Here is a 56,368-nt window from a genome sequence, read left to right as displayed (position 1 = left end):
GAACGTCCCCAACACCGACCCGCTGTACAAGGCGACGATCATCCCGCGTGGCCGGGCGCTGGGCCTGGTGATGTCGCTGCCTGAAGGCGACCGTTACTCCAAGTCCAAGTCGAAGCTGCTGTCGGAGCTGACCATGGCGATGGGCGGCCGCGCGGCGGAGGAAATCATCTTCGGGCCGGACAAGGTGTCCAACGGCGCCGCCGGCGACATCAAGATGGCGACCGATCAGGCGCGGCGGATGGTCACGGAATGGGGCATGTCCGACAAGCTGGGCATGATCGCCTATGGCGACAACAGCCAGGAAGTCTTCCTGGGTCACTCCGTCACCCAGAACAAGAACGTCTCGGAAGCCACCGCTCGGGAAATCGACGCCGAGATCAAGGACATCATCGACCGGTCCTACAACAAGGCGCGGGGACTGCTGACCGAGAACATCGAGGAGCTGCACCGCCTGGCGCGCGGCCTGCTTGAGCATGAGACGCTGTCCGGAGATGAAATCCGGACGGTGCTGCGGGGCGAGCCTGTGATCCGCAAGGTGGTGGACGAGCCGGCGCCGGAGTCGCGCCGGGCCTCGGTGCCGACTTCGGGCGGACGGCCGGTGCCGCAGCCGCCAGGCGGCGCAACGCCGGCGCCGCAGCCGGGTTAGTCCGGCACGCCTCCTTCGTCATGGGGCCCTCCGCCGCCACCATGACGGGGAGACGTGACGGCATCTCCTCCTCCCCTGACGCAGCGCCTTTGCGATAAGCCGGGCCACACCGGCTTATCGCGGCTTGTGCGCCCGCAACGATGTCAGCGAGGCCAGTTCCAGGTTCCTGCCCTCCGGCAGGTTCGTCACCCAGGACCGGCGCAGCATCGGCTCGATCGGTTGCAGAAGGTCCTGGACGGTCATCGACAGAAATTCGGTCCTCGCCGGTTCGGGCAACCCCCGGAACCAACTGTCGAGCATCCATCTCAGCGTCCAGATCGGCCGTCCTTCCGGGGGCACAATGACTTCATCGACCCTCAGCGCCGGCTCGAACAGCGCGCGAAGGCCCTGATGCGTCATGTTGTAGTAATGATGCGGATACCCGTGCAGAGGCTGCAGAAACGGGACATTGCACAGCAGCCTGCCGCCGGGCTTCAGCACGCGCACCATTTCCCGAGCGCAGGCGAACGGGTCCCTCAGGTGCTCCAGGACCGCGATCGAGATGACGGCGTCGAACACGTCATCCTTGAAGGGAAGTTTCTCGCCGATGCCTCGCACGTCGGTCGTATCGTAGTCGATGATCTCGAAGTTCACGACATTCTCGAAATAGACGTCCCGCTGCCCCGCCCCCAGGTCCAAGATGAGGCCTGTCCCGTATTGGGCGATGATCTCCTCGGCGATGGGCGGATACGCGTTCCTGGAACCGGGCACGTCGTCGGAAACCGCGCCCTCCTGCCTGAGATCCTCGGTCAGGAAGTCGTACATGCCGCCTCGCCGCACATGCGGCAGATCGAGGCGCAGGGCCGGACGCAGCCGAACCATCTTGGCCTCGCGCAGCGGCTGCATCGGCGCGGTCACGCGGATGAACCGCCTTTCGCGATGGCCGAAACGGTCGAAATGGTCGCGTCCGCTGGAGAACTGTCCGGCGGCCACCGCCCGCGCGACATCCGGGTTCGCGGCAAGATAGGCGGCGCCGTCGAAATTGTCCGGCGTGGCGGCCTGCCTGACGTCCACGCTGCGCGTCATGGCCGCATCACGCGCCAGCCGGCCATCGCCGGCCGGGTATCGTGCGCATGGCCCGCCCGTCGGCGCCCCCCGGCACCCCCGTTGACCTGCGCCGCAGGTTGCTGCAACGAGGCGTCGTGTACTACCCGCAGAAGCACCTCCTCGCGATCGAGGGGCTGGAACCGCCCGCGATCAGCCATTTGCTGGACCTGGCGGAAAGCTATGTCCTGCTCAACCGATCCGGCAAGACCCAGCGCGACCTGCTGCGGGGCCGCACGCTGATCAACCTGTTCTTCGAGGATTCGACCCGCACGCGCACCAGTTTCGAACTGGCCGGCAAGCGGCTGGGGGCGGACGTGATCAACATGTCCGTCTCGACGTCGTCGGTGAACAAGGGAGAGACGCTGCTGGACACGGCGATGACGCTGAACGCCATGCAGTGCGACCTGCTGGTGGTGCGGCATGACCAGTCCGGCGCGCCGCACCTGCTGGCGCAGAAGGTCGACGCGGCGGTGATCAATGCCGGCGACGGCACGCACGAGCATCCGACCCAAGCGCTGCTGGACGCCCTGACGATCAAGCGGCGGAAGGGTCGCATCTCCGGCCTGACGGTCGCGATCTGCGGCGATATCGCCCATTCGCGCGTGGCCCGGTCCAACATCCATCTGCTGACCACGATGGGCAACCAGGTCCGCGTCATCGGCCCGCCCACGCTGATCCCCCCCGAGGTGACGGAACTCGGCGTCAGCGTCTACCACGACATGGCCCAGGGCCTGGCCGGCGCCGACATCGTGATGATGCTGCGCCTGCAGCGGGAACGGATGAACCGCGGCCAGATTCCCAGCGCGCGGGAGTTCTTCCGGTTCTACGGCCTCGACCACCAAAAGCTGGCGCACGCCAGGTCCGACGTGCTGGTCATGCACCCGGGCCCGATGAACCGCGGCGTGGAGATCGACAGCGCCGTCGCCGACGACCCGGTTCGCAGCGTGATCGGAGAGCAGGTGGAGATGGGCGTCGCCGTGCGCATGGCGGTGCTGGATACGCTGTCCCGGGGACCTGGCCGCAATGAACCCTGACACGCTGTTCCGCGGCGCCCGCATCCTGGGCGATGGCGTGGACGTCGTTGGCGACCTGCTCGTCCGCGATGGGTCGATCGCGGATTTCGGTCCCTCGCTGGGCCGCCCCGATTCGGCCGACGTCGTCGAGGCCGAGGGCGCCGTCCTCTGCCCCGGCTTGGTCGATATGCGCGCGGCCTTGGGGGAACCCGGCTATGAGTACCGGGAGACGATCGCCTCGGCGGCCGAGGCTGCGGCGGCCGGCGGCATCACCACCCTGGCCGCGCTGCCCGACACGCAACCCGCAATCGATGACCCCGCGCTGGTGCATCTGCTGCGGACGCGCGGGGTGGAGACGGGCAGCCTGTCGATCCTGCCGTACGGCGCCGTGACCCGCGGCTGCCGGGGCGAGGAGATGGCCGAGTTGGGACTGCTGCGGGAAGCGGGGGCAGTGGCGTTCACGGACGGGTCGCGCGCCGTGGGTCCGGCCCGCCTCATGCGCCTCGCGCTCTCCTACGCCCGGGGCTTCGACGCTCGGATCGTACAGCACCCCGAGGATCCGTCCCTGGCTGCCGGCGGGTCGGCGACGGAATCGGAACAGGCCACTCGGCTGGGCCTGCCATCGATCCCGGCGGCGGCGGAGGCCATCATCGTGGCCCGCGACATCCGGCTGGCGGAGCTGACCGGAGGCGCCGTTCATTTCGCGCACGTTTCCACCGGCGAGGCGCTGGCCCTGATTCGCCGCGCGAAGGATGCCGGGCTATCCGTTACATGTGATACGGCACCACCTTATTTCGATTTGAACGAAACGACCATCGGCACGTTTCGCACCTATGCGAAACTGTCGCCGCCCCTGCGCAAGGAAGCCGATCGGCAGGCGGTGGTCGCGGCGCTGGCGGACGGTACGATCGACGCGATTGCGTCCGACCACCAGCCCCGCGACGCCGACGACAAGCGGCTGCCGTTCGCACAGGCGGCGGCGGGCGGATGCGGCCTCGCCACGCTGCTGGGGGTGACGCTGGCGCAGGTGCATAACGGATCGCTGCCGATGGCGCAGGCGATCACGTTGCTGACGTCACGACCGGCGGCGCTTCTCGGGTCGGCGGCCGGACGGATCGCCAAGGACGCGCCCGCCGATCTCTGTCTGTTCGAGCCGGATCGGATCTGGAAGGTGGAGGCCGGCAAACTCCCTGGCAAGGCGCAGAACTCGCCGTTCGACGGCAGGGCGCTGGAGGGCGTGGTCATCGGTACCTGGAAATCCGGCAAGCGGGTCTTCGGCTAGGAATGCGCGGCCTCGCCGCACTCGCCATCGTGGCATCCGTCGCCGGATGCGCGCGCACCGTTACCCCTGTCGCTTGCCCGGCCGGGATGGGGGCGCCCACGATTATCTTCACGCTGTATTTCGGCCAATCGATTCCTGGCAGCCATGACGTCACCGAGGCGCAGTGGCGGCATTTCCTCGACACCACGGTCACACCGAACCTACCCAACGGGTACACGGTATGGGACGCACACGGGGCGTGGATGAACCCGATGACGCGGAAGACCATCCAGGAAGCGACGAAGGTTCTGGCGGTGGCGCTACCGGTCAGCCAAGCCAGTCTGGCGTCGGTGAACCGGGTGCGAGAAGCGTACCAGGTACAGTTTCATCAGCAACTGGTTGGCATGACCACGGAACAGGCCTGCGGGACGTTCTGATACTGACGGTTGACAGGGTGCCGTCGTCAGGGCGGCCGACGTTGCCGCCATCATGCCTTACACCTGCATCGATGCTGCCATGCGCGGATAGCGGGCCTTGAGGAAGGGGCAACGACGGAGCCGGACGGCATGTCGGCAACAGTGTTCCAAAGAAAAAGGGCGCCCGAAGGCGCCCTCGTTCTTTCCCGGTTTCCCAGGCTTACTTCAAGATGATTTCCACGCGCCGGTTCTGCGGCTCACGCACGCCCGGGCCCGTCGGGACCAGCAGGTGGGTTTCGCCGAAGCCCTGGATGGAGATCACGTTCTTCGGAACGCCATCCTTGACCAGTTCCGCAGCAACCACGTTGGCGCGACGGAGCGAGAGGCCCATGTTGTACTTCGGCGTGCCGGAGGTGTCGGTGTAGCCGTTGACCTCGATCTGGGTGGTCTGGACCTTTGTCGACGCCTGAGCCGCCTCGGCCACGATCTGCCGAGCACGGTCGGTCAGGACGGCCTTATCCCAGTCGAAGAAGACGAGGTAAGAACGCGAGACCGGGGAAGCCGGCACCGGAGCAGGGGCCGGAGCCGGGGCCGGAGGGGGAGCCGCACCGAAGGCGTACCGGACGCCGAACATGACGGCGTGGTTGTAGTTGTCTTCCATCTTGACGGAGACCGGGATAGCGCCGGGGTTCGCGACGCCGCCATAGGTGCGGTCGCCGGCCAGACCCAGGAACCGGTATTCACCCGTCACAGCCAAGCCAGGGACGCCCGGGACCGGGAACGCCGCACCGATGATGGCTTGGTACGCGAACGAACCCTTCGTGTTCGTGTTCGTGGTGATGGTCGTGCCGCCGGCCGTCGCATGCAGGTTACGATCCTGCACGTCCATGTAGCCGACGCCGACGCCGACATACGGCGTCACGTAGGGGACCATGTCCACGAAGTCATACAGGACGTTGACCATCCCGCCGAACTTCTGCTCCTGGCCGCCGTAGCCCGTCCCGCTGAAGGAGTTGTAGCGGTAGTCGCCCTCGATTTCAGCCCGCAGACCGTTGCCGAAGCCGTAACCCAGGCTCACGACCAGCCCCGGACCAGCCGAAGTGCCCAGATCCTTGCTGAACGAACCCAGAGGGGACGTCGCGGTCGCGTGTTCCGACTGCATAAAGTTGACGCCGAGACCGCCACCTACATACAGGCCATCAATCGCTTGCGCGTTGGCCGCTACCGGCAGCGCCAAAAGTGTGGCTGCCGCCAAAGTCATGCGGAAGTTCATTAAACCTCTCCTTGCCTTACGCAACCGGGCGGGGACCTCCCCCCCTTCAGAAACAACCGGCCCGCTTCATTTGCTTCAACACCATAGCGATCCGCATCGTCAATGACGAGAGGTTGGATGCTGAACGCGCAACACTGTGGCTGACAAGCAACACGGACCAGGTTGGACTTGTGGCGGAAGAGAGCAGGAGTCGAACCTGCCCGGGACTGCTCAGCGGCCCCAACCGGGTTTGAAGTCCGGCCGGCCCACCGGGGCCGCGTCTCCTCCATTACGGAGTATCGCCGGTCGCCGCGATCTGGGCAATGAAGGGCGCCTCGTCCGCCGCTTCCAGGCAGCGGCAGTCCAGGAACAGCCGGCCCTGCGTCACCCGGCCGATCACCGGCCGCGGCAAGCGGCGCAGGCTGGCGGCGACTTGTTCCAGGCCGCGCCCGCCGATCGTCACCGCCGCCGAGGGCAGCAGATCGATCGGCAACGCCCCCGATCCGATTTGACTGCGGCATGGCTCGACGCGGACTTCACGATCCGGCAACCACGCCGCAAGGGCGGGGAGGATATGCGCCGCGGTGGCTTTGATCGCGTCCGCGGAACGGGTCAGCAGGCGCAGCGACGGCAGGGTTTCGGACAATCGGTCCGGATTTAGATAGAGCCTGAGAACCGCCTCCAGGGCGGCCAAGCGGCCTTTGTCGAGGCGCAGCGCCCGTTTCAGGGGGTTGCGGTTCAGCTTTTCAATCACTTTTTTTTGACCAATGATCAACCCCGCCTGGGGGCCACCCAGCAATTTGTCGCCGGAAAACGTAACGATATCCGCCCCGGCGGCCAGCGCTTCCCGCGGGGTCGTCTCATGCGGCAGACCCCAGCGAGTCAGGTCCACAAGGCTGCCGCTGCCCAGGTCATCGATCAGCGGGAGATCCGATTCACGAGCGATCCGACTCAGTTCTTCCGTCGGCACCGCGGCGGTGAAGCCGACAATGGCGTAGTTCGCCTGGTGGACGCGCATCAGCGCGCCGGTCGCCGAACCGATCGCGGCGCGGTAGTCACGAGGATGCGTGCGGTTCGTCGTCCCTACCTCCCGCAACGTGGCACCCGAGCGGCCGATGATGTCGGGGACGCGGAAAGCGCCGCCGATCTCGATCAACTCGCCGCGGGACACCAGAACCTCGCGCCCCGATGCAAGGGTGTTCAGCGCCAGCACGACGGCGGCGGCGTTGTTGTTGACCACGGTCGCGGCCTCGGCGCCCGTCAGGTCGCACAGCAGGCTTTCGATATGGCTGTCTCGTTCCCCACGCTCGCCGCGATCGAGGTCGTATTCCAGCGTGGTGGCGCTCGCCAGTGCCTCCGCCGCCGCTGCCGCCGCCTCCCGCGGCAGCGGCGCTCGGCCCAGGTTGGTGTGGAGCACCGTGCCCGTCAGGTTGAACACCGGGCGTTGCGACGCCGCGAACCGGGCAGCCAGCCGGTCCGCCGTTTCGTCGATGATTGCGCCAAGGGGGGGCGCGTTTGCGGGGACGGTCCCGTTCGGGCCCCCTCGACCGAGCCGCTCGCGATGCGTTGCCAGGCATGCACGCAGCGCATCGGTGACCGCCGCCCTCCCGAACCGTGCAATCAGGACGGCGGCGTCCGGTGCACGCAACAGCGCGTCGACCGACGGAAGCGGGCTGGCATGAGGCACGCTGATCTCCTGGCTGAAACGCGCTTCCCTACCGCACATCGCGGCATCGCGGGAGCCGTGCGGGGAAGTCTCTACAACCGGCACCAAGAAGTTCGTTACGATTCCATCTTCCCAATCATGTTATTTGCGGAAATATCAGTATTTTCGCATTGCTACCGGTGATTGTAAGGAGCATCGTCCGCGGCGGATTTTGGTTTCAGATGACTCGAATGCCTGGCCGCCCCGAGGCTTGAGGCATCGGAATGGACACGCGGCACCCGCCCCGGTCGCAAGGTCCGGGGCATGCCGACAGCAGGAACGCCCGGGACCCGGGCGTCGGGCGGAAAGGGGTTGCAGGTCTTGGATCAGCACCGACGGCGTACGGGCAGCGTAACGCGACGCCCGAAACGGACAGACGAGGCCCTCCCGACCAACACGGCCAGTCCGAGGCCGCTCGCATGGCGATCGCGCTGACCTCAACGATGCTCCGGGGCGGTGCTCCGGCTGGCAGCAAAGCCCGCGGTGGCCGCTGGGTCATTCCCGTCATCCTGATGCAGGCGCTCTGCACGACCGCGATCATCCCGATTTCCAGCCTGCCGGGTCCCGAACTGCCGGCGCTGACGCCGTTCTTCCTGTCTGGCATCCTGACGACGGAACTGGCGACGAGCTTCCTTCTGTTCGCCTGGTTCCACGACATCCGGACCTGGCCGCTGCTGCTGATCGCCTCGGCTTACCTGTTCTCCGCCCTGCTGCTGACCGACTACCTGCTGACGTTCCCGTCGGCGATCGTGCCGGGCAAGGCGTTCGTCGGCGGTCCCCAGGCGGCGGCTTGGGTCTTCGTCATCTGGACGATCGGTTTCGCCGGCCTGGCGCTGGCGGCCGCGGCGCTGCAATGGCGCGGCGCCACCCAGGCGTTGGATCCGGTGCGGGCGACCGCTGCGACCGGCAAGGCGATCGGCGCGGCCGCCGCGGTCGCGTTGCTGACGCTGCTGGCAGCGGCGTTCGAGGACGATCTGCCGACGCTGATGGCCGGTCCCTTCTTCACGCTGCTGGACCAGGTCCTGACGGCGTTCGGTTTGATGCTGCTGTTGTTCGGGACCGCCATCATCCTGCTGCATCTCCGCGGCCAGAACGAACTGTTCGCCTGGCTGGCCGTCGTTCTGGTCGGGATGTTCTGCGCCGGACTGCTGACTGCCCTGGGCGGGGCGCGCTACACGATCGGCTGGTCGGCGGCGCGGCTGTCCTGGGTCGTGTCCGGCTCCGTCATGTTCCTGTTCTTCGTCCGCCAGTTCGTCCGCCGCCAGCACGTCCTGGTGGACGCACGGCAGGCGCTGGAGGACGCGGTCGCGCAGCGCACCGCTGACCTGACGGACGCGATCCGCCAGCGCGACCTGCTGCTGCGGGAGGTGTATCATCGCGTCAAAAACAACCTCCAGGTCGTCGACGCCCTGATCGCCCTGGAGTTCCCCCGCTTTCGGGATCCCGCCGCTCGGGAGGCGCTGACGGAGTTGCGCAACCGCGTCTTCGCGCTGGGCCTGGTGCATCAGCAATTCATGTCGTCGGAGGGTCTTGTCACCTTCCCTGCCGCGCCCTTCCTGCGCGAACTTTGCGATCATGTCTCGACGTCCTTGGACGTGGCGGAGCGCGGCATCCGGCTGGATGTCGACGTGGCGCCGATCAAGGTGAACCTGGACTTCGCGATTCCGGTCGGCCTGCTGACGACCACGCTGCTGTCGAACGCGGCGCGGCGGGCGGGGACGACGGCCGTGCGCGTGTCGTTCCAGCGCGGCGCGCCCGGCGAGGCGATCCTGGCCGTCGAAGACGACGGCGCCGCCGCCGCGATCGGGACCTCCGCTGACGACCCTGCTGAGAACCCCCCTGACGATCCTTTGGGGGGTTCTTCCGGCGCCCGCATCGTCCAGGGCCTGACCCGGCAGCTGGAGGGCAGGATCGACGTCAGCCAGGATGACGGCGTGCGGGTGCGGCTTCATTTGCCCTTGCCGGACATCGCGGCATGAAACCGGACGGCGGCATCCTGGTGGTCGACGACGAGTTCCTGATCGCCGATCTGCTGAGCGCGATGCTGGAGGAGATGGGGCTGGATGTCTGCGGCAGCGCGGCCAGCGCCGAGGAAGCGGTGGCGGCGGTGCGCCGGCACGAACCCGGACTGGTACTGATGGACGTGCGGCTTAGGGGCGCTCGGGACGGGGTGGACGCGGCAGCGGAGATCAATGCCATCAGTTCCGTTCCGATCATCTTCATCACCGGGTCGCGGGAGCGGGAAACCGTGGAGCGGATCGAGGCGATCCGGCGCGGGTCGGTGCTGTTCAAGCCGGTGCGCTTCGATCAGTTGCAGCGGGAAGTGCTCCGGGCAATCGCCGCCTGACGGAAGCGAGACGAACGGGAGCGAGACGGGCGGTAGCGAAACGGGCGGCAGCGAAACGGGCGGCAGCGAGAAGTTTGTTGCCTCGGATGTATGGTTTTGTTAGAACATATAGGGAACTTATTTGGAGAGACCGCATGGACGACGACGACCTGCCGCGCATGCACGCATTCGACCGCGTGCCGATCCGCGCAGTGCTGATCCCGGAGGGAGAGGATGCGCAAGTCGCGGTACCTGCCTCGGACATCCTGGAACCGGTGGTGATCCCGGTGGCGATCGACGGCGACGAGACAGTCGGCATGGGCGACTGGTTCACCCCGCACGTGACGGCGGTCTTTGAACCCGACGGCGCCGAGGACCACGACCAGGATCAGGATCAGGCGTGGGAAGCATTCCGGCAGGCATACGGGACGCCGTCGGCGGACGAGTCAGGGGAGGATGACGACGTGGCGTAGGGGATCGACAGGACGTGTCTGCGGTCCTGAGCGCCGCATCGGCCCTACACTGCGTGAATACCCGCCTCCCGCGGCCAGAACCGCAGCGCCCGGCACTTGCCCAGGAATGCGCTGGCGTCTGCCGCCGACGCCAGCGTCATGACGCCGTCATCCGGTTCCGTCACGCCGGCCCTCTGAAGCAGCGGCGCCGCGGCTTGGGTGTATCCGATGAACTTGGCATGGGCGAAGGCGTCGGCGACGAAATCGCGGGCCGTGGCCTCCTGGACCAGCATCCGCGCGCCTTGTTCCGACACCACCACAGCCACGGCGTCGTACAGCACGGACGGGCCGCCGTTCACCTTTTGCTGGGCTGCGTGTTTCTTCCCCTTGCTGTCGGTGACGCCGGCCACCGTCGGCGCAATCAGCTCGACCGCCGCACCCTCGGCCTCCGCGGCCTTCATCAATGCCGTCAGCACCGTGGCGTCCGCCCCGTCGCTGGCGAGGATCCCCACCTTGCGGCCTCGGAACGTGTCTTTCCCGTTGGCGATGATGCTCAATGCCGGCGAGGGGGGCAGGTCCGCGATCACCGGCCGCGCGGGGGGCGCGGCCTTGGGCATCTCGGTCAGGCCCAGCCCCTCGGCGACGCCCTGAGCGAGGGTTTCATCCACGTTCAGCAGGTGTGAAACGACCCGCGCACGGATTGCCGGCTCATCCACCTTGCTGAGTTCGAAGACGAACGCGTCCTTGATGTGGGTCCGCTCGATCTCGGTCTGGCTCCGATAGAACTGGCGCGCCTGGGAGTAATGATCGGCGAAGCGTTCCCCACGGACACGTTGCTTTTCGCCGCCTTCCGCCGCGGCGAAGGTCTGGAAGCCGCGGTCCGGCGACTCGCGCGGGCCGCCGGCGGCGGCGCCCCAGGAGTTCGGTTCGTAATTCGCTCGCCCTTTCGGATTTTGCATCGCCATGTGCCCGTCCTGCTGGAACGAATGGAACGGACATTTCGGCGCGTTGATGGGAAGATAGGTGAAATTCGGCCCACCCAGCCGCTTGAGCTGCGTGTCGAGATAGGAGAAATTCCGCCCCTGCAACAGCGGATCGTTGGTGAAGTCGACACCCGGCACGATGTTCTGGGTGCAGAACGCCACTTGTTCCGTCTCGGCGAAGAAATTGTCGACCATGCGGTCGAGCACGAGGCGGCCAACCCGGCGGATCGGGATCACGTCCTCGGGGATGATCTTCGTCGCGTCGAGGACATCGAAGTCGAACCTGTCGGCGAACGCGTCGTCAAACAGTTGCAGGCCCAACTCCCATTCAGGGAAGTTGCCGGACTGGATCGCGTTCCACAAGTCGCGCCTGTGGAAATCCGGGTCGGCGCCGTTGATCTTCAAGGCCTCGTTCCAGACCACCGACTGCATCCCCAGCTTTGGTTTCCAATGGAACTTGACATAGGTGGACTTGCCCTTGGCATTGACAAGCCGGAACGTATGGACGCCGAACCCCTCCATGAACCGGAACGAACGCGGGATCGCGCGGTCCGACATGATCCACATCAGCATATGGGTCGATTCCGGCGTCAGCGAGGCAAAATCCCAGAAATTGTCGTGGGCAGTCTGCGCCTGCGGGAAATCGCGGTCCGGCTCCTGCTTCGCCGCGTGGATCAGGTCAGGAAACTTGATGGCATCCTGGATGAAGAACACCGGGATGTTGTTCCCGACGATATCCCAGTTGCCTTCCTTGGTATAAAGCTTCACAGCGAAGCCGCGGACATCCCGCGCCAGGTCCGCGGACCCTTTATTGCCGGCGACCGTCGAGAACCTCACGAAAGCCGGCGTTTTCTCTCCAACCCTTTGAAACACATCCGCTCGGGTTACATCGCCCAAGGTCTCTGTCGTTTCGAAATAGCCATGAGCGCCGTAGCCCCGAGCGTGAACGACCCGTTCGGGAATTCGCTCGTGATCGAAATGGAATATTTTTTCACGGAAATGGAAGTCTTCCAGCAGGGTGGCGCCCCGTGGCCCAGTCTTCAACGAATTCTGATCATCCGCGACAGGCACGCCCTGCAGCGTGGTCAGCGTGGGAACGCCCGCGCCCGCGACCTGATGGGTTTCGCCGCCTTGGCCACGCCTGATCTCGGCATCGGCGAGACGGACGGATAAGGGTTTCGACGCCATGAGGGGCCTCCGCGCAAAGGATCATCCCCCAACGCAGGCCCCTCCTGGTTCGTTCAAACACATTTCCGATCAGAAAAGACCGCCCCGCGCGGCGACGGGCCACAGGCACTCCACCCGGCCGTTGCGCACGCCGACATACCAATCGAAACGATCGACGGTCGGGTCGCAATGCCCCGGCACCAGCCGCAGCTTCTCCCCCAGCTTCGGCACGGCGGTCTCGCTGCCGACGGTGAGCTTGCCATGTTCGTCCGAGGCGCCGACATAACGGATGTCCGGCCGCTGCCAAACCGTCGGCATGCCGGAATCGACCGAGACGGCCTTGTGCCCGGCGTCGAGCACCGCGATCCCCGGCTGGCTCGCGCTCATGACGGTGGCCAGCACGAACAGGGAATGGCGGAACGTCGCGACGGGCGCGCCGGCCTCATCGAGGTTCCGAGCGTAGTCGGCGTCCATGAAGACATAGCTGCCGGCCTGGATCTCGTTATAGATGCCGGAGGCCGATTCGATCTCGAACGTGCCGGTGCCGGCGCCGCCGACGATCGCGCAGTCCAGGCCTTGCTGGCGCAGTTGCTCGACCGTGCGGCGGGAAGCGTCGATGGCCCCGCCGATCAGGGCGCGCCGCTCCTCCGGCGTGCGCTTGTGCTGGGCACTGCCGTGATAGGCCTGCAGGCCGCCGAAGATCAGGTGCCTGGAACCGGCGATCCGCTGCGCCAGCGCCACCGCGTCCGGCCCTGGCGTCACGCCGCAGCGTGCGGCGCCGACATCGATCTCCACCAGCACGGTCATGCGGACACCAGCGGCTTCGGCCGCCGCCTCGATGGCCGAGACCTGTGCCGCATCGTCGGCGCAGACGGCGACCTTGGCGATGCGCGCCAGGCCGCAGAGCCGGGCGAGCTTGCTGGCACCGACGATTTCGTTGGAGACGAGGATGTCGGGGATGCCGCCCCAGGCCAGCACCTCGGCTTCCGCGACCTTCTGCGTGCAGTTGCCGACGGCGCCGCGCGCCATCTGCAGCTTGGCGATCACCGGCGATTTGTGGGTCTTGGCGTGCGCCCGCAGCTTCGCCCCGGTCGGCGCCAGCTTCGCCGCCATCGTGTCAAGGTTGTACTCGAAGGCGTCGAGGTCGATGACCAGTGCGGGCGTGTCGATCTCGTCTTCGCGCATGCCGGGGATGGCGGGGGGCGGTTGCAGCATGTCGTGTGTCCTTGGGTGATCGGGCGCACTCTTGCCGGTTGGTTCGGCGAGGGCAAGCGGGGAGCGAAGGCGGCCAAATTAAAGGAAGCCGCCGCCTGCCTTAACGGGCTCCGACCTGTCAGAGCGGGCTTTCGTAAGCCGAACCGCTGGCCGCCCCGTTCCCTCCCCGTCCTGGCTGGTCTAAACCCCGTCGCGGCTTCAGAACGGAGGAAACCGGCCATGTGGGAACCCAGCCGTCGCTATCCCGACCCCAATGTCCAGACCCTGGACCCAGCCTTCAACGCGCTGCGCCTGCCGCTGGCTTCGGTCGAGCAACTCGCCTCCGGCTGCCGTTGGTCCGAGGGCCCCGTCTATTTCGGCGATGGCCGCTACGTGCTGTGGAGCGACATCCCCAACGACCGGATCCTGAAATGGGAGGAGGAAACGGGCGCGGTCAGCGTGTTCCGCAAGACCTCCTGGAACGCCAACGGCAACACCCGCGACCGGCAGGGCCGGCTGGTGACGTGCGAGCATCGCGGCCGGCGCGTCACCCGCACCGAATACGACGGCTCCATCACCGTCCTGATGGACAGCTACCAGGGCAAGACGCTGAATTCTCCCAACGACGTCGTGGTGAAATCCGATGGTTCGATCTGGTTCACCGATCCGGTCTTCGGCATCAGCGGCTATTACGAGGGCGAGAAATTCCCCTCCGAGGTGCCGCCCGCCGTCTGGCGTATCGACGGCCAGACCGGCCAGGCGACGATGATGGCGGACGACATCGACGGGCCGAACGGGTTGGCGTTCTCGCCGGACGAGTCGATCCTGTATGTCGTGGCGTCCCGCGCCTCGCCGAACCGGTTGATCCGAGCATTCGATGTCGTGGATGGGGGGAAGAGGTTGGCGAACAATCGGGTGTTCATCGATGCCGGCCCAGGCACGCCCGACGGGTTCCGCGTTGATATCGACGGCAACCTGTGGTGCGGCTGGGGGATGGGGACCGAGGACCTCGACGGCGTGCGCGTCTTCGACAAGACCGGCAAGCCGATCGGCCATATCGCCCTGCCGGAACGCTGCGCCAACCTGTGCTTCGGTGGACGCCACCGCAACCGGCTGTTCATGGCGGCAAGCCACGGTCTCTATGCGCTGTATGTGAACACGCAAGGCGTGGCCGGGGGCTAACGCGACGATCCACGCCTGACGGCGGCGGCCCACCGGTGCACCGCCCAGGCCACCATCAGGCAGGCCAGCAGCAAGCCGCCCCAAAGCGCCGCCCCGACCCAATCGCCGTTCCGGATCCGATCCAGCGACAGGCCCGCGAATTGCGCAGGGTAGATATGCGCTGGCGCCCAGGCCAGCGCTGAAAGTATGTTGGCCACGAAGAACGCACGCGGTGGCATGTTGGCCATGCCCGCGAACAGCGGTACGTTCGACCGCAGCACCGGGATGAACCGGCACAGCGCCACGCTGGTGACGCCGTAACGGCGGAAGAACCGTTCGGCGCTCTCCAGCAGCCCCGGTCGGCGTGAGAATGGCCAGACGCCACGCAGGCGGCCGCGGAAATGATGGCCAATCCAGTACGACAGCCCGTCGCCGATGACCGCACCCAGGATCGCGGCCAGCACGAACGGCAACATGCCGTGGCCTGTGATCGCCGCCGCCCCGGCGACCGCCATCAGGATCACCGTACCGGGCAGCAATGTGCCGACGACCGCCAGGGCCTCGACGACCGCAGCGGCGAAGACGAGCGCCAGGGCCTCGGTCGGGTTGCCGGCGACCAGTCCGGCAAGCGTATCGATCCAGGACCACATCCGATCACGCCGCCTTTGCCGTCATGCACGCCGCTAGGCTAGCCGATTGCGCGAACCCGGGCGACCATCTTGATGGCCATGGCATCGCAACGGTTTCACGGTCGATGCAAATCCGTCCCGCTGTGGCATGGCTGCAAGAAGGGTTTACTGAACCGGCAATGAATTATAAGCAACGTCACGTCGTTTCAAACTGAAACAGTTCTCGGGATACGCATGTGTTATCAAGATTATGGGTCCGTCCTTTCGCTTGTCCTATGTAACCAGCATTACACACCGGCAAAGCAATTTCCGGCGTTCGTGATAATCTTCAAGTCGTGGTGACTTGCCGCGCGCGTGCCCCTGCCGAATATGCGCTGATGCTGAGTTCGCGGAACGGAAACCGCCGTCACAGCGCAAATCGCCACTAGGACCGAATGAAACGGTCTGTAACAGGAGTCCCCAAGTATGCGCTTGAGCAATGCGATTCTTGCTTCCGCCTTCCTGGCGATCCCCGCCGCCGCGCTCGCGCAGCCGGTCGACGGTCTCTACATCGGCGGAGGCGTCGGTCTGCACATACCGCAGAATCCGCAAGTCACCCCGATGGGTCCGGGCTATGGCAACAGGCAGATCAACCTTGACGAGAATCTTGGCTTCAACAGCGAACTGTCGCTGGGCTACGGTTTCGGCAACGGCTTCCGCGTGGAGTTGGAAGGCGACTTCATGCGCAGCGGCGTCCGCAGCCTGCAGGGCACCAATTTCCCCACCGCGCCCGGCGGGGCCGTGCGGACCTGGGGCCTGATGGGCAACGCCCTGTATGATTTCGATGTCGGCACGCCCTATGTGTTCCCGTATGTCGGCCTGGGTGCCGGTTACCAATGGACGAAGTTCAACGATGTCTCCTTCCAGCAGCCGGGCGGCCCGTTCTCGTTCAACAGCGACTCGCAGAGCGGCTCTTTCGCCTGGCAGGCGATCGTCGGCGCGTCCTTCCCGCTTCCGTGGGTGCGGGGCCTGTCGGCCACGGCGGACTACCGCTTCATGGACATCCTGGGCGGTCAGAAATTCGACAGTTCGGGGACCGCGGGCGGCATGAAGCTGCATAACCAGTTCGACCATGAGTTGGTGTTCGGCGTCCGCTACGCATTCAACACGCCGTCCCCGCCGCCGCCCGCCCCGACCCCCGTCGCGACCCCGGCGCCTGCGCCGGCACGCTCCTACCTCGTGTTCTTCGACTGGGATAAGGCGTCCCTGACGGACCGTGCCCGGCAGATCATCAAAGAGGCCGCAGACAACTCGACCCACGTCCAGTACACGCGGATCGACGTCAACGGCTACACCGACACCTCCGGCACGCCGCGCTATAACCAAGGCCTGTCCGAGCGTCGCGCCAATGCCGTGGCCGGCGAACTGGTGCGTGACGGCGTGCCGCAGAACGCGATCTCCGTCCAGGGCTTCGGCGAAACGCACCTGCTGGTCCCCACCGGCCCCGGCGTGCGCGAACCGCAGAACCGCCGCGTGGAGATCGTCATCCACTAAACCGGTCCAATCCTGACCAGACGACGAGTAGCCCGCCTCACGGCGGGCTATTTCGTGTACGCCTTGACTGAAAGCAACGCACGGATGGCAGTCGGCCCTTCGACGCGCCACATTCGGCGTCATGGAACAGACAGACACGATCGACCTGGCCCCAGACGAGCATCTCTGGACCCAGGTCCTGAACCGCCAGGCCGAGGCCGGCTTCTTCTACGCCGTCACCACCATGGGGGTGTATTGCCGGCCCGGCTGTCCCTCTCCGCGGCCGCTGCGCAAGAACACGCGCTTCTTCGCCGACACGCAGGCCGCCGAGGCCGCCGGCTTCCGCGCCTGCAAGCGCTGCGATCCCAAGGGGGAGCGTGCTCGGCTCGCGCAGGCCGTGGTCAGCGACGCCTGCGCCTTCATGGAGGCGTCGGAGGCGATCCCGTCACTGGATACCCTGGCCAAGCGCTCCGGCTACTCGCGCTTTCATTTCCTGCGGATGTTCCGTGCCCACACCGGGCTGACGCCGCGCAGCTATGCCGAGGGCGTGCGCGCCCGCCGCCTGCACGCCGCGCTGGCGCAGGGGGAACGCGTGGTGGACGCCGTCGCCGACGCGGGGTTCGGATCGGAAAGCCGGGTCTATGAGAAGACCGGCGCGATCCTGGGCATGACCCCCGGGTCCGCCCGCCGCGGCGGCGCGGGGGAAGTGATCCGCACCGCCTTCGCCGACTGCCCGTTCGGGCGGCTGCTGGTCGGCGCCACCGACAAGGGCGTCTGCTTCATCGGTTTCGCCGAACCCGACGAGGCGCTGATGGGCGACCTGCGCCGCCGTTTCCCCCAGGCCCGGATCGTGCCGGACGACGCCGCCCTGGCCGGGACGGTGCGGGCGGTGATCGATTTCCTCGCGGAACCCAAACAGGCATTGGACCTGCCGCTGGACCTGCGCGGCACCGCGTTCCAGCAACGGGTCTGGCGCACCCTGTGCGAGATCCCGCCGGGCGAAACTCGCACCTATGCCCAACTGGCGCGGATGGTCGGCAACCCGAAGGCGATCCGGGCGGTCGCACGGTCCTGCGCGACGAATCCGGTGTCGCTGGCAGTGCCATGTCACAGGGTGGTCGGCAGCGACGGCAACCTGACCGGCTATCGTTGGGGCGTGCCGCGCAAACAGGCGCTGCTAGAGCAGGAGCGGCGGGCACGGCGTCCCCTGTCAGCCGCGGGCTGACAGGGGACGTAAGGATCAGCGCTTGATCGGCGCGAAGGCCGCCGGCGTCATCAGGTTGTTTCTTTGCGCGATCAAATAGCCGGCCTCTGCGGTTTTCTGTAGATACGCCTGCCACTCGGGGTCCGCCTGCATCGCCGCACGGCGGGTGGCGCGATCAGCCGCGTCCTTATAGACCCAGATATGGACGAACGTGTTCACTTCACCCGACTCGGTGATCAGGTAGGCGAGCGGCTCGCCCAGGTGGCGCTTCTGCGGGGTCAGGCCGAACTCCTGATACAGCGCCATCTGCTTGGCCATGGTGCCTGGCTTGACGGTGTAGGTGCGGTGGTCGATCAGCATCAAACGAATCCTCTGTATGGCTGCCCTCGGGATCGAGGCGCGATCAAGCAGGTACAGCCGACGTCAGATGGCGCACGATGATCGCCGCCAACGCCTCGCAACCCGCCTGATCGTCGGCATCGAAGCGCGCCTGGATCTGGCTGTCCAGGTCCAGCACCCCGAACACCGACCCATCGGTGTGGACAAGCGGCACCACCAGTTCGGCGTTCGAGGCGGAGTCGCAGGCTATATGGCCCGGGAACGCATGAACGTCGGGCACAACGATCGATTCCCGCCGCGCCACGGCCGATCCGCACACGCCTTGCCCGACCGGGATCCGCACGCAGGCCGGCTTGCCCTGGAAGGGACCCAAGACCAGCGTTTCCCCGCGCAACCTGTAGAAACCCGCCCAGTTCAGGTCGGGCAGACGGTCGAAGATCAGGGCCGACGCATTGGCCAGGTTGGCCACCACGTCCGCTTCCCCGGACAGCAGCGCATGCAACTCCGCCGCCATCTCCCGATACAGGTCCGGCTTGCCGAACGAGGCAGATGCGGCACGCGGGGCGAACATAGTGTTGTGACCCTCCCGAAGGCGGCGAGCGGCGCCTGGGCTACCAAGGGGGACAGGTCGGGACAAGGGGCGTTATCGCATGACGGTCCGGCCGCCCCTCGGCCATGGATGCAGGCCGCGCTGCTAGTGGGTCGCGCGTACCGCTTCGCTGCCGCGGGCCCGCGTGGGCATTGGCTCCGCCGTGATCCGCATCGTGGACGCCGCGTCGCGCAGGATCGTGCGCAGTTCCCGCAGGAACGCCATGCCGGTCGCAGTGCGCTGTACCAGCACGCTCCGACGGTCCAGCGGATCGGTCTTCCGCCGCACCAGGTCGAATTCCGAAAGCCTGTCGAGCGCACGGGTGATCGCCGGCTTCGAAACGCCCAGCTTGCCAGCCAGACCGCGCACCGTCTGCGCGTCCGACTCCAGATAGCAGGTCAAGAACACGCCAAGCTGCCGAGCGGAGAGATCAGGTCCGTCCCGGCGCACCAGTTCCACGATCGCGGTCCGAAGGATTCCGGCCAGTCCATCGCTGACTTCATTCGTGATCATTCGCCCATACCTTTCTTTTGAGCGGAAGCCCGCCGGCGGGATAGCCTTGCCGGGCTCACGCTACAAATGGTCGCCACGTTCGGCTTCATAAATCTTCAGCAGCGCAGCAGCCGGGGGATAGTTGTCACGGTAGCGAATTCGTGTCTCGTAACGAAGCAGTGAACCGCTCGCATTTGTTACCGGACATTGATTAAGTAGCCGCAATTATACTCAAATTTGGCAAGTTGTACCGATGATTTGTAAAATACGGTCAGACATCGCAAATAGCTGTAACATCCAGTCAACCCCGCCGGTATGACGCAGAAATCGAGGAATTCAGTGTAACAGCACACGCAAGGCGTGTCTGAAATATATGATTGCACGCGCAATTTTCGGCGAACCTGACGGCAACGCGACGCAGCAGCCGCGAGGGCCGCCAGCCATTCGTCACGAAATGCCGTTCCCTGTGACAGTTGCGGTTTCGTATCCGGAAGATGAGCGCAAATTCATCTTCGAAAACCCGACCCAATGCGAAACCGCCGCGGAAAGCCTGATACCGGGCCGCATCGACCATGCCCGAACGTGTCATGCCGACGTAGATCCGCTGATATCGCGGAATTCATGGATGGTTAGGACCAGTCCCGCAGGCGCCAATTCATCCTGTCACCCCAGGCTTTTGGTCACCATCTCATAGGTGTTGCGCGACAGGCCCGGCAGATCCAGGACGCGCTGCAGTTGCGCCTTCATCAAGGCCTGCCGGCCGGGATCGAAGCGCCGCCACTGCCCGAGCGGCGAGACCATCCTGGCGGCGACCTGGGGATTGGCGGGGTCCAGCGCGATCAGCGTATCTGCGTACAACTCATAGCCGGCCCCGGCCGCATCGTGAAAACGCACCTGGTTCGCGGCGAAACTACCAACCAGCGCCCGTACCCGGTTCGGGTTGCGCAGGTCGAAGTCGGTGTGCGTTTTCAGCGCGCCGACCGCGCGGACGGTACCTGGCAGGGACGACAGCGCCTGGATGGCAAACCACTTGTCCAGCACAAGCGCGTCGCCATGCCACGCCTCATAGAACGACGCCAGCGCCCGTTCACGGTCCCGCCCCTCGATGCCGCCCAGCACCGACAGCGCCGCCAGCACGTCCGTCATGTTCTGACGTGCGTCGAACTGCGCCTTGGCGCGGTCGGCCTCATTCAGGTACCACAGCACGGTGTTGCGCAGGGCGCGGCGTCCGATGGACGACCCATCGATGGCATAGGCGCCGGTCTCGGTCAGCGTGTCATACAGCGTCGACAACCGATCCCGCAGCGAAGCGGCGATTGCCGCTCGGGTCATTTCCCGTACCGAATGTATGGCATCCACATCCACAATCGTCATGCGGTCCGCGAGCGTTGCCTCGCCCGGCAACGCCAGCGCCTCGGCGGCGAGGGCCGGCTCCTGGTCCAGGGCCGCGGCGGCGGCCTCGACCAGCGCCGGGTCGACCGTTGGCTGCCGGCCTTGCTGCACCGAGGCGACCATGTCCAGCAGCGCCTGGGACGCGAATTGCTGGCCGGAATCCCAGCGGACGAACGGATCGGTGTCGTGTGCGGCCAGGAAGCGCAGCCGGTCCGGCGACAGCCCGCTCAGCTTCACCGGTGCGGAGAAGCCGCGCAGCCCCGAGGGGACCGGCGGGCTGGCGACATCCACGAACTCGAACCGGCTGGTCGGTTCGGTCACCAGCAGGACGCGGGTGCCGGCCCGACCCTCGGCCTCGCCGTCCAGGCGAGTGGTCAGTTCCTGTCCATTGCCGTCCAGCAGGCCCATCGCCACGGGGATGACCAGCGGGTTCTTGTCCGGCTGGCCCGGCGTCGGCTTGGTCATCTGCCGGATAGTCAGCGCGTAGCGCTTGGCGGCAGGGTCGTACTCGTCCTCGATCGTCAGTTCCGGCGTGCCGGCCTGGTGATACCAGCGCTTGAAATCCGTCAGGTCGACGCCGGACGCGTCCTGCATCGCCTGCACGAAATCATCGATCGTCACGGCGTGGTTGTCATGCCGCGCGAAATACAAGTCCATGCCGCGGCGGAACGCGTCCTTGCCGATGATGGTGGCCATCATGCGGATCACCTCGGCGCCCTTGTTGTAGATCGTCGCGGTATAGAAATTATCGATCGCCATGTAGCTGGCCGGTTGCACCGGATGCGCGAGTGGCCCCGCGTCCTCCCGGAACTGCGCCGCCCGCAGCGCCCGTACGTCCCCGATCCGCTTCACTGCCCGGCTATTCTGGTCACCCGAGAACTCCTGGTCGCGATAGACCGTCAATCCCTCCTTCAAAGAGAGCTGGAACCAGTCGCGACAGGTGACGCGGTTGCCGGTCCAGTTATGGAAATACTCGTGCGCGATCACCGATTCGATGCCGAGATAGTCGGCGTCAGTCGCCGTCTCTGGCCGGGCGAGAACGTATTTCGTGTTGAAAACGTTGAGGCCCTTGTTCTCCATCGCGCCCATGTTGAAGTCCGAGACGGCGGCGATGTTGAAGACGTCCAGGTCGTACTCCAGGCCGAACACCTCTTCGTCCCATGTCATCGAGGTCTTCAGCGACCGCATCGCATGCGCACACCGATCTTCATCGCCGCGCCGGACATAGATGCCCAAAGCCACCGCCCGACCCGACCGGGTGGTGAAGCTGTCCTTGACGGAAACGAGGTCGCCGGCGACCAGCGCGAACAGGTAGCACGGTTTCGGATGCGGATCGGTCCAGGTCACGGCATGCAGCCCCCCGCCCACATCCTCGATCGCGCTCGGGTTGCCGTTCGACAGCATCACAGGACACGTCGCCTTGTCCGCGACGATCCGCACCGTGTAACGCGACATCACGTCCGGGCGGTCGGGGAAATAGGTGATACGGCGGAATCCCTGCGCCTCGCACTGGGTGAAGAAGCTGCCGCCGGACGTGTAGAGGCCGCTCAGTTCGGTGTTCTTCGACGGCGCGATCCGAGTTTCGATCTCCAGCACCCCGGCATCGGGCATGTTGGGGATGCGCAGCCCGTGGGGCAGCACCTCATGCGTTACGGCCTTGCCGTCCAGCGTGATGCCGACCAGGGTCAGCGCCTCCCCATCCAGTTCCAGCGGCAGCCCGGCCTCCCGCGCCGGATTGCGCCGGATGCCCAGGCGGGCGACCACACGCGTGGCGTCCGGGTCCAGGTCGAAGCTCAGCGCGACGGTATCGACCAGGAAAGCGGGTGGCCGGTAATCCGCCAGCCGGATTTCGACGGGCGCATCGGCTTGCACGAGGTCGTTGGGCATGCTGTCTCCGGCGTTGGGTCAAGGGAGGAGTATCGCATCAATCCTCCCTCGCGCCAGCATCACCGGTTGCGCGCCGCCTCCGCCAGCACTTCTTTCGCCAGGGGCAGCATCGCGTAATCGACCATCGCCCCCTTGTAGCTGACAGCGCCGAGACCGGCCTTTTCCGCCGCGTCGAACGCCTCCAGCAGGCCGGTGAAGTAGGCGACTTCCTCCGCCGTCGGGCGGTAGACGGCATTGGCAATCGGCACGTGGCTGGGGTGCATGACGGCGACGCCGCTGTAGCCGATGTCGCGCGCCTTGCGGATCAGCGCCTCGACCGCCGGCAAGTCGTCCTGCGCCGTCCCGAAAATGCCCGCCAACGGATACATCGCCCCCGCCGCGCGGCTGTCCAGCACCAGCTTGGAAGCGAGATACAGTTGCTCCTCCCCGCCCGAGGTCGCGCGGAAGCCGAAGGCGCGGGCGAAATCGCCCGACACGGGGCCGCTGATCGCGCCGTGGATGCCGCGCACGCGGCTGCTGGCCTTGGCGAGGTGATAGGCGTCGTACATGCCCTGCGCCGTCTCCGGCAACGGCAGGATGCCGACAGTGCCCAGCGGCAGGCCTGCGCGGCCCTCGGCATGGCTCAGCAGGTCGTGGACTTGGCGGACTTCGTCCGGCGTGGCGACCTTGGGCATGACGATCGCGGTCAGGCCGTCGGTCACGGCGGCCTTGATCTCGGCCGGCGTACCCTCGAACAGCGGCTGGATGCGTACGAAGGCGCCGACGCCGGCATCGCGCAGTTCGTGGATCTCGCTGTGCAGATGGTCCATGGCCTGGGACTTGAACTGCGGGGGGACCGAGTCCTCGATGTCCAGCACCGCGGCGTGCGGCCCGACACGGATGGCCTTGCCAACCCAATCGCGGCGATGGGCGGGAACGAACAGCGCGGAACGGATAGGCCACATGGTCTGGAGTCTCCTCTTTGCGTCGTTCTAGCGCAGGGGGAACGGTCCCGTCATGGGGCGAGGTGCGGTCACATCCGCGAACGCCGGTTTCGCTGGAGGGTCACGGTCGACCAGATCAGCCGCAAGCCGCGACGCAAGCCCTGACGCAGCAGCGGATAGCGGTGTCCCACCGCCCGCAGCGGGCGTGTCGTCCGCCAGATCGTGCTGGCTTCAATGAGGTCCAAACGCTGGGTCACGTCGGCGGACCGTCGTTCGGCGTCCCGACGCCTCGCAGCGGCCTCGTTCAATGCCTGTCTCAGATCGGTATTCGCCTGAGCGGTCTCCGCCTCGGCTTCCGCTCGCCGCGCGGCCAGGGCGTCGGCCTCGTTCGCCCGAGACCGTTCCGTCTCAAGGCAGGCCTCGGTCCTTTGGACACTCAGGCGCTCCGCCGCCAGTGCGGATTCCAGTTCATCGATATGCTGCTTCAAGGAGGCGATACGCTGGTCGTTCGTATCCTGCATGCGTTCCGCCATGGCGCGTACGCTTCGAAGCGCGTCGCGCAGCGCGGCGATCGCGTCGTCCCTGGCGGGAATCATTGATGGCGGCGAGTGGGCGCCCTGATCTGCGGCCGTCGCCGGGCTGGTCGTTCCGGTGGTCCTTGAAACGAACTCCCTGAAAGCCTTCTCGCCGTCCAGTCCTTCTTCTTCTTCCCATGCTTTCAAGCGATCCACGATGTCGTAGACAGCCCGCAGCAGTGCCACCGCGATCGGATAGCCGTCGACGGCATCATCACTTGTCCGTCCTCGCCAATAATCGATTCTTGCGTGCGCGAACCCGGCCAGGTCGTTGCCGGCGTGTTCGGCGCGTATCCTGTCGGCCATCGAGGTGTAGCGATTCGTCTTGGCGATCCATTCCGCCACATTTCTGTACGACAGATGCTGGACGCAAACACCATGCTCCGGCAGGATGTCGTATCGGCGGTCCGAATGGAAGACGTACCCGCCATGGACCGTACGGACAAAGCTGACAGCGCCGCGCCGAAACAGTCTCGGTTGAAACTCCGGCCAGTAATAGGACCGCTCGTCGTGGACCCCAAGGATCCAATGGCGCTGCGCGATTCCGTAGATATCGGCGCGCGGCGCCTGTAATTCCTGTTTGATGAACGCCGCGGCCTCCTGGCTCAGGCATTCGTCGTCGTCCAGGCACAAGATCCATTCGTTCCTGCATTGGGCCAAGGCGAAGGCGCGCGTATCCTCGACGACGGGCGTCCAAGGGACGGTGATCAGGCGATCGCAATATCTGGCGGCGATTTCCGCGGTGCGGTCGGTTGAGGACTTATCGACGACAATCACTTCATCCGCGAAGGACAGCGGCGCGAGGCAGGCATTGATGATCGCTTCCCTGTTGTATGCGATCACGAAGACGCTGATCGGCGCTCGTGGCTGGCCGTCCGCCGGAGGTCGCGCTCCAGCGGCAGACACAATCTGGGGTGGATCCGTGACCATCTCGCCCCTCACATGAACTTCCGCGGGGACTTCCGCGGGTCAGTCGCGACCTACGGAGAGACATGCCAGAAATGCACGGTCAGGGGAAAGGGGGCGGGACGCCGGCGGGCCGGTTGCCCACCCCGAACCATCAGCCGGCGCGCAGCGGCTCGGGCGGCGGGTTCGGTGGGACCGGAATCGGCAGCGGCGGTTCCTCGACCGGCGGCGGTTCGTCCGGGTCGGGATGCCGTTGAGGGTCGCCAGGGGGGATCGGCGGGTCGGACATCAAGAGCCAATCGTCGTTCATGCCTGTCACCTCTTTCACGAGAGTGATCGTTCTTCCTCCGGTCCGGTTTCCGGACTCGCCATCGGGATCGGTTGTTCCGCCATCTGCCTGAAACCCTCTATCGCTCGGCGCATCGCGACCGAACGTTGGCTCTCCGGCTCCAGAACGAAGCAGACGAAGGAGCGGCCGGTGATGGCATAATCCGTACCGGCGTCGATCGTCGGGTGCGTATCGTCATCCGGGACATTGGTATCCACCAGGCAGCGCCAGACGGAACCCCCGACCACTTCCGGGAGGCGAAAATTCACCATGTCATGGTGCGCGTTCAACACCAGCAACGCGGTCGCATCCATCGCCGGACGCTTTATGCCGGTGGCTTGCGCCCGCCCGTCCAGCAGCATGCCGAAGCAGCGGGCGTTGGGATCGTCCCATTCGGGCCCGGTGATGTCGGTCCCCGCCGGCGACAACCAGCGGACATCGCTGACGTCCAGGTCGGCGTTGTACTCCCCCGTGAGGAAGCGGGACCGGCGCAGGATCGGGAAGGACTGGCGCAGGACGATGACCTTGCGCACGAATTCCGCCAGTTCGACCTCCCGCTCGCCGAAATCCCAATTGACCCAGCTTATCTCATTGTCCTGGCAATAGGCGTTGTTGTTGCCGTTCTGCGTTCGGCCGAATTCGTCGCCGGCCAGCAGCATCGGCGTGCCCTGGGCCAGCAGCAGGCTGGCCAGCAGATTGCGCTTCTGCCGCTCCCGCAGCGCGATCACCTCCGGATCGTCGGTCGGTCCCTCGACACCGCAGTTCCAGGAGTAATTGTCGGAATGGCCGTCGCGGTTGTCCTCGCCATTCGCCTCGTTGTGCTTGTCGTTGTAGGATACCAGGTCGTGCAGCGTGAAACCATCGTGCGCGGTGATGAAGTTGACGCTGGCCCAAGGCTTGCGGCCGCGCCTGGCGAAACAATCGGCCGACGCCGCCAGGCGCGTGGCCATCTCGGCCTGCTTGCCGGGATCGCCCTTCCACCAGGCGCGCATCGTGTCGCGGAACTTATCGTTCCACTCGGCCCAGCCGGGCGGGAAGCCACCGACCTGGTAGCCGCCGGGACCGATATCCCAGGGTTCGGCGATCAGCTTGGTGTGCGACAGCACGGGGTCCTGCAGGCAGCATTGCAGGAAGCCGTGCGCTTCGTTGAAGCCATCGGATTCACGCGCCAGGATTGTTCCTAGGTCGAACCGGAACCCGTCGACATGCATCTCGGTCGCCCAATAGCGCAGGCTGTCGGTGACCATCTGCACCACGCGCGCGTGGCTCATGTTCAGCGTGTTTCCGGTGCCGGTGTCGTTGATGTAATAGCGCGGATTGTCCGGCATCAGCCGGTAGTACGACAGATTGTCGATGCCACGGAACGACAGGGTCGGCCCGTTCTCATTGCCCTCGGCGGTGTGATTGTAGACGACGTCCAGGATCACCTCCAGCCCGGCGTCGTGCAGGCGGGCGACCATCTCCCGGAACTCCGAGAAGACGAAGTCCGGCACGGCGGCATAGCGCGGGTCGGGGGCGAAGAAGCCGATCGAGTTGTAACCCCAGTAATTCGTCAGCCCCTTGTCCGACAGGTAGCTGTCGTTGACGAAGGCGTGGATGGGCAGCAGCTCGACAGCGGTGACGCCTAGCGACGTGATATAATCGACCACCTCTTTCCGTCCCAGGCCGGCGAAGGTGCCACGCAGATGCTCCGGCACCGCCGGGTGCCGTTTCGTGTAGCCGCGGACATGCGTCTCATAGACGATGGTGCGGTCCCAGGGGATGGAGGGCGGACGCTCCCGGCCCCAGGTGAAGGCGGGGTCTATCACCCGCCCCTTGGGCATGAACGGGGCGCTGTCACGCTCATCGAACGTCAGGTCGTCCTGACCCAGCGTGTAGCCGAACACCGCCGGATTCCAGGTCAGGTCCCCGACATGGGCCTGTGCGTAGGGGTCCAGGACCAGCTTGTTCGGGTTGAACCGATGTCCCGCCTCCGGCTCGTAGGGGCCATGCACGCGGTAGCCATAGGTCGTGCCCGGCCGAGCGTCGGGGAGATAGCCGTGCCAGACTTCGTTGGTGTACTCGGGAAGTTCGATACGTTCCAGCTCACGCCTGCCGCTCTCATCGAACAGGCACAGCTCGACCTTCGTAGCATGGGCGGAAAACAGGGAGAAATTGACGCCCAACCCATCCCAGGTCGCACCCCTTGGATCGGGGACGCCTTCTCGAACACGTGATTTCAGGATCGCCGGCGGCACGGTTCGCCTCTTCCAGGATGATCGGGCAAAAAAAGGGGGGCCGTGCCCCCCTTTGGTCGTCGCCGACCCGTCAGGCCGTGAGGCGGCCGAGGATATAGCCGACGGCGACCGCCACCAGCGTCGCGACGATCGGCTGCGACTTGATGACGTCACTGAACTGCGCGGCGGCTTGCTGGGCCTGGCCGGCGGCCTGGTTGTACAGGCCCTCGGCCTGGGTCTTGCCGTCGCCCGTCGCGTTGCCGACGGCTTCCTGGACACGCCCGCCAAACTCACGGGCAGCGCCTTCTACGCGATCATTCATGCGGACCTCCTGTGGTGCCGGGAAGTCCTTTAACGTGGGATCGCGGGTCGGGTTCCGAAACGGACGCTCAACCGAAGTTCATCGCCAGGCGCGCCGCGTCAGAAGTTCAGCTTCAGCCCGGGCGTCGGCCAGCGCATCTTCCCCAGTTGCCCCTGGTCGGACAGGGTGATGTAAGCGTCGCACATATCCGGCCCGCCGAAGCAGATATTCGTCGGATAGGTGTCCGGCATCTTCACCGCCCGCACGACGTCCCCGCCGGGCGAAATCTCGGTGATATACCCGGTGTTGAGCGTGGCGACGCAGACATGTCCATTGGCCAGCACCGCCAGGCTGTCGAACCGCGCATTGCTGGGCAAGCCGCAGATCACCCGTCCGGAATGGTGCGCGTGCGGCGCCGGCTTCTTCAGCACGCCCGGCGCCTCGATCTCGAACGCCCAGAGCCGGGCGCCTTCGGTGTCGGCGGCATAGAGCGTCTTGCCGTCCGGCGACAGGCCGCAGCCGTTCGGGCTGAGGATCGGATACGCGATCTCCTTGATCGACGACCCGTCGGGCAGCGCATAATATAGTCCGCCATGGTCGCGGTGGCGCGCGTAGCGCTTGCCCAGGTCGGTGAAATAGAACCCGCCATGCACGTCGAACACCAGGTCGTTCGGCGCCGAGAGCTTGTGTCCCCCGACCTCGGTATACAGCGTCTTCGCCTCGCCGGTCTTGGCGTCGATCCGCTGGATATAGCCGAACTTGTAGTCGGGATGCGGCGCGACACCCATCGAGTAGCCCTCGACATACTTGCTGCCGCCGTTGTTGCAGAGATACAGCGCCCCGTCCGGCCCGAAGGCCAGCCCGTTCGGGCCGCCGCCGCAGCGGGAGAAGACAGAGGTCTTGCCGTCCGGGGTCACGCGGGAGAGCTGGTTGTTGCGGATCTCGGTCAGGATGATCGAGCCGTCAGGGCAGACCACGGGTCCTTCCGGGAAGCCCAAGCCCCTGGCCAGGATCGTGACATCGCTCATGTGGTGTTCCCCCGTTTCTTGTCGTGCCTCCAGTGTCGTCCGAATAGGCAGCGCGTCAAGGCCGCTACCAGACCTGCATCTGCGGTGCACTGGTCTTGAAGCCGGTCAGCGACAGCGACCACTCCTTGTACGGCATGTAGCGCGGCGCCAGGAACTGGTAGCTGCGTTCGACGATTTTCCACAAGAATTCATCGACGTGATTCGGGGCGTTGGCCCAGTCGGTGAACATCGGCGTCCAGGCGCGGTTGGTCCGGTACAGCCAGTCGCGCCGCCGTTTCAGGTCGGCGACGGCGACCTCCGCGTCCTCCATCATTCCCAGCACGTCGTCCATCGCCGCGTCGACCTCATCGAAGCGGCGGTTGATCTCCTCGATGCCGCGGCGGGCAAGGATGCGGACCTGCTTCAGCGTTTCGGCGCGCGTTGGCGCCACGTCGTGCGCGGAGCGGTGGATCAGCTTTTCCGTCACCCAGGCGATGCCGCGGTTCAGCATGCGGCGCAGGGCTTCGATATAGGCCAGTTGTGCAATGATCTCGGCCAGCTTCGACCGAGCCTCGGACTCGTCCTTGAAGCCGAGGATATGCATCGCGCCGTCGATCGCCTCCCGCGCCAGGCCCTGGTTGGCGGGATCCGTCTCCCATCCTGGCTTGGCGCCACCCTGGATGGAATATTCCCGGCCCATCCGCGCGAACACGCAGCGCACGAGACTGTGCCACATCAGGCTGGAGGCGACCCGACGATCATGGTCCGTCGGTTCCCAACTCGCGACGCCGCCGAGTTCCGGAGGCAGCGTGTCGCCGATCTTGATGGCGACGACGTAATCCAGCGCCTGCTCGATCTGCCGCAGCATCTGCCCGTCCGGCGAGTCCTCGGCCAACCCGAATTCCCGAGCGAGGCTGCGTAGGGGCAACACCGCGGTCTGGCCGTCGAGCTTGATGACCATGGACGGGACCGCGGCGCCTTCGCTCAAGCGGAACACCGGGTCACCGAACATGCGGAACCCGGGATGCGACAGGTGGCAGACTGGCGGCGTGTACTGGCTCATGGTCAAGCGTCCCGAAAACGTCGGCCCAAGGACCGAAGAAGCCAGAACGGAGTTAATGGAGGGTTAACGGGACGGAATTTTCTGAGGAAATACAGATGTCTGCCGTTCGGTGCACGTCCATGAGCAGTTCGCCGCGGCCAGCCCTGTGCGGTCATCAACGACTCCAACCCGCTGAGATCGCGAAAATCGTGGATGGGTTCCGGCAGCACCCTGCCTGTTGTTGGGCTGTCAACGCGGCACGCCGGCCGCGGAAAACCCGATGCTCGCGGCCGGCGTGCATACTTCGTCGTTTTGCAGATCAAACGGGCCTGCGCCATTGACGGAGATCAAGGAGGCGCCGGTGCGCGCCACGCATGCTTCGGCGATGCTCGACCACAGCCCACTATTGACCGACCTGTACGAGCTGTCGATGCTGGAGGCATACGCGGCCGACGGCATGGCGGAGACCGCGGTATTCGAACTGTTCTTCCGGAAACTACCGCCGAGGCGCGGCTTCCTGATGGCGGCCGGGCTGGAGCAGGTGGCCGCATTTCTCGAGGCCGTGCAGTTCACGGCCGATGACTTGGCGTGGCTTCGGTCATCTGGATTGTTTGCGTCGGATTTCGTCGACAGCCTGGCAGCGTTCCGATTCACGGGCGATGTCGACGCCATGTCCGAGGGAACCGTGTTCTTCCCGGACGAGCCGGTGCTGCGGGTGACGGCCCCACTGCCCGAGGCGCAGCTGGTGGAAACGCGGCTGATCAATTTGATTCATTTCCAGACCGTCATCGCCTCGAAGGCGGCGCGCATGGTGCTGACCGCGCCGGGCAGACAACTGGTGGATTTCGGGCTGCGACGGGCGCATGGCGCCGAGGCCGGGCTGTTAGCGGCGCGTGCCAGCTACCTGGCGGGGTTCGATGGCACGGCGACGGTCGCGGCGGGGCGAGCGTTCGGCATTCCGGTGGTCGGCACCATGGCCCATGCCTTCGTGCAGGCCTATACCGACGAGGCGACGGCCTTCGCGCATTTTGCCCGCACGCGGCCCAAGGGGTTGACGCTGCTGATCGACACTTATGATACCGAACGCGGCGCGGCCGTGGTTGCCGCGCTGGCGCCGAGGCTGGCCGCCGAGGGCATCACCATAGACGCAGTACGGCTGGACAGCGGCGACCTAGCGAAGCATGCCCGTGCCGTACGGGCCATCCTGGATGACGCAGGCTGTGCATCTATCCGCATTTTCGCCAGCGGCGGGCTGGATGAGGACAGCCTGCAGCGTCTCATGGCCGCCCCGATCGACGGTTTTGGCATCGGCACCAGCCTGACCACAGCCTCGGACGTGCCGGCGCTCGATTGCGCCTATAAGCTGCAAGAGTACGCTGGGCGGCCTCGCCGCAAGCGCAGCGAAGGCAAGGCAACCTGGCCGGGACGCAAGCAGGTGTATCGCCGCTATCACGCGGACGGCACGATCGCCGGCGACGTTGTGGCCTTGTTGGATGAAGCCGTGAACGGGGAGCCGTTGCTGCGGCCGGCCCTGCGCGGCGGTCGGCGCGTCGCCGGCTTCCCGGATCTGGCCCGGGCGCGGGCGTGTGCGGCGCGATCCCTGACGCTGTTGCCGGAGTCGCTACGCCGGCTGGAATCGCAGGTCGTTCCGGTCGAGATCAGTCCGGGTATCCGTGCGATGGCGGACCGTTTGGATCGCGCGACTTCCGGCCGAGAGGTATGATCGTGCCAACGCCCGCCGATGACCAGCATGCCGTGATCGCATTCCTGTCGGATCCTGCCAGCCATGGCGCGGATGCGGTAGACCGGATCGAAAGCCATTGCTCCATCGTGTTCCTGGTCGCCGACCGCGCCTACAAACTCAAACGCGCAATCCGCTACGCGTCGCTGGATTATACCAGCCGCACGGCTCGCCAAAATGCCTGCGAGGCGGAGCTGGTGCTGAATCGGAGGACCGCGCCGGAGCTTTACCTGGGTGTACGTGCGATCACCCGGGAGGCAGCAGGCCTATTGGCCTTCGACGGGGTCGGGGAGGTGCTCGATCATGTCGTTGTCATGCGACGCTTTGCGCAGTCCGACCTGTTCGATGCGCTGCTGCAGCGAGGAATGCTGACGCCAAATCTGATGCACGCGTTGGGCACGTGCATTGCGCAATTCCATCTCGGCATCCAACCAACACCGACGCATGGCGGCAGCGACGCCATGCGTCGGGTGATCGTCGAAAACGCACGTGAACTGGCGCTGGTGGCGATAGCGTTGGATGGGGCCGCGGTTGATACGATGGGCGAACGCGCGCGAGCCGCGCTGGGGTCACTGGAAGGACTGCTCGATCGGCGCCGTGCTGCCGGCAAGGTTCGTCGCTGCCATGGTGACCTGCGGCTTGCCAACATCTGCCTCTATGCCGGCCGTCCGACGTTGTTCGATTGTATCGAGTTCAGCGACGAGGTCGGGTGCATCGACGTGCTGTACGACCTCGCCTTCCTGCTCATGGATTTGCATCTGCGTGATCGCGGCGATCTCGCTAACGCCGTGTTCAACGCCTATGCAGATGTTGCGCCGGATACCGAGGGCCTGCGTGCGCTGCCACTATTCCTGGCCCTGCGCGCGGCGACGCGCAGCTACGCCCTGGCAGGCAGCGCGCAGCGGCAGGCGGATCCACGCCGCGCGGTCGAACTGATGGTCCAGGCTCGGCGGCATATCGCGGCTAGCTTGGCGTTTCTCGCGCCGGCGCCGCCCCGCTTGCTTGCGCTTGGCGGCGGGAATGAGCACGAGCGGTGCGAAATGGCGGAGCGGCTGGCCGCGTGGTTGCCACCCGCACCGGGCGCCCGCATCGTGCCCCTGACGCAGGCTGGCGAGGCGAATTGGCGCGAAGCGGACGAGACGTTGGCCGCAGGGTGCTCGGTCGTGCTCCGGGCGCCATTCGACGACGACGCCACGCGGGCGCGGGCCGCGGCGCTGGCGAAGACGCGCTCGGTCAGTTTCGAAGGTCGATGGGCCGGCCCTGTCCCGTTTGGTCTGGCGATCGGTACTTGGCGGCGGCTTTCACCTTCCGATAGGGTACTTGATCCGGATCAAAACGAAATCGGTCCTACCATCTAAACTGCTGCAAATCGAGGAACGGATGATGTCAGCGGACGATGGGCACGGCTCTAGTGGCACGCTGCCGTTTCAGGACAGGCACGAGGCCGGGCGTCTCCTGGCCCGACGGCTGCTTGCTCTGACGCTGCGGCAACCGGTGGTGCTGGCCTTGCCGCGCGGTGGTGTCCCGGTCGGATTCGAATTGGCGCGCGTATTGCGGGCGCCGCTGGATCTGGTGCTGGTGCGCAAGATCGGCGTGCCCGGACAGGAGGAGTTGGCGATCGGCGCAGTAGCGGATGGAGCGGCACCGGAACTGGTGCGTGATGAACGATTGATCCACCAACTCGGCGTCACGCAAGAATACCTCGACGCGGCCACGGCCGCAGGCCTGCGCGAGATCGAGCGACGGCGACAGGCCTATCTCGGCGATCGTCCTTCTACGGACATCACGGGCCGTACCGCGATCCTGGTTGATGATGGCATCGCGACCGGCGCCACCATGCTGGCCGCATTGCGCGCCACGCGTCGGCGAGGGCCCGAGCGCCTGGTGCTGGCGGTACCGGTGGCTGCGCGCGACGCCTTGCGCCGGCTGCGGAACGAAGCCGACGATACCATCTGTCTGCACACCCCGGCTGTCTTCCACGCTGTCGGCCAATTCTATCGTGCGTTTCCGCAATTGTCCGATACCGAGGTGACTGCATTGCTGCGACAGGCGCGGGCGTTTGAGACGGGCGCCACAGCCTAACAGGAGAAACGCTATGGACCACTCGCCACTCTCCCTGTTCGGACTGTACAGCAGCCGCGCCTTGGCGGAACGCGTGGCGGAACGGCTGGAGATTTCACTCGCCCAGCATGAGGAGCGCAATTTCGAGGACGGCGAACACAAGGCAAGACCGTTGCAGGAGGTTCGCGGCCACGACGCGTTCGTGCTGGCCACGATGCACGGCGACGTCGCGGAAAGCGCTAACGACAAGCTATGCCGGGCGCTGTTCTTTTGCGGCGCGCTGAAGGATGCCGGCGCCGCACGTGTCACCGCGGTGACACCCTATCTGTGCTACGCGCGCAAAGACCGGCGTACCAAGCCTAACGATCCAATCACCACCCGATATGTTGCGGCCTTGTTTGAGGCGGTGGGTGTGGATCGCGTGATCGCAATGGAAGTGCACAACATCGCCGCGTTCGAGAACGCATTCCGTTGCCCAACCTGGCATGTCGACAGCGCCATGCTGCTGGCCACGCAGTTTGCGCCATTGCTGCGCGGCAAAAATGTGGTCGCCGTCTCACCCGACGCCGGCGGCGCCAAACGGGCAGAGCAATTCCGCCAGGCATTGGAACACTTGTTGGGTGCCGATGTCGGCAGCGCCTATATGGAGAAATACCGGTCCAGCGGCATCGTGACGGGCACGCTGCTGGCCGGGGATGTGCGTGGCAAGGTCGCGGTGATCATCGACGACCTGATCAGCACTGGTGGTACTCTGCTACGCGCTGCCCAGGCTTGTCGCGACGCTGGCGCCACAGCCGTGCATGCGGCGGCCACACATGGGTTGTTCATCGGTGGCGCACCGGAGTTGTTCACATCCCCCCTGCTCGATGGCATTACGGTCAGTAATACCGTCCCCCCGTTCCGGGTGCGGTCCGACGCGACAGACCGCCTGACGATCCTGGATGCCAGCGAAACGCTCGCGCGCGCGATTGTCGCTTGCCACGGCGGAAGCTGACGGCGCGGCGCTACCGCGCGTAGGGTTATGGGGCCGGCCGCGTCGTTTGATCGCCCAGGCTTCGGCTCCGCACCCGGGTTTTGGCGCGGTGATCAACTTCGTCATATATGCCAAAAGATCCGCACAGGGGCCGTGTGGTCCCGTGGAGGTTGGAGATAGGGGCAGCGGCTGGTTGGGCCGCTGCCCTCTCATCGGACTGTTTCAGGCAACTGCCCCATGCGGAGGTTCACCACCGTCAAAGGCGGGTGGGGGCATCATCGGGGGCTGCGTCTGACGTACCGCTGCAGCGGGGGTCATCGCTTCCGGTGCAACGCCGGGATCACCCATATTGTGCGCCGCAACGATCTGTTGCCATAGTTGAATGATACTGCGTGCCGTCGCCTCGGCGACGATGCAATGACCGCTGCCGTCGAGGGCCGTCAGCGCCGCATCCGGTTCCCGCCGGACCGTCTTCACCGCCTCATTGATAGCTTCGAGGCAGGCGTTGAGTTGGTCCAGGCTCTGTAAGTGCGTGTGACGCAGCATGTCGCCGAGGCTGAGCGCACGCAAACCCGGGCCGGCCATGACGGCAGGCCCTCGGCCGAGTTCAAGGAACACGCCAATGGCCGGCAACACGCCGCCAATCACAGAAAGCACGGCTTGCGCCTCCTCGGGACTGCAAGCGACGAGGCGCCGGGTCTGACCGTCGAAGCTGGGAGCAGCGCGCGACAATCCGAAAGTGCTGGCCAACTGTTCCTCCAGCCAGCGACGAACTTCTGGCGGTGCCTGGTGAATTTGCTCGGGCGACAGGGTGATTCCGATCATCTATGTTTCTCCTCTGCGAACATTGAGCCGGCCAGATCAACCAGTTGCCCGATGCAGCTGCTTGATCCATTGGGAAAGGTGTAGCTGCAACACGAACCTTCGTACCATCCTTGGGGGATGCCCCCACGATCTTGACTGCGACCTCAGGGCTGAGCGCCTGCCGAACGGCATGCAAACCTCGCCATGGCGATCACGAACGGCAGATTGCGGTGCCTCAACACATGTTCTCGCTCCGGCTTCAACTCGGAAGATCAGGCAGTCACCTCGGAATCACCTTGACATCCCTCAAAGGAACCATGTGCTGTCCCTAATGCCGGAACGTGCTGCCAGGAAGCCACGCAAGCACCGTTATGCTCGCTTCGACGGTCCAGGTGCATCTGCCCTGCCGAGGTTCTCGAGCTGTTTGGCGCAACTCCCCTGCAGTCCAGCCAGGACCAGCGTCCCGATGAATGACACCGCCACATCCGTGGACGACGCCCTTTGTGACAGGCGAGCGGCCTCCGCCTGACTAGGCCACGCGGTTGGAGTTCTGTCCATCCAAGAGGGCTCGTACAATGCCTGCGACGACCGCTTCGGGAATCTCGTTCGGCCCCTGAAGCACCAAGTTGGTAGCGGAGCCATCTGCACAGAAAAAATGCAAAAGCTGCCGATCACCATGTCGGTCAACAATTTCGCTTGCTACAATGACGATGTCAGGATGCGCCTTCTGTTCCAGATAGGTTGCCGCCTCCTCTTTGGAAGAAAGCTCAATGGTCCTGTAGTCTCGCTTTCGCATTCGTTCTCCAAGGGAACGTCGCATGCGGGCGTCCGAATCTACTATCATAACGAGCTTTGGACTATGTGCGATAGCGCCGCGTCGTCGATGGATAGCTGCCTCGGCTCGCCTCATCGCTTGCCTGACATTATCGGCTGTTCCTGACTCAACCAACATGTCAACGCCGGTATCGTGAGGCGATTTCACGATGAACCGTGCGAAGGGTTCATCCTTTGGGCGGGTCACAACGGCGGTAAACGGAGCTTGCACCGCAAGGATCGAACCATTCAAGTCAGTGCCCCATTTCAGATGCCCCATTTCATTCTCCCGTTTCGCCGTGGAAGAGATAGGGAGTACGAAGCTCCCGGTGCGGTCCTTGATCGAGATCAACCCTTCCATTTGCCAAGGCGCCATCCTTTGGTAACGCCTCTAGTCCGCATCGGTGATTGCTCCCTATAGTCGACCGGCAGAGGTACTGTCGCGCAGCGCGACGTCTGCATGGATCTGATGAAAGGCTGCCAGATCTGCAATCAACGCGACTTGCAAGAAATGCATTTGGGACGGAAAATCGCACAGCGGGCTTGGACGGGAAATGCTGTGCGATCAACGGGGCAACGGGCTCGCATGAAAATCCTTAGCGCCGGTGTGCTGGTAACTGATGGAACCCGCCTCCTCCTCGGTCACGCTACCCGCTCACCCCGATGGGACATCCCCAAGGGGATCGTGCAGGAAAAGGAGGACGTCGCAGAGGCGGCCGCCCGGGAATTGCATGAAGAAACCGGTCTGAGGGTCGAGCCCACAAGGCTGATTCCCCTCGGTGTCCATCGCTATCTGCCAGGCAAGGACCTCGCGCTGTTCGAATGGCGGCTACCGTCGATGCCGGATCTGTCATCCCTCCATTGCGATAGCCATTTCACTGTCGGCGAGTCTTTGCTGCCGGAATTCGATAGGTTCGGCATTTTCGACTGGGATGAGGCGACGACGCGCGTCGGTCGCAACATGGCGCGGGTTTTATCATGCTTCGGTCCGAAGTTTGATACGAATCAATGTCGGAACCTTTGATCCGGCTAAGGATGAGCGACATCATGCCGAGTTAACCAAGCTGATGCCATGCGATTTGTTCATTATGTCAATTCGGAACAGCACGACGGTTCGGATTTCCTGATCATCCGGCGCCACCCTTGAAGAACCTTTAGGCAACGAGCGTGGATCTTTGTCGGTCCTGCTGGACTGTTCGCTAATCTGCGGTTCGCTCCGAATAAAGAACAAGTTTGGGACTTCCCCATATCCCTGAAGAACTTCTGATCTATTTAGTACTCGGTCTGCCGAGGGTGGTGCATCGCATGACCTCGGAAGGAAGTCTAACGAAAGGATAGCAGGGATGTTGTATGAAATAGAGGTACTAGAAATCCGCGACATCGCCGATTTGGCCCTAAGCGCGCGCAAGTGCCAGAATCGTCTGCTGGAAAGAGCACCAGATATCGAGCTAGGAGAGCCGTCACCGGCACGCGGCGAGCATAATCCGAACGCCAGTCTCGCATTGACAGACATTCCAGGGACACGGCAAGAGTTCGTGGAACTTCAACAGGCAATTGAACGGCTGCCGCCGGAGATCCTGCAAAAAGTGTGGGCCGTAGCGCGCGTTGGCCGCGGCGACATCACGATCAGAGAGTGGAACGACACCCTGGCTTCAGCAGCTCTGTTGAAAGATGACGATATCGTTATGGATCTGATGGCTGATCCGGATTTGCACGAGCATCTGCGCAAGGGTCTATATGCGCTTGGTGCGACGCATGTGCCAGGGGATGATTCATAGCTGTCGCTCCCAAGCATCCTCGCCTGCCAGGGAGGACTGAATTCCACGGGAAAGGGCACTCTGGTGCTGGCGTCATCGCCATCGGCGCGTCCGGATTTGCAGCGGCAACGTCATCTTTCATCCTCATTGTGACTGGGCTGTTTTGAACGCGATTGAGATATATCAAGGTTATCTCCGTCGCGCAGTGATAATTTTTTAATACTGCTGATTTGAACGAGGAGGAAATGGCTATACACTCTATCCTTGGAAGACAACACGGCACCGCCGGGGCAGTCGCTTCAGATATTGGGAAATCCGCGAGGCCTGTATCCAAAATCGAGGTAAAGATCGCTGCATAGCGGCACCCTGTGACGAACAGGGGAATGCAATGCCTTCTCGGTCTTTTGCGATTTAGTCCCGAAATCCGTGGTCACCATTAAGCCACGCCAACCTGAATTAGCTGGAGGAGGTTCAGTTGCTCACTGCCGCCGATATCATGACCCGCAGCGTCGTCTGCGCCAAACCAAACGACACCGTCGCAATCGTCGCCAGGCTGCTAAGCGATCACGACATCAGTGCGGTACCGGTCTGCGATGCGTCCGGCGCGGTGATCGGCATGATCAGCGAAGGCGACCTGATCGCGCCGGTTGGAGAACAGAACATTGCGCGGCGAACCTGGTGGCTCGGTTTGCTGGCGGACGGGATGGATCTCGCGCCATCGTTCCTGGACTGCATCAAGGTTGAAAACCGCTCGGTTGGCGACTTGATGGTCTCGCCCGTGATCACGGCCTCGCCCGAAACCACAGTACCGCAGCTCGCGGACCTGCTGGTGAAACACCACGTCAAGCGCTTGCCCATCGTGAAGGACGGTAAGCTGGTCGGAATCGTTAGCCGAGCCGATCTGGTTCAGGCGTTCGCGCGCACACCCGACGCGATCGTGGAGGCTCTGTAAACCGGCGTGGACACAGCCCGCCCCCGCCAAGGCACCTCACCCGGCGCCGGGCGCGTAGTCGCAGTCGCCGGCTCCGTGGTGGATGTTGCGTTTACGCCAGGCAGGTTGCCCGAGATTCTGGAAGCGCTTGAGGTTGACTGGGGCCGTCCGGAACGGCTTGTCGCCGAGGTCCAAAGCCATCTGGATGATACCCGCGTGCGTGCGGTCGCCTTGCAGTCGACGGCCGGCCTGCAGCGAGGCGCTTCCGTCCGCGCTACCGGCAGTCCTCTCGTGATGCCGGTTGGTGCCTCGGTTCTGGGCCGCCTGCTGGACGTGATGGGCGATCTCCGCGATCAGGGCGCACCGCTGGGCGAAGATATCGTCCAATGGCCGATTCATCGTGCTCCCCCGCCACTCGCGGCACGGACCGGCACAGGCGCGCTGTTCGAGACCGGAATCAAGGTCATCGACCTGCTGGCCCCGCTTGCACAAGGTGGGAAAGCAGCCATGTTCGGCGGCGCAGGCGTCGGCAAGACCGTACTTGTGATGGAACTGATCCACGCCATGGCGGAGAAGTATCAGGGCATCTCGGTTTTCGCCGGCGTCGGAGAGCGGTCCCGCGAGGGACACGAACTCCTGCACGACATGCAGGAGTCGGGCGTGCTGGAGCGCACAGTGCTGGTGTACGGCCAGATGAACGAGCCGCCGGGCGCTCGCTGGCGCGTCGGATTGGGCGCCATTACCATTGCTGAGTATTTCCGCGACCAGAAGCACCAAAACGTGCTGCTGCTGATGGACAACGTCTTTCGTTTCGTCCAGGCAGGCAGCGAGGTTTCCGGCCTGCTGGGCCGCCTGCCCTCCCGGGTTGGGTATCAGCCGACGCTGGCTAGCGAGGTCGCCGCCCTGCAGGAACGGATCGCATCCATGGCCGGCGCGTCCATGACGGCCATCGAGGCAGTCTACGTGCCGGCCGATGATTTCACTGACCCGGCGGTGACGGCGATCTCCACGCACCTGGAAAGTACGATCATGCTGTCGCGCGCCCTTGCGGCCGAGGGCATTTACCCGGCAGTTGATCCACTCGCCTCGTCATCCGTGCTGCTGGATCCTACGATCGTTGGTCAGATGCATTACGATATTGCCGGACGGGTGCGCGAGACGCTGGCTCACTGGCAGGACCTGCGGGACGTGATCGCGTTGCTGGGCGTCGAGGAACTTGGCAAGCAGGATCGTCTGATCGTATCCCGCGCGCGGCGGCTTCAGCGATTTCTAACGCAACCTTTCAGCGTGACCGAGGCATTCACCGGCGTGGTCGGCAAATCGGTGGCTCTGGCCGATACGCTGGCAGGCTGTCGTGCGATCCTGGACGGTGAAACGGACAACTTGCCAGAAAGCGCCCTCTATATGATCGGATCCCTGCAGGACGCACGGACGGAGGCCAAGGCCGCGTGAGGCTTCTGATCACCGATCCGCTGGCTGTCGTCGCCGATCACGAGGATATCCAGAGCCTGCGGGCGGAGGATGAAAGCGGTTGTTTCGGCATCCTGTCGGGGCACGTGGACTTGCTGACGGTCTTGACGGTGTCGGTCGTCTCCTGGCGGCACGCCGACGGCCGGCTGGGTTGCTGTGCCGTCCGCCGCGGTGTGCTGAGTGTCCGAGGCGGGACCGAAATCGCCATTGCCACCCGCGAGGCCCGGCTGGGAGACGACCCGGAAACCCTGGAACAGGTGGTACTGAGTCGTTTCGAAGCGGAGGCAGAGGCCGAACGGTCGGGGCGGGTCGCCGCGCTGCGGCTGCATACGCAGGCTGTGAGACGGATCGTCGAAGCGCTGCGCGGTGACGGCTCAAGGACCGGCGTCGAATGAAAGCGGAATCGGATGGGCTGCTGCGGTCGGTGCGTCGCTGGATGGAGCGACGGCAGACCTCGATGCGCCAGGGCGAGCCGACGTTCGGGCAGTACCTCGCGCAAGTAGGAGTCCTCGGCTGGACTATCGTGGTGCCCACGCTGGTTGGTGTCTTCCTGGGGCGCTGGATAGACCGGCGCTTGGGCACGGGTATCTTCTGGACCGGCCCGCTGATGATGCTTGGCCTCGCGGCGGGGTGCTGGACGGCCTGGCAATGGATGCATAAACGATGATGAGCAATGTGGGCTTTCTGCTGGTGGGTCTGGTCGCCGGGGGGATCTATTTCGCCGCCCTGCGCTGGAACACGACCCTCTATTTCGCCAGGGTCAGCGGACCGGCGATTGGCCTGCACCTGGCCCGGCTGGCAGGGCTTGGGGCCCTGCTGATGGCCACGGCGCTGCTTGGCGCCATGCCGCTGCTGCTATGCGCGCTCGGCGTGTTTCTGGCCCGTCCTGTAATGATGCGGCTCCTGCCATGAACCAGTCGCCGCTGGATCTTCACATCGCGTTCCATATCGGCCCCATAGCCGTCGCGACAACTGTCGTGACGACCTGGGGCATCATGCTGTTTTTGGCCGGCAGCGGCTGGCTGCTCACGCGGCGGCTGTCACTGCAGCCATCCTCCCGCCAGGCTGCCTTGGAGTTGGTCGTCACCGCCATCGAAGCACAAATACGCGACACCATGCGGATCGACCCCCGGCCCTTTCTGCCGCTGATCGGTACATTGTTCCTGTTCATTTTCACCGCTAACTGGTCATCGATCGCGCCGGGCGTGGAGCCGCCCACGGCGCATCTCGAAACCGACGCCGCCCTGGCGCTGATCGTGTTCTTTGCCGTATCCTATTACGGCATTCGCTTCCGCGGCGTGCGCGGCTATCTCGCGACATTCGCGGAACCGACCCTGATTATGATCCCGCTCAATGTCATGGAAACGCTGACGCGCACATTCTCCCTCGTTGTTCGATTGTTTGGGAACGTGATGAGCGGCGTGTTCGTTATCGGGATCGTGCTGTCGCTGGTCGGGCTTCTGGTGCCCGTGCCGCTGATGGCGCTCGATCTGCTGACGGGTGCCGTCCAGGCCTACATCTTCAGCGTCCTCGCCATGGTCTTCATCTCCGGCGCGCTGGGTGAGAAATCCCCGGCAGACGAGCAACAGAAGCGGTAGCATGGGGGTATCGAAGCGATGGATTGGATCAGGATTGTCAGCATCCTAGGCGCCGCGATCGCTGTTTCCTTTGGGGCGATCGGTCCCGCTCTCGCCGAGGGTCGCGCCGTTGCCGCGGCCATGGATGCCATCGCGCGACAGCCCGAAGCGGCGAACACGGTCTCCCGCACGCTGTTCGTCGGACTGGCGATGATCGAAACCATGGCGATCTACTGCTTGGTCATCGCTTTGTTGCTGCTGTTCGCCAACCCCTATGCACGCTGATGTCGTTCGACTGGACCACGCTCGCGCTGCAGACGATCAACCTGCTGGTGCTGGTCTGGTTGTTGTGGCGATTCCTGTTCGGACCTGTCAGCGCCATGATTGCTCAACGTCGCATGGCCACCGAAAAGATGCTGGCCGACGCCGAGAAGGCTCGACGGACCGCCACGGCTGAAGCCCTGGATGCAGCGCAGGCCCGGGCGGGATTGGCGGCGGAAGGCGATCGCATCCGGGCGGAAGCACTGAATACCGCGCGCGCCGAACACGATGCGCTGATCCAGCAGGCACAAGACGAGATCGCCCGGGTCAGGCAGGCATCCGATGCCGATGCCAAGCAGGAACGGGAGGCGTTGCGGCGCGGGCTGGAGTCCGATGCCAGGCACCTGGCGATATCGATCGCCTCCCGCCTGTTGGCACGACTGTCCGAGCAGGAAGGCAACGCCAAACTGCTGCAGACGCCACAGACTTGGCTCGCCGGATTGCCGGAACAGGATCTACACACTTGGGCGGAAGCAGGCGAGACACGGGAATTGATCACCGCCGTCGCGCTGGACCCGTCGACCCAGGCGGCGTGCAGGCAAGCGCTCCGGCAACGGCTGGGGATGGACATGGACCTGCAATTCCGCACAGACGCGTCATTGATCGCCGGCGTCGAGTTGCGCGGTCCCCATATCCGGCTGCGCAACAATTGGCAAGCCGACCTGGATCGTATGGCGGAGGAGTTGAGCCGGGATGACCAGCATCTCGCCGTGGCTTGAACAGGCTGTCCGCCGGGTCCAATCCGCATCGATTGGTGCCGTAGCGGAGGAGTTGGGGCGAGTCAGGACAGTTGCGGACGGTATTGCGACGGTATCCGGCCTGCAATCGGTACGTCTGGACGAGGTGCTGCGATTCCAGAAGGGACAGCTCGGCTTTGCGCAGACGCTGGAGCGTGACCGGATCAACTGCGTGCTGCTGGACGACTGCGACCTGATCGAAGCCGGCGACGAGGTCTACGGCACCGGTGAAGTGGTTCGCGCACCCGTGGGTCCAGGTCTGCTCGGACGGGTCGTCGATCCGCTCGGCCGCCCGCTGGATGGCGGATCATCGGTCGAAGCAGTAGCGCATCTGCCGATCGACGCTCCTGCTCCGTCGATCATCGAACGGGACCTTGTGACGGAACCGGTACAGACAGGGATCTTGGCGATTGACGCAATGTTCGCGCTCGGCCGGGGCCAGCGCGAATTGATCATCGGCGATCGTGGCACTGGCAAGACGGCGATCGCGGCCGACACGGTGATCAACCAGCGCGGCTCCGACCTGATCTGCATCTATATCGCCATCGGCCAGAAATCCTCCACCGTGGCGCGGGTCATCGAAGCCATACACCGGAACGGTGCTCCGGCACGCTGCATCTTCGTCGTTGCGGCGGCAACCGCATCGCCAGGCCTGCAATGGATCGCGCCCTTCGCCGGCATGACCATGGCCGAGTATTTCCGGAACCGCGGCCAGCACGCCCTGGTCGTGATCGATGACCTGACCAAGCATGCGGCCACGCACCGGGAAATCGCTCTGTTGACCCGTCAACCTCCCGGCCGGGAGGCCTATCCGGCCGACGTGTTCTATCTGCACGCGCGATTGCTGGAGCGAGCGGCGAAACTTTCAGCGGACCAAGGCGGCGGCTCGTTGACGGCCTTACCGATCGCCGAGACGGACGCGGGCAATCTGAGCGCCTACATCCCGACCAATCTGATCTCCATCACCGATGGCCAGCTCGTGACCAATGTCCGCCTGTTCCAGGAAGGGCAGAAGCCCGCAATCGATATCGGCACCAGCGTGAGCCGGGTGGGTGGAAAGACACAGGCGCGGGCACTGCGGAACGCCACCGGCAGCATGCGGCTGGATTACGCGCAATTTCTGGAACTGGAGATGTTTTCCCGCTTCGGCGGGGTACCGGATGCGCATGTGCAGGCGCGTCTCGATCGCGGCATCCGGTTGCGCGCCCTGTTGTCGCAACCGCAATACGCTCCGCTGCGGCTGGTTGATGAGGTGGCGTTGGCAATGGCGCTGCAGGGCGGCGCGCTGGATAGCGTGGCGCCGGACCGGATCAGCGCCTTACGGGAAGCTGTGCCGGCCTGGCTGGATGAGCACGCCGATCCCGTCATACGAAGGCTGTCGGCAGGTGGGACGCTCGGCGCGGAGGAAACGGAGTCATTGCTTGCCACCATGCGGGCGCTGGCGCAGCGCTTCGTGGCATGACCGAACGCCTTGCGGAAACGACCCGGCGCATCGGCAGCGTGCACGCGCTGAGCGACGTCGTGACAGCGATGCGCGGTATCTCGGCCAGTCGGGTGCAACAGGCCCATGGTTTGCTGGAAGGCGTCCGGGCATATGAGAAGGTTATCGCCAATGCAATCGGCCAGGCGCTGCCGTTGCTGCCAGAGATCGAGCACCCTCCCCACGCGCCCGATCGGCAGGCAGTGATCGTGTTCTGTGCCGAACAGGGTTTCGCTGGGGCGTTCAGCGATCGTGTCCTGGATACGGCGGCGGCTGAGGTCGCACAGGGGTGGGATATGTTCCTGATCGGCACGCGCGGGGCCGCGCTGGCGCGGGACCGAGGGATGCAGCCCTTCTGGCAAGCTGCGATGGTGCCGCATGCCAGCCTGATCTCAAACCTGGCCGGACGCATCGCGGATGCGCTCTATGCCTGGGTCGCAGGACGTGCCGGCAGTCGTCTCGAGATGATCGTGCCCCATTGGAAGGCCGGCGAGGGCGTGACGGCAGAAAGACGTTCCTTGCTGCCCTTCGATTTCCGGCGATTTGCATCTCCTCTGGCCGCGCAGGCGCCGCTTATCACGCTGCCGCCTTGGCTTTTGCTGGTTCGGCTGGCCGAGGAATACATATTTTCCGAGTTGTGCGAGGCAGCCTTGAGCGCATTCTCCGCCGAGAACGAGGCGCGGGTCGCAATCATGCTATCCGCCAAGGCGCACTTGGACAGTATGCTGTCGGACCTCCAGGCCTCGGAGCGGCAAATCCGGCAAGAGGAGATCACGGCCGAAGTCGTGGAACTGGCAAGCAGCTCAGCGGTACCCAGCCGCTGACCGTGAAGACCACCTGCCGGTGATGCTACCGGCAGGCGGAGTGTTAGGCGGCGTGCGGCGCTTTCAGCGATTGCACCTCGGCAGCCTGCTGCAAGCAGTTCAGGATTTCTTGTTCGGCCTCATGCCAATGGACCTTGTCGTACCCATGAATACGACCATGGCTTTCCCAGATTTCGTATGCCCGCTCGGCGATGAGCTTGTGGACAGCGTCATCGGTGCTCACGGATTGGTCCTGCAAATTCATCGCCGCCTCCTTTTTCTCATTTGAGAGAAGTGATTGCGTTGCGGTTCTGCGACCAGGCTTCCTCGTCTGACCCCAGGGCAACAGGGCGCTCTTTTCCGTAGCTGATGGTCGTGATCCTAGCGGGTGCAATTCCCCTCGCGACCATGTAGGTCTTGACGGTCCTGGCACGAAGATCACCCAGAGCAAGGTTGTATTCTTCCGTGCCTCTTTCGTCGCAGTTCCCGGCAACCTGCACATTGTTCTGGCCGTAGACTTTAAGCCAAGCAACCTGTCGGGTCAGAACATCGATGTTCGACGCGGTGCGCGGCCCCTTCCCGTCCAGGTTGGACTTGTTGAAATCGAAGAACACCCGGTCGCCCACGTTGGCAACCAGATCTTCCTGACTACCCGGGACGATGTTGCTTGCCGGATGAGGCGACACTGCAGCCGTTGGTTGCTGCTTGGGAGCACAGGCCGCGAGAGCAGCCATCGCCACGCAGGCTGCGGGAACTGAGAGACGCATGATACGGTCCTTTTACTCAAGAAGAATGTTAGGAACGGCCTAGGACCTAACGGTCATTCGATCCTCGACCTCCACCACCCCCGGCGCCCCCCAGACCGCGTCGTTGATGGTCGATTTTTCTAGCCAGCTATGTGTCGTCCCCATCAGCGTGACTTTGCCTTGGTCGACGACGATATTGATATTATTCGCCTCGATATCGGCCCGCCGCCGTAATGCGGCGTCGATTTGATTGCGGATACTGCCCGGTGTCACCGGCACCACAACCTTCGGCACCACGCCAATCTGGTTCGAGATGAACTTCACGCCGCTGAGACGCTTGATCGCATTTTCGGCGGCAGTCCGCTGGAAGTAGTGCTCCACCGTGCCGCTCAGGGTCACCACCCCATGGGATACTTTGACATGTATGCCTTCATCGGGAACCGCCACATCCCACGTCAGAACCCGCAAGGCCCGCTCGGCGATTTCATCATCCGCTCGCTTTTGCGCGTTCGGCAGACGGACCTCGATTTCCTGAGCGATCGCTGCTACGCCCTTGACCCGACCGGCGGCGTCTTCCGCCGCTGCCCGAGCGGCATAGCTATCAACAAATCCCGTTAGAGTTACGACACCGTTCTTGACCACAACTCCGATATGAGCGGCATTGACGCTCGGTTCCCAATTCAGCTCATCCACGACAAGGCGTTGGAGAATAGAATCGTTGATCATGTACAGCCTCCCGTCCTTAACTGAAAGCTTCTTCGAAGGCGACTATGGACGTCAGAAGGAAAGAAACCTTGACTTAGCTCAACCGTCGTGGTGCGTATCGATGCCGACAACCCGTGCCATGGTCTGAGACGGTAACGGTCATGGCCCACCATCCACGCCTCGGCGTAAATGAATGGCCTTCGCCGTGCTGCCATGGCGATGGCATCCTTGCGATTGATGCAGGAGAACCGACCCCGCTTAGTGCTCAGCGGGGATCATTCCTCCCGCAGAGCACGGCGCGCCTTCGAACGCGTCATCGGAAAAAGGTGTCGAGTACCTTGATCATCCAGAAGGGACGGAAATTCTCCCAGGTTTTCCATCAGATCGGCTTCCTCGACAGACGGAGCACCCGGCGCTCTCTCCGGATGAGCGGATACGGGGTTCGGCAACAGACCGACGCCCGGATTATTCTCGATCGCCGCCAACTCCCTGGCCCGCTCCAGATACTCTGCTTTGCGCCCTCGCGGAGCGCCGTCTTCCCGCCAGAGACGCTCGGCCCTCTCCCGAATCGTCTCCCGTTTCGCTTTTCCTGCCATCCTCGCCTCCAGCTTTTGGCGGCGGTAATTTACGGGACGGAACGGAAAGGTCCTTGATCGCGGTCAATCAAGGAAGCCGTTCCGTCTCAGTCGACGTATCGGCGACCATCAAGCACGCTCCGCTCCGCGACTGCGGCGCCATGCCGCGCGGGAGACACGCTTGCGAGCCGGGAGAAACTCGACCGTTTCGTAGTCCGCTCGCAGCCACCAGTCGGCAACATCAGCTAGTTCGGCGAATTGCTGTCTGGCAGCCTTCACCGCCGCTTCCTCGCTGGCGGCGTCCACTTCGACTGCGCCCTGGCACGGGGTTACCGGATGCCCAGTACTGTCCGTCAATCTCTTGTAGAATGATACACGATAGATAGAGCTCATTGGCGCCCCCTTCCGGATGCCACTAGTGCGCCATCCGCGAGAAGGATAGTTTGATGCAACTCAAGAAATCCCGGTTGTTCGTCGTGCATGATGATTCCGCTGGATCCCGGCCGCGACTTCAAACTTGCATAAGGACGTCGATACGATGGTGAAACTCGGTCGAGACGGTCCACAGCCGGACGCACCAGGCCAGCCGGGGATCGATCCCACATGGTCGAGCAGTGCGAAGGACGCGGTCGGCTGTTCGCTTGGCTCACCGAGGCTCTGGTTCACGCTCGGACACGGCATCGTCAATGAGGTCTATTTTCCGCGGATCGACCTTCCGCAAATCCGTGATCTTGGCTTCATTATCGCCGACGGCCGCGGTTTCTGGTCGGAGGTGAAGCGTGTCGCGCGCTACGATATCCGTTTCCTCGCCCCCGGTGCGCCGGCCTATGAGATCAGTCATCGCCACGAACGCTATCTGCTCCGCCTGCGGATCTGTCCGGATCCACGCAGGGAAGTCCTGGCAATCGAATTCCACCTGGAGGCGGAGCCGGAGCTCCGTCCCTATGTGCTGCTCGCGCCCCATGTTGGGGCCACCGGCCACGATAACCGAGCAGCGGTGGAGATGCATTCGGGGCGGAAAGCGCTGGTGGCGAGGCAGGGTCCCTTCTCCTTGGCCGTTGTCGTCACGGACCCGTCGCAGAACGACGCGCTTGGCGCGGCCAGCGCCGGCTATGTCGGCTTCAGCGACGGATGGCATGATTTCAATCAGAACGGCTCCTTGACTTGGCAATACCCTCAGGCCGGACCTGGCAATGTCGCTCTGATCGGTGCGCTGCCGCGAGATGGCGTCCTGGGACTCGGCTTTGGCGGCAGTACCCAGGCGGCGGCAACGCTGGCCATCGCCAGTCTGCTGCAGCCCTTCGAGAATCTGGTACGCATTCAGATCGCGGAATGGGAGCAATGGCACATGCGGCGCAGCGAGCGCTATGCCCCGCCGATCGACCTGCCACCCGCAATCGCCGAACAATTCCTTGTCTCGACGATGGTGCTGCGCGCGCATATGGACAAGACCTACCCGGGCGCGATGGTTGCGAGCCTGAGTGTGCCGTGGGGGGATACGGGCGATGAACGGGGTGGATATCATCTTGTGTGGCCACGTGACCTCGTCTCCTGTGCAACCGCGCTGCTGGCGATCGGAGCCGAGGAAGAAACCCGCGACACGCTGCGCTATCTAATCGCGACACAGACGGCCGATGGGCATTGGAATCAGAACCAGTGGCTTGGGGGTACGGCGTTCTGGCAAGGCCTGCAACTCGACGAAACCGCTTTTCCGGTCCTGCTGGCGAGCGCATTGTCAGGCCGGAACGCGCTGGGCGGCATTCATGTCGAAGCCATGATTCATAAGGCGTTGAGCTTCATCGCCTGCAACGGGCCGGTGACGGAGCAGGAGCGTTGGGAAGAAAATGGCGGTCTCAACACCTATACCCTGGCAGCTATGGTCGCGGCACTGGTGGAAGGTGCCCCGTTCCTACCCGAAGCGGCCCGGCGATGGGCCCTGGCGCTAGCTGATTTCTGGAACGCCAATATCGAGCGCTGGGTCGCCGTTCGCGGAACAGCATTGGCCGCACGGATGGGTGTTGCGGGATATTACGTGCGCATAGCGCCGCCCGGTGTGCTGACACGAGGCGCCGAGTCATTTTCCGAGACCATTCCGTTACGGAATCATGCCGACGGGGCGAAGTTGCCGGCGAACGAACTGATCGGCACCGACTTTCTGCAACTTGTCCGGTTCGGGCTACGGCAACCGGACGATCCGTTGATCCTGGACACCCTGACCATCATAGACAAACTGCTGAGAGTCGAGTCTCCGGTGGGACCCGTATGGCGCCGTTACACGGGCGATGGTTACGGTGAGCACGACGATGGCAGCCCATATGACGGAACCGGCCGAGGCAGGCCATGGCCGCTGTTGACGGGAGAGCGAGGGCACTATGACGTAGTGGCAGGACGCGACCCGTTGCCTCTTCTGTCTGCGATGTGCGGAATGGCGAATCAGCTGGGACTGATACCGGAACAAGTCTGGGATGGACCGCCTGTTCCGTCGCGAGATCTGGCGTACGGGCGGCCCAGCGGATCGGCCCGTCCGCTTGCCTGGGCGCACGCCGAGTTCGCAAAGCTTGTCATTTCGCGGCAGCTTGGCGTGCCTTGTGATAGACCCTTGGCTGTCTGGCGGCGCTATCGCGGACAAAAGCCAACCCCCCGATACACCTTCTGGTCACAAAAGTCGCCCATTGGACAATTGCCAGCCGGCACACGGTTGGTGATCGCCCTCGGCGAACCAGCGACGGTATCATGGCGCGCCGATCCGGAGCCCGAGGCAGTCATTGCCACACAGGACTCCGGTCTTGGCTTTCACGCCGCAGAGTTGGAAACACACGAACTGGCAGTCGGCAAGGTAGTGACCTTCCGGTGGAGGTGCCAGACATCCGGCTTAGCCTCCACGGACCAAATTACCATTCGGATCATTGCCAGTGAAAGTTGATAATGTCACCCATGCGGATGGTCACAATTAGGAATAACCGTCCCTTCTTTCACCAGTCGTACCGGTTATGCTACCGCTTGTCATGACCGCTTGCCCCGATTCAGCTCAAATTAAACGCTAACTCTCTTAGAGTATCGTGCGATGTATAGGCGGGACCCATTGCCGAAGATGCGGCTGTAGCTGATGGTCCGGGACTTTTACCAAGTCCTTGGACAGAGTTCCGACGACCCTCTGCTTCGCCACGGGATCCAAGGCATCCTGAAGGCTCGAGAGCGTGTGGGACGGCGCAACAAGCAAAAGCCGCAAATCCTCCGCCTCATCCATCGAGGTCTTTATTTCTTTTGCAACCTCCCGTGCGAATTTTTCTTTCGCTGCCGTATGAAGATCATGACGAGGCTCGATTGCATGATGAGCCGTTGCGCCAGTGTGGAAAGTCGCGCCCGGGTGGTCAGTGCCGAGCTCGGCTGAACGAGCTCCGGCAGTCGCCGATTCCAATACTGTTTGTGTATGCAAGGCATTATCCTTGGCCTGCCGCACAAGACGAGCATGTTCACCGTCGGCGATCACGATGAGTAGGTGGTGGCCTGTTTCCATTTGCTGCCTCTTGAGTCCTATTCCGATTTGACACTATACGTGCTGGCGCAGGTTGAATTGATGCCAATCAAGCGCTCCGACGCCCGCATAGACATTGGGGTTATAAAAGCGCAGTCGGGTGTAGTCCGTAGCCGTCCGGGGTCGCTCAGTGCGCCATCAGCACTGGGAGGTTGGCGTTCAGCAACATGTGGCGAGTGAACCCGCCAAAAATCATCTCGCGCATCCGACTATGGCCATAGGCACCCATCACAAGCAGATTGGCGCCAGCAGCGGCGGCAGCTTCCAGCAACACCTCTGCGGCTGGCCTATCCTGCTTCTTCAAGACTTGCATCGTCGTTTTGGGATTATGCCATGTCAGAGCGTGACGAAGCGCCTCACCAGATGACTCGTCGCCTTCTTCGTCTTCCACAACGGTAAGAATAACCACCCGGTCTGCTTTCGCCAGGAAGGGCTCTGCCGCGGCGACCGCACGAGCGGCTTCCGGTCTGTCTTTCCAGGCGACGGCGACGACTCCGGAAAGACTGACTGGTGGCCTTGGCGGGACGAGCAGCACTGGTCGTCCGGTCTCCATCAGGGCAACCTGCAACAGATCCTTGAGCGCTGTCGTGCCATCGCGCATGGCTCCCACCACCAAAAGGTCGGCAACTCGACCGTGCTTGGCGAGCAAGCCCGCCTCATCGCCAGTCTCCAGTCGCCATTCCGCTGTCGGTACGGCCGCAAGGGCCTCAGAAGACAGCGGGATTCCCCCTCGCTCGCAGCAATCTCGGAACGTTTGCTCGGCAGCCTTCTGACGGTCTGCCGTATCTCGCTCCAACGTCTCCAGGATCAAGTCATAGTCGACACCACTCGAATAATCGCCTGATGCGATTTCTGCAACTACTGCCCCAACATCGCGGCGGACATGCAGGAATTCCAGATGACCGGACAACAATCGCGCGGCTACCAAAGCGGTAGCTGCGATTGGCTCATCAGTAGTTTGGCCCATGAGCGGCAGCAGAATATATCTGGACATCCTTGCCTCCTTCAGAGGCCTGCATGTCATGAACTGGCGTATGCCTCGTTGATCTGCGTCAACCACATGCCTTAGGAAGCAAATCTACGGACTATGGGCGATTAAACATCATGGTTCTAACACATAGTATCCGGGTGCATCGGCTAGACTCGGGAAGCCGGCGTTCGGGGCCGCCATTCCGGGAGCCTTACCTGGCGCAGCAGAATGTTCCGCGAGCCAGCCTACCCATGCTGGCCACCATGAACCATCTACAACCGGTGTGATCGCGGACCATGTCTCTGGATCGACATAACGGCCGCCAGCCGGACGACTTGCAATCTGGTAGCTACGGCCTGGGTGACCAGGCTCACTGACGATACCTGCGTTGTGGCCACCAGACGTGAGCACAAAGTCGATTGGCGCGTCCGTCAGAAGATGGAGCTTATAGACGGAACGCCAAGGTGCAACGTGATCCGTCAGGGTTGCAACCATGAAAATTGGTGCACGAATATCGGATAGGGCAATCGGATGACCTTCAACCTCGTATTGGCCCTCCGCAAGCTCGTTCGCAATAAAGAGCCGCCGCAAGTATTCCGAGTGCATGCGATAGGGCATGCGCGTGGCATCGGCGTTCCAAGCCATCAGGTCGGTCATCGGAACGCGTTCGCCCTTCAGGTACTGACGGACACCTTGTGACCAGATCAGGTCGTTGGACCGCAACAGCTGAAAGGCCCCCGACATCTGACGCGTGTCGAGATAGCCCTGCTCCCACATCGTGTCCTCGAGATACGCCACCTGGCTGGCGCCGAGGAATAGCGTGAGCTCTCCTGCCTCGGAGAATTCGGTTTCCGCCGCAAGCAAGGTGATGGTCTTCAGCCGATCATCTTGATCGCGCGCCATCGCCGCTGCTGCGATCGTCAGCAACGTGCCACCCAGGCAGTAGCCACAGGCATGCACCGGTCGGTTGGGGCAGATTGCGTTGATGGCATCAAGGGCCTTCAGGACACCCAATCTGCGATAATCCTCCATCGACAAATCGCGTAGTTCCGCTGTCGGATTGCGCCAGGAGATCATGAACACGGTAAAACCCTTCCCGACGAGGTAGCGTACGAGGGAGTTTTCCGGCGATAGGTCGAGGATATAATATTTCATGATCCAAGCCGGTACGATCAGTACCGGTTCGGGGTGCACAGTTGTCGTGCTTGGTACGTATTGAATTAACTCGATAAGCTCATTACGGTATACAACCTTCCCTGGTGTGGTCGCGACATTCAGGCCGGCCTGAAAGGCCTCTGTGCCAATCGGTTTCCGTCCGGCGATGGCGCGTTCCCAATCCTCGATAAAGTGCCGTACACCACGAAAGAGATTGTACCCCCCTTCCGAGAAGGTCTGCCACAGTACTTCGGGGTTAGTAGCGAGAAAGTTCGACGGCGAAAACACATCCAAAATCTGCCGCATCGCAAAAGCGACGGTGCGCTCGTGTCGCGGTGCAACTCCACGAATCCCGGTCGTTGCGTTATACCACCACTGCTGTTGCAGCAGAAACGCTTGATAAATTGCACAGAACGGGAGTTGCTGCCAAACGTCGTCGACGAAGCGCTTATCCTGCGGCAAGGGCTCGATACAAGGCGGTGTCCCGGGATTGATCGCGACCCGCGATAGATACGTCAGCCAACGCACCCACTTGCGCGCCGCCTTCTCTACCAGAGCCGCCTGCTTCCCCGGCGCATTGCCGAGATGCATCCCCCAATCGTAAAATGCGATCATGAGGGCGGCGGGAGATACCGAAAGGGTGAGCCTAGCCTGCCAGGCATGTACCAGCCGATCGATGATATCGGCTCGCACCTCGTCCACGGCGGATCCACTCGGCACAAGTGGGTAGTCGTTGAGAGTACCGCGCCCATCGCGCGCCACATCGCCTCGACGGACAGTTCCTGATCCAGCCGCGGCCGGCACGCGACGCCTGACGTCAGGTTCTTTCTCGGCCACTGACCTTTCCTTTGCATCCACGGAATGGATCGTCGACGTTCGCACATGTTTGACCATTCCCAAGTCCCTCGACAGTGTTCAGCCGTACCGCCCGAGGCACCCCTTCGATGGATGAGATACGCCCATCTTTAGGCCAGGGACCTCAAGACGCTCGCGGCGCCGTCGCGCACTTCTATTGTGTCGCAAGATTGGACAAGGCCTCTTTCTCGACCTGCATCGCTTGGTGACCCGTCCGTGCAGCAGCTTGCGACCATGACAGTACGGCGTTACTCAGAGACCGGAAATCTGCCTCAAGTCGCGTCGTTTCCTCTTGAAGCCAATCCGCTTGGATTTTGGCGGCATCATTGGCATCTTTACAAGCGCAGAGCCGTTGGAGTGCTTCATAAGTGGCTTTGCTGCCCTCACGACGACGTACTAGCCATTCAGTTGTTGCTGGCACCGCCGTGTCCAACACATCGGCTTCCCAACTAAGCCAAAGTTGGATCGGCCAAACGGCCATACGTATTCCAGGGCCGCTGAAGCGCTCCAGGAATGGTAGGTATTCTGCACCGCGTTGGGTCTGTTTCGCATCCGTCGTCTTGTCCATGAAAGTCTCTCCCGCGGTTGATCACTGCAGACGAAAGCACAGTTGCGGCAACGCGATCCTACAAGGCGTTCCGGTTCCTCCACCCTATGCGCGCCGGCATGGCCACAAGTTGATTCCGATCAAACGCGAGCCGCGCTTCCGGAATCGTTCTGACACTATCCCGTGTACCTCTCTCGATCCCCACTCTATTTCCGTCCGTATCCCTGCAGAATCCTGATATAGTTTGCGCGCTCGAACGCCATCGGGTCCGGAATATTACGGTGGCTCATGCAACCGCGGATCGCGGCAAGCGAATGTATCCCGCGTGCCGCAAGCCAATGCTCAAGCCCGTCCCGCAACGATTGAATATGCTGAACCCCTTCTCGCAGCAGTGCGGATGTCGTCATCACGACATCCGCACCTGCAAGAAGGTATTTGACCACTTCGACCGCACTGTCGACGCCTGTGCTTGCCGCGAGAGAAGCCTTGACCCGCCCTGCCAGCACGCCAAGCCAGAGTAAAGGAAGGCGGCATTCATTGGGCCGGCTGAGATCGAGATCGGAAACCAGCGCCAGCCGTTCCAAGTCGATATCGGGTTGATAGAAGCGATTGAACAGCACGAGACCGTCAGCGCCTGCCTTGTCGAGCTCACGAGCCATGTTGCCGATCGCACTGAAATACGGACCGATCTTCACTGCCACTGGAATCCGCACCGCTGCCTTCACGGTCTTCAGGATGTCGATATATCGTTGCTCGACGGCGCGTCCTGTGAGATCGAGATCGGAGGGAATGAAATAAATGTTGAGTTCGACAGCATCCGCCCCGGCCTCTTCGATCTGCCGCGCGTACTCGACCCAACCATGATCGGTAGCGCCATTTAAGCTTCCGATGACCGGGATATCCACGGCTGCCGTCGCCCGGCGTATGAGGTCAAGGTAGCGAACCGGATCGACAGCATAGGCGGCCTGACTAGGGAAATAAGTCAGCGCCTCGGCATAGCTATCGGTACCGACCGTAATCAGATCCTCCATCAGCTGTTGTTCGTGCTCGATTTGCTCCTCGAATATCGAGGGAAGCACCACAGCGCCAGCACCCAGATCTTCCAGGCGCTTTATATTGTCGAGTTCGGCATTGAACGGCCCTGCCCCTGCCACCAACGGGTTTCGCAACTCGAGCCCCAGATATCGTGTCGTCAGATCCATCGCCCCGGCACTCCTGCTTTCGTGACCGTTCGCCTCTTAAGCTCTGTCTCTCAAATGTTGCCGATGGCCGGCACCTGGCCCGGCGCCGGGGGGCCTTCGAGGCTCGCGAATGCTTCGTAGCTGCGGTACTTCTCGTTCACCACCGCTTGCGCCTGGCGCAGCAAATCATCCGCCTCTGTCGGCCGCAGCGCCTGCAGGGCACGGTAGCGTAGTTCGTTGTAGGCGTAGTCCTTGAGCGGGATCGTCGGGCGCGGCGAGTCGAGCCGGAACGGATTCTCGCCGATCGCACGCATCGCCGGATTGAAGCGGAACAGCGGCCAATAGCCGCTGGCAGTCGCAAGATCCTGTTGCTTCATGCCATAGCGCAGGTCGAAGCCATGCGCGATGCAGTGGCTGTAGGCGAGAATCAGGGATGGTCCCTGATAGGCTTCCGCCTCGCGGAAGGCGAGCAGCGTCTGTTGCGGATTGGCGCCCATGGCAACCTGCGCGACGTAGACGTTGCCATAGGCGATTGCCTGCAAGGCAAGGTCCTTGCGTGCCACGCGCTTGCCGGCAGCGGCGAACTTGGCGATCGCGCCGAGCGGCGTCGCTTTCGATGCCTGACCG

The 56,368-nt window shown here is 63.7% G+C and carries 55 protein-coding genes, 1 tRNA gene and 1 pseudogene (1 of these 57 cut by a window edge); 27 read left to right on the top strand and 30 right to left on the bottom strand.

Features of this window, described 5'->3' with window-relative positions:
* Positions 1-646: pseudogene (locus tag VHB27_RS02905) on the top strand (cell division protein FtsH); the annotation flags it as partial.
* 114 nt (positions 647-760) lie between these two features.
* Here the strand turns inward: VHB27_RS02905 and VHB27_RS02900 are convergent.
* Positions 761-1,711, bottom strand: coding sequence for a class I SAM-dependent methyltransferase (locus tag VHB27_RS02900; RefSeq protein ID WP_325597422.1), 951 nt, complete (start codon positions 1,709-1,711; stop codon positions 761-763).
* Positions 1,712-1,758: 47 nt separating this feature from the next.
* On the opposite strand from VHB27_RS02900, the gene VHB27_RS02895 reads away from it, so the two are divergent.
* The 3 genes from VHB27_RS02895 to VHB27_RS02885 are packed head-to-tail and all read left to right on the top strand — an operon-like array spanning position 1,759 to position 4,443.
* Positions 1,759-2,766, top strand: coding sequence for an aspartate carbamoyltransferase catalytic subunit (locus VHB27_RS02895; RefSeq protein WP_408903964.1), 1,008 nt, complete (start codon positions 1,759-1,761; stop codon positions 2,764-2,766).
* A complete protein-coding gene (locus VHB27_RS02890) occupies positions 2,756-4,027 on the top strand; it encodes a dihydroorotase (RefSeq protein WP_325597421.1) in 1,272 nt (423 codons plus the stop codon). Before VHB27_RS02895 ends, VHB27_RS02890 begins: the two co-directional genes overlap by 11 nt.
* 2 nt (positions 4,028-4,029) lie before the next feature.
* Positions 4,030-4,443: a DUF3574 domain-containing protein gene (locus tag VHB27_RS02885; protein ID WP_325597420.1), complete on the top strand. Its 414-nt coding sequence runs from the start codon at positions 4,030-4,032 to the stop codon at positions 4,441-4,443.
* Positions 4,444-4,642: 199 nt separating this feature from the next.
* On the opposite strand, the gene VHB27_RS02880 is transcribed toward VHB27_RS02885, so the two are convergent.
* The 3 genes from VHB27_RS02880 to selA form a co-directional block, all read right to left on the bottom strand.
* A complete protein-coding gene (locus VHB27_RS02880; protein WP_325597419.1) occupies positions 4,643-5,695 on the bottom strand; it encodes an OmpA family protein in 1,053 nt (350 codons plus the stop codon).
* Between the two features lie 171 nt (positions 5,696-5,866).
* A tRNA-Sec gene (locus tag VHB27_RS02875) sits at positions 5,867-5,962 on the bottom strand.
* Between the two features lies 1 nt (position 5,963).
* Positions 5,964-7,361: an L-seryl-tRNA(Sec) selenium transferase gene (selA, locus tag VHB27_RS02870; RefSeq protein ID WP_325597418.1), complete on the bottom strand. Its 1,398-nt coding sequence runs from the start codon at positions 7,359-7,361 to the stop codon at positions 5,964-5,966.
* Between the two features lie 437 nt (positions 7,362-7,798).
* On the opposite strand from selA, the gene VHB27_RS02865 reads away from it, so the two are divergent.
* From VHB27_RS02865 to VHB27_RS02855, 3 genes are all read left to right on the top strand, one after another.
* Entirely contained in the window at positions 7,799-9,358 is a 1,560-nt protein-coding gene (locus tag VHB27_RS02865) for a sensor histidine kinase (protein WP_325597417.1), read from the top strand.
* On the top strand, positions 9,355-9,726 hold the full coding sequence (locus VHB27_RS02860) for a response regulator (protein ID WP_325597416.1): 372 nt from the start codon (positions 9,355-9,357) through the stop codon (positions 9,724-9,726). Before VHB27_RS02865 ends, VHB27_RS02860 begins: the two co-directional genes overlap by 4 nt.
* Before the next feature lie 134 nt (positions 9,727-9,860).
* Positions 9,861-10,178: a hypothetical protein gene (locus VHB27_RS02855; RefSeq protein WP_325597415.1), complete on the top strand. Its 318-nt coding sequence runs from the start codon at positions 9,861-9,863 to the stop codon at positions 10,176-10,178.
* Positions 10,179-10,222: 44 nt separating this feature from the next.
* On the opposite strand, the gene VHB27_RS02850 is transcribed toward VHB27_RS02855, so the two are convergent.
* The gene (locus VHB27_RS02850; protein WP_325597414.1) at positions 10,223-12,328 is read right to left on the bottom strand and encodes a catalase; all 2,106 of its coding nucleotides are present in this window, start codon (positions 12,326-12,328) and stop codon (positions 10,223-10,225) included.
* Positions 12,329-12,397: 69 nt separating this feature from the next.
* On the bottom strand, positions 12,398-13,522 hold the full coding sequence (locus tag VHB27_RS02845; RefSeq protein WP_325597413.1) for a DSD1 family PLP-dependent enzyme: 1,125 nt from the start codon (positions 13,520-13,522) through the stop codon (positions 12,398-12,400).
* Positions 13,523-13,741: 219 nt separating this feature from the next.
* On the opposite strand from VHB27_RS02845, the gene VHB27_RS02840 reads away from it, so the two are divergent.
* Complete coding sequence (locus tag VHB27_RS02840) at positions 13,742-14,683, top strand: SMP-30/gluconolactonase/LRE family protein (protein WP_325597412.1); 942 nt, start codon at positions 13,742-13,744, stop codon at positions 14,681-14,683.
* Here the strand turns inward: VHB27_RS02840 and VHB27_RS02835 are convergent.
* Positions 14,680-15,312 carry a DedA family protein gene (locus tag VHB27_RS02835; protein WP_325597411.1) on the bottom strand — a complete coding sequence of 211 codons (633 nt, stop codon included), beginning with the start codon at positions 15,310-15,312 and terminating at the stop codon, positions 14,680-14,682. The genes VHB27_RS02840 and VHB27_RS02835 overlap by 4 nt on opposite strands.
* Positions 15,313-15,756: 444 nt before the next feature.
* On the opposite strand from VHB27_RS02835, the gene VHB27_RS02830 reads away from it, so the two are divergent.
* A complete protein-coding gene (locus VHB27_RS02830; RefSeq protein ID WP_325597410.1) occupies positions 15,757-16,824 on the top strand; it encodes an OmpA family protein in 1,068 nt (355 codons plus the stop codon).
* 121 nt (positions 16,825-16,945) lie between these two features.
* The gene (gene ada, locus VHB27_RS02825) at positions 16,946-18,028 is read left to right on the top strand and encodes a bifunctional DNA-binding transcriptional regulator/O6-methylguanine-DNA methyltransferase Ada (RefSeq protein ID WP_325597409.1); all 1,083 of its coding nucleotides are present in this window, start codon (positions 16,946-16,948) and stop codon (positions 18,026-18,028) included.
* A gap of 15 nt (positions 18,029-18,043) precedes the next feature.
* Here ada and VHB27_RS02820 read toward each other — a convergent pair whose 3' ends face one another.
* From VHB27_RS02820 to VHB27_RS02770, 11 genes are all read right to left on the bottom strand, one after another.
* Positions 18,044-18,367, bottom strand: coding sequence for an NIPSNAP family protein (locus VHB27_RS02820; RefSeq protein ID WP_325597408.1), 324 nt, complete (start codon positions 18,365-18,367; stop codon positions 18,044-18,046).
* 43 nt (positions 18,368-18,410) lie between these two features.
* Entirely contained in the window at positions 18,411-18,917 is a 507-nt protein-coding gene (locus VHB27_RS02815; RefSeq protein WP_325597407.1) for a GAF domain-containing protein, read from the bottom strand.
* 123 nt (positions 18,918-19,040) lie between these two features.
* Positions 19,041-19,448 (bottom strand): MarR family transcriptional regulator, encoded by a 408-nt coding sequence (locus VHB27_RS02810; protein ID WP_325597406.1) that lies wholly within the window; start codon positions 19,446-19,448, stop codon positions 19,041-19,043.
* A gap of 642 nt (positions 19,449-20,090) precedes the next feature.
* Positions 20,091-22,706, bottom strand: coding sequence for an aminopeptidase N (gene pepN / locus VHB27_RS02805; protein WP_325597405.1), 2,616 nt, complete (start codon positions 22,704-22,706; stop codon positions 20,091-20,093).
* A 59-nt stretch (positions 22,707-22,765) separates the two neighbouring features.
* Positions 22,766-23,650 carry an HpcH/HpaI aldolase/citrate lyase family protein gene (locus VHB27_RS02800; RefSeq protein ID WP_325597404.1) on the bottom strand — a complete coding sequence of 295 codons (885 nt, stop codon included), beginning with the start codon at positions 23,648-23,650 and terminating at the stop codon, positions 22,766-22,768.
* 68 nt (positions 23,651-23,718) lie between these two features.
* Positions 23,719-25,047 carry a glycosyltransferase family 2 protein gene (locus tag VHB27_RS02795; protein WP_325597403.1) on the bottom strand — a complete coding sequence of 443 codons (1,329 nt, stop codon included), beginning with the start codon at positions 25,045-25,047 and terminating at the stop codon, positions 23,719-23,721.
* A 217-nt stretch (positions 25,048-25,264) separates the two neighbouring features.
* Positions 25,265-25,420, bottom strand: coding sequence for a hypothetical protein (locus VHB27_RS02790; protein ID WP_325597402.1), 156 nt, complete (start codon positions 25,418-25,420; stop codon positions 25,265-25,267).
* 14 nt (positions 25,421-25,434) lie between these two features.
* Positions 25,435-27,675 (bottom strand): glycogen debranching protein GlgX, encoded by a 2,241-nt coding sequence (glgX, locus tag VHB27_RS02785; RefSeq protein ID WP_325597401.1) that lies wholly within the window; start codon positions 27,673-27,675, stop codon positions 25,435-25,437.
* Between the two features lie 70 nt (positions 27,676-27,745).
* A complete protein-coding gene (locus VHB27_RS02780; RefSeq protein WP_325597400.1) occupies positions 27,746-27,976 on the bottom strand; it encodes a CsbD family protein in 231 nt (76 codons plus the stop codon).
* A gap of 98 nt (positions 27,977-28,074) precedes the next feature.
* Entirely contained in the window at positions 28,075-28,983 is a 909-nt protein-coding gene (locus VHB27_RS02775) for an SMP-30/gluconolactonase/LRE family protein (RefSeq protein ID WP_325597399.1), read from the bottom strand.
* 64 nt (positions 28,984-29,047) lie between these two features.
* Positions 29,048-30,025: a hypothetical protein gene (locus VHB27_RS02770; protein ID WP_325597398.1), complete on the bottom strand. Its 978-nt coding sequence runs from the start codon at positions 30,023-30,025 to the stop codon at positions 29,048-29,050.
* A gap of 259 nt (positions 30,026-30,284) precedes the next feature.
* On the opposite strand from VHB27_RS02770, the gene VHB27_RS02765 reads away from it, so the two are divergent.
* From VHB27_RS02765 to VHB27_RS02750, 4 genes are read left to right on the top strand one after another with little or no spacing between them, the layout of a single operon-like run.
* The gene (locus tag VHB27_RS02765) at positions 30,285-31,727 is read left to right on the top strand and encodes a nicotinate phosphoribosyltransferase (protein WP_325597397.1); all 1,443 of its coding nucleotides are present in this window, start codon (positions 30,285-30,287) and stop codon (positions 31,725-31,727) included.
* Positions 31,724-33,103: a phosphotransferase gene (locus tag VHB27_RS02760; protein ID WP_325597396.1), complete on the top strand. Its 1,380-nt coding sequence runs from the start codon at positions 31,724-31,726 to the stop codon at positions 33,101-33,103. The genes VHB27_RS02765 and VHB27_RS02760 overlap by 4 nt, the downstream gene beginning before the upstream one ends.
* A complete protein-coding gene (locus tag VHB27_RS02755; protein WP_325597395.1) occupies positions 33,066-33,827 on the top strand; it encodes a phosphoribosyltransferase in 762 nt (253 codons plus the stop codon). Before VHB27_RS02760 ends, VHB27_RS02755 begins: the two co-directional genes overlap by 38 nt.
* A 13-nt stretch (positions 33,828-33,840) precedes the next feature.
* Positions 33,841-34,800 carry a ribose-phosphate diphosphokinase gene (locus tag VHB27_RS02750; RefSeq protein WP_325597394.1) on the top strand — a complete coding sequence of 320 codons (960 nt, stop codon included), beginning with the start codon at positions 33,841-33,843 and terminating at the stop codon, positions 34,798-34,800.
* 201 nt (positions 34,801-35,001) lie between these two features.
* Here VHB27_RS02750 and VHB27_RS02745 read toward each other — a convergent pair whose 3' ends face one another.
* Entirely contained in the window at positions 35,002-35,604 is a 603-nt protein-coding gene (locus VHB27_RS02745) for a hypothetical protein (RefSeq protein WP_325597393.1), read from the bottom strand.
* Positions 35,605-36,112: 508 nt separating this feature from the next.
* A complete protein-coding gene (locus tag VHB27_RS02740; protein ID WP_325597392.1) occupies positions 36,113-36,757 on the bottom strand; it encodes a hypothetical protein in 645 nt (214 codons plus the stop codon).
* Positions 36,758-36,856: 99 nt separating this feature from the next.
* Between VHB27_RS02740 and VHB27_RS02735 the strand changes: the two genes are divergently transcribed.
* The 12 genes from VHB27_RS02735 to VHB27_RS02680 all read left to right on the top strand — a co-directional run bounded on the left by VHB27_RS02735 (position 36,857) and on the right by VHB27_RS02680 (position 45,493).
* A complete protein-coding gene (locus tag VHB27_RS02735) occupies positions 36,857-37,420 on the top strand; it encodes an NUDIX hydrolase (protein ID WP_325597391.1) in 564 nt (187 codons plus the stop codon).
* A gap of 319 nt (positions 37,421-37,739) precedes the next feature.
* Complete coding sequence (locus VHB27_RS02730; RefSeq protein ID WP_325597390.1) at positions 37,740-38,174, top strand: DUF3775 domain-containing protein; 435 nt, start codon at positions 37,740-37,742, stop codon at positions 38,172-38,174.
* A 454-nt stretch (positions 38,175-38,628) separates the two neighbouring features.
* The gene (locus VHB27_RS02725) at positions 38,629-39,105 is read left to right on the top strand and encodes a CBS domain-containing protein (RefSeq protein ID WP_325597389.1); all 477 of its coding nucleotides are present in this window, start codon (positions 38,629-38,631) and stop codon (positions 39,103-39,105) included.
* A gap of 6 nt (positions 39,106-39,111) precedes the next feature.
* Entirely contained in the window at positions 39,112-40,536 is a 1,425-nt protein-coding gene (gene atpD / locus VHB27_RS02720) for a F0F1 ATP synthase subunit beta (RefSeq protein WP_325597388.1), read from the top strand.
* Positions 40,533-40,949, top strand: a complete 417-nt coding sequence (locus tag VHB27_RS02715) for a F0F1 ATP synthase subunit epsilon (protein WP_325597387.1) — start codon at positions 40,533-40,535, stop codon at positions 40,947-40,949. The genes atpD and VHB27_RS02715 overlap by 4 nt, the downstream gene beginning before the upstream one ends.
* A complete protein-coding gene (locus tag VHB27_RS02710) occupies positions 40,946-41,221 on the top strand; it encodes an AtpZ/AtpI family protein (RefSeq protein WP_325597386.1) in 276 nt (91 codons plus the stop codon). The genes VHB27_RS02715 and VHB27_RS02710 overlap by 4 nt, the downstream gene beginning before the upstream one ends.
* Positions 41,218-41,466, top strand: a complete 249-nt coding sequence (locus VHB27_RS02705; protein ID WP_325597385.1) for an ATP synthase subunit I — start codon at positions 41,218-41,220, stop codon at positions 41,464-41,466. The genes VHB27_RS02710 and VHB27_RS02705 overlap by 4 nt, the downstream gene beginning before the upstream one ends.
* Positions 41,463-42,152, top strand: coding sequence for a F0F1 ATP synthase subunit A (locus VHB27_RS02700; protein WP_325597384.1), 690 nt, complete (start codon positions 41,463-41,465; stop codon positions 42,150-42,152). The genes VHB27_RS02705 and VHB27_RS02700 overlap by 4 nt, the downstream gene beginning before the upstream one ends.
* Positions 42,153-42,170: 18 nt before the next feature.
* Positions 42,171-42,416, top strand: coding sequence for a F0F1 ATP synthase subunit C (locus VHB27_RS02695; protein ID WP_325597383.1), 246 nt, complete (start codon positions 42,171-42,173; stop codon positions 42,414-42,416).
* Positions 42,416-43,171: a hypothetical protein gene (locus VHB27_RS02690; protein ID WP_325597382.1), complete on the top strand. Its 756-nt coding sequence runs from the start codon at positions 42,416-42,418 to the stop codon at positions 43,169-43,171. The genes VHB27_RS02695 and VHB27_RS02690 overlap by 1 nt, the downstream gene beginning before the upstream one ends.
* Positions 43,146-44,651, top strand: a complete 1,506-nt coding sequence (locus tag VHB27_RS02685; RefSeq protein ID WP_325597381.1) for a F0F1 ATP synthase subunit alpha — start codon at positions 43,146-43,148, stop codon at positions 44,649-44,651. The genes VHB27_RS02690 and VHB27_RS02685 overlap by 26 nt, the downstream gene beginning before the upstream one ends.
* Entirely contained in the window at positions 44,648-45,493 is an 846-nt protein-coding gene (locus tag VHB27_RS02680) for a F0F1 ATP synthase subunit gamma (RefSeq protein WP_325597380.1), read from the top strand. The genes VHB27_RS02685 and VHB27_RS02680 overlap by 4 nt, the downstream gene beginning before the upstream one ends.
* 43 nt (positions 45,494-45,536) lie before the next feature.
* Here VHB27_RS02680 and VHB27_RS02675 read toward each other — a convergent pair whose 3' ends face one another.
* The 4 genes from VHB27_RS02675 to VHB27_RS02660 all read right to left on the bottom strand — a co-directional run bounded on the left by VHB27_RS02675 (position 45,537) and on the right by VHB27_RS02660 (position 47,519).
* Positions 45,537-45,737, bottom strand: coding sequence for a DUF2934 domain-containing protein (locus VHB27_RS02675; protein WP_325597379.1), 201 nt, complete (start codon positions 45,735-45,737; stop codon positions 45,537-45,539).
* Between the two features lie 16 nt (positions 45,738-45,753).
* Entirely contained in the window at positions 45,754-46,239 is a 486-nt protein-coding gene (locus VHB27_RS02670; protein WP_325597378.1) for an OmpA family protein, read from the bottom strand.
* Between the two features lie 39 nt (positions 46,240-46,278).
* Complete coding sequence (locus VHB27_RS02665) at positions 46,279-46,944, bottom strand: BON domain-containing protein (RefSeq protein ID WP_325597377.1); 666 nt, start codon at positions 46,942-46,944, stop codon at positions 46,279-46,281.
* Between the two features lie 254 nt (positions 46,945-47,198).
* A complete protein-coding gene (locus VHB27_RS02660; protein ID WP_325597376.1) occupies positions 47,199-47,519 on the bottom strand; it encodes a hypothetical protein in 321 nt (106 codons plus the stop codon).
* Between the two features lie 517 nt (positions 47,520-48,036).
* Between VHB27_RS02660 and VHB27_RS02655 the strand changes: the two genes are divergently transcribed.
* Entirely contained in the window at positions 48,037-50,421 is a 2,385-nt protein-coding gene (locus VHB27_RS02655) for a glycoside hydrolase family 15 protein (RefSeq protein WP_325597375.1), read from the top strand.
* A 126-nt stretch (positions 50,422-50,547) separates the two neighbouring features.
* On the opposite strand, the gene VHB27_RS02650 is transcribed toward VHB27_RS02655, so the two are convergent.
* The 6 genes from VHB27_RS02650 to nifJ form a co-directional block, all read right to left on the bottom strand.
* Positions 50,548-51,015, bottom strand: coding sequence for a host attachment protein (locus VHB27_RS02650; protein WP_325597374.1), 468 nt, complete (start codon positions 51,013-51,015; stop codon positions 50,548-50,550).
* A 145-nt stretch (positions 51,016-51,160) separates the two neighbouring features.
* Positions 51,161-52,027, bottom strand: a complete 867-nt coding sequence (locus VHB27_RS02645; RefSeq protein ID WP_325597373.1) for a universal stress protein — start codon at positions 52,025-52,027, stop codon at positions 51,161-51,163.
* Positions 52,028-52,135: 108 nt separating this feature from the next.
* Positions 52,136-53,995 carry a PHA/PHB synthase family protein gene (locus VHB27_RS02640; RefSeq protein ID WP_325597372.1) on the bottom strand — a complete coding sequence of 620 codons (1,860 nt, stop codon included), beginning with the start codon at positions 53,993-53,995 and terminating at the stop codon, positions 52,136-52,138.
* 172 nt (positions 53,996-54,167) lie between these two features.
* On the bottom strand, positions 54,168-54,581 hold the full coding sequence (locus VHB27_RS02635; protein ID WP_325597371.1) for a hypothetical protein: 414 nt from the start codon (positions 54,579-54,581) through the stop codon (positions 54,168-54,170).
* 185 nt (positions 54,582-54,766) lie between these two features.
* On the bottom strand, positions 54,767-55,762 hold the full coding sequence (locus VHB27_RS02630) for a dihydroorotate dehydrogenase-like protein (RefSeq protein WP_325597370.1): 996 nt from the start codon (positions 55,760-55,762) through the stop codon (positions 54,767-54,769).
* Positions 55,763-55,812: 50 nt separating this feature from the next.
* Positions 55,813-56,368, bottom strand: partial view of a pyruvate:ferredoxin (flavodoxin) oxidoreductase gene (gene nifJ / locus VHB27_RS02625; RefSeq protein ID WP_408903961.1) — the final stretch only. 3,047 nt of this gene lie beyond the right edge of the window; 556 of the gene's 3,603 nt are visible here — the last part of the coding sequence; its start codon lies beyond the right edge, outside the window — the gene reads right to left on this strand; it ends in the stop codon at positions 55,813-55,815.

The organism is Rhodopila sp. (genome assembly GCF_035548235.1).
Classification (GTDB): domain Bacteria; phylum Pseudomonadota; class Alphaproteobacteria; order Acetobacterales; family Acetobacteraceae; genus Rhodopila.
This window is presented reverse-complemented; position numbering and strand designations above follow the sequence as displayed.

What these genes read in the sequence shown, in the direction of transcription:
- VHB27_RS02900 (WP_325597422.1), bottom strand. Translation starts at nt 1,711, where the DNA reads ATGACGCGCAGCGTGGACGTCAGGCAGGCCGCCACGCCGGACAATTTC.
- VHB27_RS02895 (WP_408903964.1), top strand. Translation starts at nt 1,759, where the DNA reads ATGGCCCGCCCGTCGGCGCCCCCCGGCACCCCCGTTGACCTGCGCCGC.
- VHB27_RS02890 (WP_325597421.1), top strand. Translation starts at nt 2,756, where the DNA reads ATGAACCCTGACACGCTGTTCCGCGGCGCCCGCATCCTGGGCGATGGC.
- VHB27_RS02885 (WP_325597420.1), top strand. Translation starts at nt 4,030, where the DNA reads ATGCGCGGCCTCGCCGCACTCGCCATCGTGGCATCCGTCGCCGGATGC.
- VHB27_RS02880 (WP_325597419.1), bottom strand. Translation starts at nt 5,695, where the DNA reads ATGAACTTCCGCATGACTTTGGCGGCAGCCACACTTTTGGCGCTGCCG.
- VHB27_RS02865 (WP_325597417.1), top strand. Translation starts at nt 7,799, where the DNA reads ATGGCGATCGCGCTGACCTCAACGATGCTCCGGGGCGGTGCTCCGGCT.
- VHB27_RS02860 (WP_325597416.1), top strand. Translation starts at nt 9,355, where the DNA reads ATGAAACCGGACGGCGGCATCCTGGTGGTCGACGACGAGTTCCTGATC.
- VHB27_RS02855 (WP_325597415.1), top strand. Translation starts at nt 9,861, where the DNA reads ATGGACGACGACGACCTGCCGCGCATGCACGCATTCGACCGCGTGCCG.
- VHB27_RS02850 (WP_325597414.1), bottom strand. Translation starts at nt 12,328, where the DNA reads ATGGCGTCGAAACCCTTATCCGTCCGTCTCGCCGATGCCGAGATCAGG.
- VHB27_RS02845 (WP_325597413.1), bottom strand. Translation starts at nt 13,522, where the DNA reads ATGCTGCAACCGCCCCCCGCCATCCCCGGCATGCGCGAAGACGAGATC.
- VHB27_RS02840 (WP_325597412.1), top strand. Translation starts at nt 13,742, where the DNA reads ATGTGGGAACCCAGCCGTCGCTATCCCGACCCCAATGTCCAGACCCTG.
- VHB27_RS02835 (WP_325597411.1), bottom strand. Translation starts at nt 15,312, where the DNA reads ATGTGGTCCTGGATCGATACGCTTGCCGGACTGGTCGCCGGCAACCCG.
- VHB27_RS02830 (WP_325597410.1), top strand. Translation starts at nt 15,757, where the DNA reads ATGCGCTTGAGCAATGCGATTCTTGCTTCCGCCTTCCTGGCGATCCCC.
- ada (WP_325597409.1), top strand. Translation starts at nt 16,946, where the DNA reads ATGGAACAGACAGACACGATCGACCTGGCCCCAGACGAGCATCTCTGG.
- VHB27_RS02820 (WP_325597408.1), bottom strand. Translation starts at nt 18,367, where the DNA reads ATGCTGATCGACCACCGCACCTACACCGTCAAGCCAGGCACCATGGCC.
- VHB27_RS02815 (WP_325597407.1), bottom strand. Translation starts at nt 18,917, where the DNA reads ATGTTCGCCCCGCGTGCCGCATCTGCCTCGTTCGGCAAGCCGGACCTG.
- VHB27_RS02810 (WP_325597406.1), bottom strand. Translation starts at nt 19,448, where the DNA reads ATGATCACGAATGAAGTCAGCGATGGACTGGCCGGAATCCTTCGGACC.
- pepN (WP_325597405.1), bottom strand. Translation starts at nt 22,706, where the DNA reads ATGCCCAACGACCTCGTGCAAGCCGATGCGCCCGTCGAAATCCGGCTG.
- VHB27_RS02800 (WP_325597404.1), bottom strand. Translation starts at nt 23,650, where the DNA reads ATGTGGCCTATCCGTTCCGCGCTGTTCGTTCCCGCCCATCGCCGCGAT.
- VHB27_RS02790 (WP_325597402.1), bottom strand. Translation starts at nt 25,420, where the DNA reads ATGAACGACGATTGGCTCTTGATGTCCGACCCGCCGATCCCCCCTGGC.
- VHB27_RS02780 (WP_325597400.1), bottom strand. Translation starts at nt 27,976, where the DNA reads ATGAATGATCGCGTAGAAGGCGCTGCCCGTGAGTTTGGCGGGCGTGTC.
- VHB27_RS02775 (WP_325597399.1), bottom strand. Translation starts at nt 28,983, where the DNA reads ATGAGCGATGTCACGATCCTGGCCAGGGGCTTGGGCTTCCCGGAAGGA.
- VHB27_RS02770 (WP_325597398.1), bottom strand. Translation starts at nt 30,025, where the DNA reads ATGAGCCAGTACACGCCGCCAGTCTGCCACCTGTCGCATCCCGGGTTC.
- VHB27_RS02765 (WP_325597397.1), top strand. Translation starts at nt 30,285, where the DNA reads ATGCTCGCGGCCGGCGTGCATACTTCGTCGTTTTGCAGATCAAACGGG.
- VHB27_RS02760 (WP_325597396.1), top strand. Translation starts at nt 31,724, where the DNA reads ATGATCGTGCCAACGCCCGCCGATGACCAGCATGCCGTGATCGCATTC.
- VHB27_RS02750 (WP_325597394.1), top strand. Translation starts at nt 33,841, where the DNA reads ATGGACCACTCGCCACTCTCCCTGTTCGGACTGTACAGCAGCCGCGCC.
- VHB27_RS02745 (WP_325597393.1), bottom strand. Translation starts at nt 35,604, where the DNA reads ATGATCGGAATCACCCTGTCGCCCGAGCAAATTCACCAGGCACCGCCA.
- VHB27_RS02740 (WP_325597392.1), bottom strand. Translation starts at nt 36,757, where the DNA reads ATGGAAGGGTTGATCTCGATCAAGGACCGCACCGGGAGCTTCGTACTC.
- VHB27_RS02735 (WP_325597391.1), top strand. Translation starts at nt 36,857, where the DNA reads ATGGATCTGATGAAAGGCTGCCAGATCTGCAATCAACGCGACTTGCAA.
- VHB27_RS02730 (WP_325597390.1), top strand. Translation starts at nt 37,740, where the DNA reads ATGTTGTATGAAATAGAGGTACTAGAAATCCGCGACATCGCCGATTTG.
- VHB27_RS02710 (WP_325597386.1), top strand. Translation starts at nt 40,946, where the DNA reads ATGAAAGCGGAATCGGATGGGCTGCTGCGGTCGGTGCGTCGCTGGATG.
- VHB27_RS02705 (WP_325597385.1), top strand. Translation starts at nt 41,218, where the DNA reads ATGATGAGCAATGTGGGCTTTCTGCTGGTGGGTCTGGTCGCCGGGGGG.
- VHB27_RS02700 (WP_325597384.1), top strand. Translation starts at nt 41,463, where the DNA reads ATGAACCAGTCGCCGCTGGATCTTCACATCGCGTTCCATATCGGCCCC.
- VHB27_RS02695 (WP_325597383.1), top strand. Translation starts at nt 42,171, where the DNA reads ATGGATTGGATCAGGATTGTCAGCATCCTAGGCGCCGCGATCGCTGTT.
- VHB27_RS02690 (WP_325597382.1), top strand. Translation starts at nt 42,416, where the DNA reads ATGTCGTTCGACTGGACCACGCTCGCGCTGCAGACGATCAACCTGCTG.
- VHB27_RS02685 (WP_325597381.1), top strand. Translation starts at nt 43,146, where the DNA reads ATGACCAGCATCTCGCCGTGGCTTGAACAGGCTGTCCGCCGGGTCCAA.
- VHB27_RS02680 (WP_325597380.1), top strand. Translation starts at nt 44,648, where the DNA reads ATGACCGAACGCCTTGCGGAAACGACCCGGCGCATCGGCAGCGTGCAC.
- VHB27_RS02675 (WP_325597379.1), bottom strand. Translation starts at nt 45,737, where the DNA reads ATGAATTTGCAGGACCAATCCGTGAGCACCGATGACGCTGTCCACAAG.
- VHB27_RS02670 (WP_325597378.1), bottom strand. Translation starts at nt 46,239, where the DNA reads ATGCGTCTCTCAGTTCCCGCAGCCTGCGTGGCGATGGCTGCTCTCGCG.
- VHB27_RS02665 (WP_325597377.1), bottom strand. Translation starts at nt 46,944, where the DNA reads ATGATCAACGATTCTATTCTCCAACGCCTTGTCGTGGATGAGCTGAAT.
- VHB27_RS02660 (WP_325597376.1), bottom strand. Translation starts at nt 47,519, where the DNA reads ATGGCAGGAAAAGCGAAACGGGAGACGATTCGGGAGAGGGCCGAGCGT.
- VHB27_RS02655 (WP_325597375.1), top strand. Translation starts at nt 48,037, where the DNA reads ATGGTGAAACTCGGTCGAGACGGTCCACAGCCGGACGCACCAGGCCAG.
- VHB27_RS02650 (WP_325597374.1), bottom strand. Translation starts at nt 51,015, where the DNA reads ATGGAAACAGGCCACCACCTACTCATCGTGATCGCCGACGGTGAACAT.
- VHB27_RS02645 (WP_325597373.1), bottom strand. Translation starts at nt 52,027, where the DNA reads ATGTCCAGATATATTCTGCTGCCGCTCATGGGCCAAACTACTGATGAG.
- VHB27_RS02635 (WP_325597371.1), bottom strand. Translation starts at nt 54,581, where the DNA reads ATGGACAAGACGACGGATGCGAAACAGACCCAACGCGGTGCAGAATAC.
- VHB27_RS02630 (WP_325597370.1), bottom strand. Translation starts at nt 55,762, where the DNA reads ATGGATCTGACGACACGATATCTGGGGCTCGAGTTGCGAAACCCGTTG.